This is a genomic window from Halobellus sp. EA9 (genome assembly GCF_051195055.1).
Classification (GTDB): Archaea; Halobacteriota; Halobacteria; order Halobacteriales; family Haloferacaceae; genus Haloquadratum; species Haloquadratum rubicundus.
The window spans coordinates 1-53,615 of the sequence record NZ_JBNTJW010000006.1; the positions used below are offsets into that span (position 1 = coordinate 1).

General features: G+C 66.1%; 61 protein-coding genes (1 of these 61 running past the window's edge). 41 read left to right on the forward strand and 20 right to left on the reverse strand.

All coding sequences use genetic code 11. From position 1 onward, the window contains the following. Positions 1-565 precede the first annotated feature (565 nt). The 4 genes from ACQUQ0_RS08775 to ACQUQ0_RS08790 all read left to right on the forward strand — a co-directional run bounded on the left by ACQUQ0_RS08775 (position 566) and on the right by ACQUQ0_RS08790 (position 2,114). Positions 566-859, forward strand: a complete 294-nt coding sequence (locus ACQUQ0_RS08775) for a DUF433 domain-containing protein (protein WP_435184609.1) — start codon at positions 566-568, stop codon at positions 857-859. A 1-nt stretch (position 860) separates the two neighbouring features. Then, positions 861-1,205, forward strand: coding sequence for a DUF5615 family PIN-like protein (locus ACQUQ0_RS08780; protein WP_435184611.1), 345 nt, complete (start codon positions 861-863; stop codon positions 1,203-1,205). A gap of 182 nt (positions 1,206-1,387) precedes the next feature. Further along, positions 1,388-1,633: a UPF0175 family protein gene (locus ACQUQ0_RS08785; RefSeq protein ID WP_435184613.1), complete on the forward strand. Its 246-nt coding sequence runs from the start codon at positions 1,388-1,390 to the stop codon at positions 1,631-1,633. After that, a complete protein-coding gene (locus ACQUQ0_RS08790; protein WP_435184615.1) occupies positions 1,623-2,114 on the forward strand; it encodes a DUF3368 domain-containing protein in 492 nt (163 codons plus the stop codon). Before ACQUQ0_RS08785 ends, ACQUQ0_RS08790 begins: the two co-directional genes overlap by 11 nt. A 189-nt stretch (positions 2,115-2,303) precedes the next feature. Here ACQUQ0_RS08790 and ACQUQ0_RS08795 read toward each other — a convergent pair whose 3' ends face one another. The 3 genes from ACQUQ0_RS08795 to ACQUQ0_RS08805 form a co-directional block, all read right to left on the reverse strand. Then, complete coding sequence (locus ACQUQ0_RS08795) at positions 2,304-2,645, reverse strand: DUF5615 family PIN-like protein (protein ID WP_435184617.1); 342 nt, start codon at positions 2,643-2,645, stop codon at positions 2,304-2,306. Beyond that, positions 2,645-2,926 carry a DUF433 domain-containing protein gene (locus ACQUQ0_RS08800; RefSeq protein ID WP_372390395.1) on the reverse strand — a complete coding sequence of 94 codons (282 nt, stop codon included), beginning with the start codon at positions 2,924-2,926 and terminating at the stop codon, positions 2,645-2,647. Before ACQUQ0_RS08800 ends, ACQUQ0_RS08795 begins: the two co-directional genes overlap by 1 nt. A gap of 162 nt (positions 2,927-3,088) precedes the next feature. Next, positions 3,089-4,312 carry a PAS domain S-box protein gene (locus ACQUQ0_RS08805; protein ID WP_435184619.1) on the reverse strand — a complete coding sequence of 408 codons (1,224 nt, stop codon included), beginning with the start codon at positions 4,310-4,312 and terminating at the stop codon, positions 3,089-3,091. A gap of 189 nt (positions 4,313-4,501) precedes the next feature. Here ACQUQ0_RS08805 and ACQUQ0_RS08810 point away from each other — a divergent pair, with 189 nt between their 5' ends. Both ACQUQ0_RS08810 and ACQUQ0_RS08815 read left to right on the forward strand, forming a co-directional pair. After that, a complete protein-coding gene (locus ACQUQ0_RS08810; RefSeq protein ID WP_435184620.1) occupies positions 4,502-5,437 on the forward strand; it encodes a 2-dehydropantoate 2-reductase in 936 nt (311 codons plus the stop codon). 309 nt (positions 5,438-5,746) lie between these two features. Further along, entirely contained in the window at positions 5,747-6,973 is a 1,227-nt protein-coding gene (locus ACQUQ0_RS08815; RefSeq protein WP_435184621.1) for a permease, read from the forward strand. 9 nt (positions 6,974-6,982) lie between these two features. On the opposite strand, the gene ACQUQ0_RS08820 is transcribed toward ACQUQ0_RS08815, so the two are convergent. From ACQUQ0_RS08820 to ACQUQ0_RS08830, 3 genes are all read right to left on the reverse strand, one after another. Further along, positions 6,983-7,729: an isopentenyl phosphate kinase gene (locus ACQUQ0_RS08820; protein ID WP_435184622.1), complete on the reverse strand. Its 747-nt coding sequence runs from the start codon at positions 7,727-7,729 to the stop codon at positions 6,983-6,985. Position 7,730: 1 nt separating this feature from the next. Beyond that, a complete protein-coding gene (mvk, locus tag ACQUQ0_RS08825) occupies positions 7,731-8,783 on the reverse strand; it encodes a mevalonate kinase (RefSeq protein WP_435184623.1) in 1,053 nt (350 codons plus the stop codon). Positions 8,784-8,855: 72 nt separating this feature from the next. Next, a complete protein-coding gene (locus tag ACQUQ0_RS08830) occupies positions 8,856-9,200 on the reverse strand; it encodes a hypothetical protein (RefSeq protein ID WP_435184624.1) in 345 nt (114 codons plus the stop codon). 135 nt (positions 9,201-9,335) lie between these two features. Here ACQUQ0_RS08830 and ACQUQ0_RS08835 point away from each other — a divergent pair, with 135 nt between their 5' ends. From ACQUQ0_RS08835 to ACQUQ0_RS08860, 6 genes are all read left to right on the forward strand, one after another. Next, positions 9,336-10,397, forward strand: coding sequence for a M20/M25/M40 family metallo-hydrolase (locus ACQUQ0_RS08835; protein ID WP_435184625.1), 1,062 nt, complete (start codon positions 9,336-9,338; stop codon positions 10,395-10,397). A gap of 123 nt (positions 10,398-10,520) precedes the next feature. Beyond that, positions 10,521-11,000 carry a 50S ribosomal protein L11 gene (locus tag ACQUQ0_RS08840; protein ID WP_435184626.1) on the forward strand — a complete coding sequence of 160 codons (480 nt, stop codon included), beginning with the start codon at positions 10,521-10,523 and terminating at the stop codon, positions 10,998-11,000. 308 nt (positions 11,001-11,308) lie between these two features. Continuing rightward, a complete protein-coding gene (locus tag ACQUQ0_RS08845) occupies positions 11,309-11,947 on the forward strand; it encodes a 50S ribosomal protein L1 (protein ID WP_435184627.1) in 639 nt (212 codons plus the stop codon). Beyond that, a complete protein-coding gene (locus ACQUQ0_RS08850; protein WP_435184628.1) occupies positions 11,944-12,987 on the forward strand; it encodes a 50S ribosomal protein L10 in 1,044 nt (347 codons plus the stop codon). The genes ACQUQ0_RS08845 and ACQUQ0_RS08850 overlap by 4 nt, the downstream gene beginning before the upstream one ends. Before the next feature lie 18 nt (positions 12,988-13,005). Continuing rightward, on the forward strand, positions 13,006-13,350 hold the full coding sequence (gene rpl12p, locus ACQUQ0_RS08855) for a 50S ribosomal protein P1 (RefSeq protein ID WP_372390417.1): 345 nt from the start codon (positions 13,006-13,008) through the stop codon (positions 13,348-13,350). A gap of 196 nt (positions 13,351-13,546) precedes the next feature. Next, entirely contained in the window at positions 13,547-14,326 is a 780-nt protein-coding gene (locus ACQUQ0_RS08860) for a hypothetical protein (protein ID WP_435184629.1), read from the forward strand. A gap of 22 nt (positions 14,327-14,348) precedes the next feature. On the opposite strand, the gene larC is transcribed toward ACQUQ0_RS08860, so the two are convergent. Beyond that, on the reverse strand, positions 14,349-15,650 hold the full coding sequence (larC, locus tag ACQUQ0_RS08865; protein ID WP_435184630.1) for a nickel pincer cofactor biosynthesis protein LarC: 1,302 nt from the start codon (positions 15,648-15,650) through the stop codon (positions 14,349-14,351). 204 nt (positions 15,651-15,854) lie between these two features. Here larC and ACQUQ0_RS08870 point away from each other — a divergent pair, with 204 nt between their 5' ends. Next, positions 15,855-18,080 (forward strand): CDC48 family AAA ATPase, encoded by a 2,226-nt coding sequence (locus ACQUQ0_RS08870; protein ID WP_372390423.1) that lies wholly within the window; start codon positions 15,855-15,857, stop codon positions 18,078-18,080. Positions 18,081-18,144: 64 nt separating this feature from the next. Here the strand turns inward: ACQUQ0_RS08870 and ACQUQ0_RS08875 are convergent, their stop codons facing one another. Continuing rightward, positions 18,145-18,588 (reverse strand): universal stress protein, encoded by a 444-nt coding sequence (locus ACQUQ0_RS08875; RefSeq protein ID WP_435184631.1) that lies wholly within the window; start codon positions 18,586-18,588, stop codon positions 18,145-18,147. A gap of 77 nt (positions 18,589-18,665) precedes the next feature. After that, a complete protein-coding gene (locus tag ACQUQ0_RS08880) occupies positions 18,666-20,564 on the reverse strand; it encodes an ATP-binding protein (RefSeq protein ID WP_435184632.1) in 1,899 nt (632 codons plus the stop codon). A gap of 122 nt (positions 20,565-20,686) precedes the next feature. On the opposite strand from ACQUQ0_RS08880, the gene ACQUQ0_RS08885 reads away from it, so the two are divergent. After that, a complete protein-coding gene (locus tag ACQUQ0_RS08885) occupies positions 20,687-21,034 on the forward strand; it encodes a DUF7113 family protein (RefSeq protein ID WP_435184633.1) in 348 nt (115 codons plus the stop codon). Between the two features lie 21 nt (positions 21,035-21,055). On the opposite strand, the gene ACQUQ0_RS08890 is transcribed toward ACQUQ0_RS08885, so the two are convergent. After that, positions 21,056-22,348 carry a DNA double-strand break repair nuclease NurA gene (locus ACQUQ0_RS08890; protein WP_435184634.1) on the reverse strand — a complete coding sequence of 431 codons (1,293 nt, stop codon included), beginning with the start codon at positions 22,346-22,348 and terminating at the stop codon, positions 21,056-21,058. 114 nt (positions 22,349-22,462) lie between these two features. On the opposite strand from ACQUQ0_RS08890, the gene ACQUQ0_RS08895 reads away from it, so the two are divergent. Next, positions 22,463-23,122 (forward strand): HAD family hydrolase, encoded by a 660-nt coding sequence (locus tag ACQUQ0_RS08895; protein ID WP_435184635.1) that lies wholly within the window; start codon positions 22,463-22,465, stop codon positions 23,120-23,122. A 15-nt stretch (positions 23,123-23,137) separates the two neighbouring features. On the opposite strand, the gene ACQUQ0_RS08900 is transcribed toward ACQUQ0_RS08895, so the two are convergent. From ACQUQ0_RS08900 to ACQUQ0_RS08925, 6 genes are all read right to left on the reverse strand, one after another. Then, positions 23,138-23,542: a hypothetical protein gene (locus ACQUQ0_RS08900; RefSeq protein WP_435184636.1), complete on the reverse strand. Its 405-nt coding sequence runs from the start codon at positions 23,540-23,542 to the stop codon at positions 23,138-23,140. A 65-nt stretch (positions 23,543-23,607) separates the two neighbouring features. Then, positions 23,608-24,054, reverse strand: a complete 447-nt coding sequence (locus ACQUQ0_RS08905; RefSeq protein WP_372390437.1) for a DUF2240 family protein — start codon at positions 24,052-24,054, stop codon at positions 23,608-23,610. 86 nt (positions 24,055-24,140) lie between these two features. Further along, complete coding sequence (locus tag ACQUQ0_RS08910; RefSeq protein WP_435184637.1) at positions 24,141-24,320, reverse strand: hypothetical protein; 180 nt, start codon at positions 24,318-24,320, stop codon at positions 24,141-24,143. A 114-nt stretch (positions 24,321-24,434) separates the two neighbouring features. Then, complete coding sequence (locus ACQUQ0_RS08915; RefSeq protein WP_435184638.1) at positions 24,435-24,629, reverse strand: hypothetical protein; 195 nt, start codon at positions 24,627-24,629, stop codon at positions 24,435-24,437. 25 nt (positions 24,630-24,654) lie between these two features. After that, positions 24,655-25,449 (reverse strand): acetyl-CoA synthetase, encoded by a 795-nt coding sequence (locus ACQUQ0_RS08920; RefSeq protein ID WP_435184639.1) that lies wholly within the window; start codon positions 25,447-25,449, stop codon positions 24,655-24,657. A 76-nt stretch (positions 25,450-25,525) separates the two neighbouring features. Then, entirely contained in the window at positions 25,526-25,843 is a 318-nt protein-coding gene (locus ACQUQ0_RS08925) for a cupin domain-containing protein (RefSeq protein WP_435184640.1), read from the reverse strand. Between the two features lie 98 nt (positions 25,844-25,941). Between ACQUQ0_RS08925 and ACQUQ0_RS08930 the strand changes: the two genes are divergently transcribed. Continuing rightward, the gene (locus tag ACQUQ0_RS08930) at positions 25,942-26,328 is read left to right on the forward strand and encodes a cupin domain-containing protein (RefSeq protein ID WP_435184641.1); all 387 of its coding nucleotides are present in this window, start codon (positions 25,942-25,944) and stop codon (positions 26,326-26,328) included. Between the two features lie 14 nt (positions 26,329-26,342). On the opposite strand, the gene ACQUQ0_RS08935 is transcribed toward ACQUQ0_RS08930, so the two are convergent. Both ACQUQ0_RS08935 and dnaJ read right to left on the reverse strand, forming a co-directional pair. After that, the gene (locus tag ACQUQ0_RS08935; protein WP_435184642.1) at positions 26,343-27,227 is read right to left on the reverse strand and encodes a PhzF family phenazine biosynthesis protein; all 885 of its coding nucleotides are present in this window, start codon (positions 27,225-27,227) and stop codon (positions 26,343-26,345) included. Between the two features lie 195 nt (positions 27,228-27,422). Next, entirely contained in the window at positions 27,423-28,595 is a 1,173-nt protein-coding gene (dnaJ, locus tag ACQUQ0_RS08940) for a molecular chaperone DnaJ (RefSeq protein WP_435184643.1), read from the reverse strand. Positions 28,596-28,702: 107 nt separating this feature from the next. Between dnaJ and ACQUQ0_RS08945 the strand changes: the two genes are divergently transcribed. The 4 genes from ACQUQ0_RS08945 to ACQUQ0_RS08960 all read left to right on the forward strand — a co-directional run bounded on the left by ACQUQ0_RS08945 (position 28,703) and on the right by ACQUQ0_RS08960 (position 31,503). Continuing rightward, complete coding sequence (locus tag ACQUQ0_RS08945; RefSeq protein ID WP_435184644.1) at positions 28,703-29,755, forward strand: zinc-binding dehydrogenase; 1,053 nt, start codon at positions 28,703-28,705, stop codon at positions 29,753-29,755. Beyond that, positions 29,745-30,056 (forward strand): hypothetical protein, encoded by a 312-nt coding sequence (locus ACQUQ0_RS08950; RefSeq protein WP_435184645.1) that lies wholly within the window; start codon positions 29,745-29,747, stop codon positions 30,054-30,056. Before ACQUQ0_RS08945 ends, ACQUQ0_RS08950 begins: the two co-directional genes overlap by 11 nt. 97 nt (positions 30,057-30,153) lie before the next feature. Next, the gene (locus ACQUQ0_RS08955; RefSeq protein WP_435184647.1) at positions 30,154-30,504 is read left to right on the forward strand and encodes a DUF5802 family protein; all 351 of its coding nucleotides are present in this window, start codon (positions 30,154-30,156) and stop codon (positions 30,502-30,504) included. A 63-nt stretch (positions 30,505-30,567) separates the two neighbouring features. Then, positions 30,568-31,503, forward strand: a complete 936-nt coding sequence (locus tag ACQUQ0_RS08960) for a Vms1/Ankzf1 family peptidyl-tRNA hydrolase (protein ID WP_435184648.1) — start codon at positions 30,568-30,570, stop codon at positions 31,501-31,503. A 199-nt stretch (positions 31,504-31,702) separates the two neighbouring features. Here the strand turns inward: ACQUQ0_RS08960 and ACQUQ0_RS08965 are convergent, their stop codons facing one another. Continuing rightward, complete coding sequence (locus ACQUQ0_RS08965; protein ID WP_435184650.1) at positions 31,703-33,325, reverse strand: transposase; 1,623 nt, start codon at positions 33,323-33,325, stop codon at positions 31,703-31,705. Positions 33,326-33,485: 160 nt separating this feature from the next. Between ACQUQ0_RS08965 and ACQUQ0_RS08970 the strand changes: the two genes are divergently transcribed. The 20 genes from ACQUQ0_RS08970 (at position 33,486) to ACQUQ0_RS09065 (ending at position 52,531) form a co-directional block, all read left to right on the forward strand. Next, positions 33,486-34,496 (forward strand): HEAT repeat domain-containing protein, encoded by a 1,011-nt coding sequence (locus ACQUQ0_RS08970; protein WP_435184651.1) that lies wholly within the window; start codon positions 33,486-33,488, stop codon positions 34,494-34,496. A 58-nt stretch (positions 34,497-34,554) separates the two neighbouring features. After that, the gene (locus ACQUQ0_RS08975; RefSeq protein ID WP_435184652.1) at positions 34,555-35,769 is read left to right on the forward strand and encodes an ABC transporter substrate-binding protein; all 1,215 of its coding nucleotides are present in this window, start codon (positions 34,555-34,557) and stop codon (positions 35,767-35,769) included. Further along, positions 35,756-36,163: a hypothetical protein gene (locus tag ACQUQ0_RS08980; protein WP_435184653.1), complete on the forward strand. Its 408-nt coding sequence runs from the start codon at positions 35,756-35,758 to the stop codon at positions 36,161-36,163. The genes ACQUQ0_RS08975 and ACQUQ0_RS08980 overlap by 14 nt, the downstream gene beginning before the upstream one ends. Further along, positions 36,164-37,279 carry a FecCD family ABC transporter permease gene (locus ACQUQ0_RS08985; RefSeq protein WP_435184654.1) on the forward strand — a complete coding sequence of 372 codons (1,116 nt, stop codon included), beginning with the start codon at positions 36,164-36,166 and terminating at the stop codon, positions 37,277-37,279. Further along, entirely contained in the window at positions 37,279-38,208 is a 930-nt protein-coding gene (locus ACQUQ0_RS08990; RefSeq protein WP_435184656.1) for an ABC transporter ATP-binding protein, read from the forward strand. The genes ACQUQ0_RS08985 and ACQUQ0_RS08990 overlap by 1 nt, the downstream gene beginning before the upstream one ends. After that, on the forward strand, positions 38,208-38,927 hold the full coding sequence (locus tag ACQUQ0_RS08995; RefSeq protein ID WP_435184657.1) for a DUF7260 family protein: 720 nt from the start codon (positions 38,208-38,210) through the stop codon (positions 38,925-38,927). The genes ACQUQ0_RS08990 and ACQUQ0_RS08995 overlap by 1 nt, the downstream gene beginning before the upstream one ends. 3 nt (positions 38,928-38,930) lie before the next feature. Then, complete coding sequence (locus ACQUQ0_RS09000; RefSeq protein WP_435184658.1) at positions 38,931-39,080, forward strand: hypothetical protein; 150 nt, start codon at positions 38,931-38,933, stop codon at positions 39,078-39,080. Then, positions 39,077-39,496, forward strand: coding sequence for a metal-dependent transcriptional regulator (locus ACQUQ0_RS09005; protein WP_435184659.1), 420 nt, complete (start codon positions 39,077-39,079; stop codon positions 39,494-39,496). Before ACQUQ0_RS09000 ends, ACQUQ0_RS09005 begins: the two co-directional genes overlap by 4 nt. Before the next feature lie 266 nt (positions 39,497-39,762). Further along, complete coding sequence (locus ACQUQ0_RS09010) at positions 39,763-40,089, forward strand: NifU family protein (protein WP_435184661.1); 327 nt, start codon at positions 39,763-39,765, stop codon at positions 40,087-40,089. Positions 40,090-40,554: 465 nt separating this feature from the next. Then, positions 40,555-40,959 carry an IS200/IS605-like element ISHmu6 family transposase gene (gene tnpA / locus ACQUQ0_RS09015; protein ID WP_435184663.1) on the forward strand — a complete coding sequence of 135 codons (405 nt, stop codon included), beginning with the start codon at positions 40,555-40,557 and terminating at the stop codon, positions 40,957-40,959. Between the two features lies 1 nt (position 40,960). Further along, positions 40,961-42,202: an RNA-guided endonuclease InsQ/TnpB family protein gene (locus ACQUQ0_RS09020; RefSeq protein ID WP_435184665.1), complete on the forward strand. Its 1,242-nt coding sequence runs from the start codon at positions 40,961-40,963 to the stop codon at positions 42,200-42,202. Positions 42,203-42,430: 228 nt separating this feature from the next. Further along, positions 42,431-43,594 (forward strand): ABC transporter substrate-binding protein, encoded by a 1,164-nt coding sequence (locus ACQUQ0_RS09025; protein WP_435184666.1) that lies wholly within the window; start codon positions 42,431-42,433, stop codon positions 43,592-43,594. Between the two features lie 108 nt (positions 43,595-43,702). After that, the gene (locus ACQUQ0_RS09030; RefSeq protein WP_435184667.1) at positions 43,703-44,431 is read left to right on the forward strand and encodes a hypothetical protein; all 729 of its coding nucleotides are present in this window, start codon (positions 43,703-43,705) and stop codon (positions 44,429-44,431) included. A 167-nt stretch (positions 44,432-44,598) separates the two neighbouring features. Beyond that, the gene (locus ACQUQ0_RS09035; RefSeq protein ID WP_435184669.1) at positions 44,599-46,002 is read left to right on the forward strand and encodes a hypothetical protein; all 1,404 of its coding nucleotides are present in this window, start codon (positions 44,599-44,601) and stop codon (positions 46,000-46,002) included. A gap of 72 nt (positions 46,003-46,074) precedes the next feature. Next, entirely contained in the window at positions 46,075-46,992 is a 918-nt protein-coding gene (locus ACQUQ0_RS09040; RefSeq protein WP_435184671.1) for a DUF7551 domain-containing protein, read from the forward strand. Between the two features lies 1 nt (position 46,993). After that, complete coding sequence (locus ACQUQ0_RS09045; RefSeq protein WP_435184672.1) at positions 46,994-47,785, forward strand: DUF7260 family protein; 792 nt, start codon at positions 46,994-46,996, stop codon at positions 47,783-47,785. Positions 47,786-48,371: 586 nt separating this feature from the next. After that, on the forward strand, positions 48,372-49,562 hold the full coding sequence (locus ACQUQ0_RS09050) for an SLC13 family permease (protein WP_435184673.1): 1,191 nt from the start codon (positions 48,372-48,374) through the stop codon (positions 49,560-49,562). Positions 49,563-49,777: 215 nt separating this feature from the next. Beyond that, on the forward strand, positions 49,778-50,821 hold the full coding sequence (locus ACQUQ0_RS09055) for a DUF1611 domain-containing protein (protein WP_435184674.1): 1,044 nt from the start codon (positions 49,778-49,780) through the stop codon (positions 50,819-50,821). Then, positions 50,818-51,870, forward strand: coding sequence for a dipeptide epimerase (locus ACQUQ0_RS09060; RefSeq protein WP_435184675.1), 1,053 nt, complete (start codon positions 50,818-50,820; stop codon positions 51,868-51,870). Before ACQUQ0_RS09055 ends, ACQUQ0_RS09060 begins: the two co-directional genes overlap by 4 nt. A gap of 211 nt (positions 51,871-52,081) precedes the next feature. Continuing rightward, positions 52,082-52,531 (forward strand): UPF0179 family protein, encoded by a 450-nt coding sequence (locus ACQUQ0_RS09065; RefSeq protein WP_435184676.1) that lies wholly within the window; start codon positions 52,082-52,084, stop codon positions 52,529-52,531. A gap of 70 nt (positions 52,532-52,601) precedes the next feature. On the opposite strand, the gene ACQUQ0_RS09070 is transcribed toward ACQUQ0_RS09065, so the two are convergent. Then, the gene (locus tag ACQUQ0_RS09070) at positions 52,602-53,420 is read right to left on the reverse strand and encodes a succinylglutamate desuccinylase/aspartoacylase domain-containing protein (RefSeq protein ID WP_372390470.1); all 819 of its coding nucleotides are present in this window, start codon (positions 53,418-53,420) and stop codon (positions 52,602-52,604) included. A gap of 61 nt (positions 53,421-53,481) precedes the next feature. Here ACQUQ0_RS09070 and ACQUQ0_RS09075 point away from each other — a divergent pair, with 61 nt between their 5' ends. Next, on the forward strand, positions 53,482-53,615 hold the start of the coding sequence (locus ACQUQ0_RS09075; protein WP_372390473.1) for a DUF309 domain-containing protein. 361 nt of this gene lie beyond the right edge of the window; the window shows 134 of its 495 coding nt (coding positions 1-134); the start codon lies at positions 53,482-53,484; its stop codon lies off the right edge, out of view.

Sequence of the window (53,615 nt, forward strand, 5' to 3'; positions counted from 1 at the left end):
AAACCCGGCGAAGAAGCACTCAAAATCATCCTCGAAACCGCTCTATGACTTCACCAACAATCGCTTACCCAACAGCGTTCCTTCAAATGGTTTTCAGCATCTACCGTCACAGATTCGGTGTGTTATGCAACCACAATAACATTTTCGATAATCTCTTAGTAAGTGGGGGCTTGTCTCATCTTCAAAGCCAATCATCGATATTTATAACCTTAGAATCATATTCTCCGTGTATCGGTAGTTATTCCCTGTTTATGGAGCCCTTATTGAAAATTTTACATTTACCGAGCCTACTAGTAGATTCTCGCCCGGTAGTGTTCCGGGCGTACATCGACCTTTTACGCTGCGCGCTGGCTCCGCCAGCGCTCGGTAAAAGCTCGACCAAAAGCTCTCCTCGCTCCCGTTGGTCGCTCGTCGGCCTCGCGCTCACGTCCGTTCGCGCGAGTGAACCGGCGACCTACCGGGCTCTCCGAGCCACTCGGTCGCCGGACGCTGGACTGTGAGACTTTCACCAAGCCTACTTCGTATTAGCAGTATGCTTTTGCGGGAGTAGCAGCAACGTGTAGGTATGTCCGAGGGTGAATCCCGGCGGATCGCACGCGAACTTCTGAGCGAGCCCCATATTCGCGGCCGCAGGATCAGCGTCCGCCAGGTGTACGCCCTCGTTGAGGAACGCGGTGAGGATCCTGAGGCCGTTGCCGATCGGTACGATCTCGACGTAGCTGACGTGTATCACGCGTTGGCGTACTATCACGATCACCCGCGAGAGATGCGTGACGTAGAAGAGGCGCGCGAAGACGCTATGGAAGACTTCCGCGAATCCATCGACCGACCCGAAGGCGCCGGTCCAGACGCCGCCTGAAATGAGCGAGTGGCGTTTTCTGCTTGACGAGAACATCGACCCAAAGACGGCCACGTATTTGGAGAAGGAAGAGATCTATGCGGAACACGTCCGCGATGCGCTCTGGCAGGGAGCCGACGATGAAGCAGATGTGCTACCGTACGCACGGGAACACGAACTGATGGTCGTGACGAGCGACGTGAAAGACTTCGGTGGAGTGCCGGCTGATCGTCACGCTGGCATTGTTCTCCTCTACGACGATACGATGCCGGCATTTCGGGTTGCGGCTGGTCTTATTACAATGACCGACGCATACCAGGATCGAGATTCGTTCGGCGGGCGCGAGGAACTCGATCCGTGGATTTGAACAGATACATTGATTTTACGCGTTCAAGCGCCTCAGACCGTCTGGTTCACTTCCACTGGGCCTACTAGTAGATCCTCGTCCGGTAGTGTTCCGGGCATACATTTCGACCGCTTCGAGCGCTTGCTTTGTCCGCGGGGAAGACCAGCCAAACACTCAAGAATCGCGTACACGCATCTCACAGTATGGCGACGATAGAGATAGATGACGACGTTTACGAGGCGTTACAGCTCCCGGAGGGGGAGCGCTCGCCCGCAATGAAGCGGGAGCTGGCGGTCTCGCTGTACGCCCGTGACGTTCTCTCCTTCGGGAAAGCCCGTGCCCTGGCGGAGATGTCGAAAGTGGAATTCCAGAAACTTCTCGGAGAGCGCGAGATTCCGCGCCACTACGGCGAACGAGAACTCGAAGAAGATCTCGATTATGCCGAATAGCGGAGTTGTCGTCTCGGACACTTCTCCACTCCTGAATCTCGCACTCATCGAACGGCTCAACCTTCTCCGAAACCAGTTCTCCGACGTCACCGTCCCACGCCGCGTCTGGGAGGAACTCACCGAAGGTGAGGAAGGTCTGGACGCGCTCCGGGAGTTACGAGATGATGATTTCTTGTCTATCGTCGAGGTGGAACGCTCGGACCTGTTCGTCGAGATCTTCCACGAACTCGACCGCGGCGAGACGGCGGCGATTTGCTACGCAGTCGAGCACGGGGCCGACCTCGTTTTGCTCGACGAACGGGACGGACGACGCGTCGCTCGAAGACACGACCTGGAGGTTACCGGCGTTATTGGTATTCTTCTTCGTGGAGCGAAAGTCGATGAAGTAGAGTTGGAGCAGGAACTCGATGCTCTCCGCGAAGCCGGATTCTGGATTTCCGACGACCTCTACGAACAGATTCTTTCCGAAGCCGATCAGTAGTCTTTCCGACGGCGAGACAGCCGCCACCACCCTATTTCACTTCCACCGAGCCTACTAGTAGATTCTCGTCCGGTAGTGTTTCGGGCGACATACCGACCTTTCGTACTGGGCGAGTCTGCGGCTCGCTCGGTGAAAACTCGATCAAAGACGCTCCTCGTTGGTCGCCGGGGGTCGAACGCTATAGCCCACCTACAGCCAGTTCCGGCTCACATATTCGAGTGTCACTTCGGATTGGTCGATGTACTCGGAGAGTTCGTGTACGATATCTCCTACCTCTCGGGCCGAAAGCGTCTGATCCGTCTGGAAGAGAACACCGGCGGTATCTTCGACAGTGATCTGAGTGAAGAAGTCGTCGTCCTGAGTGAGAACGAGACGGTCTGTCTCGCGTGCGTACGTAGCGATCGCTTCGTCATCAGCACCCGGGCCGAGTTCTGCGATATCCACGATCCGTTCAACGCTATGTCCGAGCTTCCGCAGGTAGTTGATCGTCGCCTGCTCGACGTTTTCGTCAGCGAGGATACGATACCCCATCAGTCACGAACGTCGTCTGGATCGGTCGCCAAGTGAGCGTGTGCTTCGATCGCGGATCGTCGCCGACGTTCGATCGTCCGCATCTCTTCGGGGTGGTCGTGGTAATAGGTGAGCGCCCGATAGACATCAGCCACGTCAAGATCGTGGCGATCGGCGACCGTGCGCGGATCGAGTCCCCGTTCCTCGATTTGCTCTTTGAGGAACCGAACCGTAATCCGTCGGCCCTCGAGATGCGGCTCGTCGTGGAGTTCCTGCACGATGCGTTTCGTCACTTGGCTCATACTGGGCGCTACGCCGCCATCACACTTGAACGTCTGGACCGGATCTCTTCCGGAGTCACTCTCACCGGTCCTACTGATAGCACCTCATCCGATAGAGGCCCCAGAGATACCGATTCCGTCACGGATTCAAACCGACCGCGGGCTCGGATTCGCTCACCGATACTACGCGCTCTGTAACTCTACTGTGACCCGCGTGCCGTCCCACTCGCTGGTCTCGACGTCGAGCCGTCCGCCGGAGCTCCGCACGATCCACTGGGTCAGCCACAGCCCGACGCCGGTGCTGTGAGTGAGGTCCGTCTCCGTCCCGTTCCGCAGGACCTCGCGTTCGTTCGTCGGCAGTCCGGGACCGTTGTCGGCGATGACCAGTCGGACGCCCGCAGAGGAGTCGTCGGGCTTTCGGGCTTCGATCCGCACCCGCGGGTCGTCGGCGTCGTTGTGTTCGACGGCGTTCTCCAGGAGATTATCGAGCCCGTACGGGAGGAGTTCGTGCGCGGCGACCGGAAGCGACTCGGGGACGTCGACGTCGACGCGGGCGTCGGGCCAGTCGCGCCGGAGCCGCGCGGCGTGCTCCCGCAGTTCGGGCCCGAGATCGAACGTCGCAAGGGCCGATTCGTCGGGCTCGCCGAGCCGCTCGATGTTCCGCGCCGCCTCGCTCAGATTGCTGATGTTCGCGACGCGCTCGTCGATGACCTCGAGGTGATCGGACTCGGGAATCTCCTCGGAGAGCAGATCGAGGTGGCCGCGGATGACGGTGACGTCGTGGCGGATGTTGTGCCGCAGCGCCCGGTTCAGCACCGTCAGGCGCTGCTCGCGCTGTTTCCGCTCGGTGATGTCGCTGATCACGAAGGTCGCGCCGGTGAACTGCTCCTCGTGGTTGTAGAGGGGCGCGCCCCACAGGCGGACGTCGAGGAGCGAGCCGTCCTTGTGACGGTGTCGAGTCTCGACGCCGGTCAGCCGCTCGCCGTCCTCCAGCTCCGAGACCGGCGGGATCGACTCCGACGGCTCGGCCACGACGCGGGCGTACGGCTTCGACAGCACCTCGCGCTCGCTCCAGCCGAACGTCCGCTCGGCGCCGTCGTTCCACAGCTGGATGCCGCCGTCTTCGTCCAGCACGACGATGGCCACGGGCGCGACGTCGACGACGGACACGAAGCGGTTGACGAGGTACTCCACGGTCGTGGTGAGCACCGCGGCGCCCTCCTGGGGCGTCAGGTGTTCCTGGAGGATCGTCACCAGGTCGGCGGCGAGTCGATCGACCAGTTCGTCGCGGTCCGACGGCGCGTGCGACTGGTACGTCTCGACGAGCAGCTGCTGGGCCTCGTGGTGCCCCTGCGACCCGAGGATTCTGAACAGGGACCCGACGAGCTGGTCCGCGTGGCGATCCATTTTAGGCCAGCCTAAATAGTGGGGCGTCAAAGCAGTTCCGGATCCCGTCCCCGAAATGATAACTGAATTTCGGGTGCGCGCGAGACGTCGCCGCGAATCGCGAGTCGCGGCGGTAATAATTAACCGAGGGCGAGCGGAAGACGGTGGTATGCCAGCGAGACAGTCGAACGCAGCCGAGTGGACGGAGCGATGAAGGTCGCGGTGTACGGGGCCGGCGGCGTCGGCGGCTACGTCGGCGGTCGCCTCGCGCAGGCCGGCGCCGAGGTCCACCTCATCGCGCGGGGCGCCCACCTCGATGCGCTCAGAGAAGCGGGACTCCGCGTCGAGAGCGTCGAGGGCGACTTCGCGGTCGACCTCCCGGCGACCGACGATCCCGCGGAGATCGGCCCGTGCGACTACGTGCTCTTCACGGTGAAGTCCTTCGACACCGAAGCCGCCGCCCGGAATCTGGCGCCGCTCGTGGGCGAGGACACCGCCGTCGTCTCGCTCCAGAACGGCGTCGAGAACGAATCGATACTCGCCGACGAGATTGGGGCCGAGCACGTGATGGGCGGCGTCGCGTACGTCTTCTCGACGATCGGCGAGCCGGGCGTGATCGAACACACGGGCGGTCCGACGAGCTTCACCGTTGGCGAACTGGACGGCTCGCGGACCGAGCGCGCCGAACGGCTGGCGGAGTGGTTCGAGCGCGCCGACGGAATGGACGTGGAACTCTCCGAATCGGTGCGGACCGAGATCTGGGAGAAGGCCGCGTTCATCTGCGCCCAGGCCGGGATGACCGCCGCCGTCCGCCTCCCGCTGGGCGAGGTCCGGCGCCACGAGGAGTCCTGGTCGATGTACCGTCGGCTCTTCGAGGAGGTCTGCGAAGTCGGCCGCGCGGCGGGGACGGACCTGACCGAAGAGACCGTCGAGGAGTGGATGGCGTTCGCCGAGGGGCTGGAGGGCGACGCCTACTCGTCGCTGCACTACGATCTGACCCACGGCAAACGGATGGAACTGGAGGGGCTCCACGGCGCGATCATCCGGCGGGCGCGCGAGCACGACATCGCCGTCCCGATGAACGAGGCCGTCTACGCGATCCTCACGCCGTGGGCCGCGCGGAACGCACAGAGCGACGAAGACTGAGAGGCGTCTTTATCCGCGATTGGCTTTCGATTCGCTCGGTCTGCTCGGGAGATACTTTGGAATCCAACACGAATGCCCCGAGGACACGGCGCGTCGGTCGCGTTCTCGGAACTGCGTCGACGAGGTGGGTGCGGACCGGCGTCTCGTACTAACTCCGGCGTTTCTCTCGTTCGTCACTTCGGATTCTGAATTTTCGTCCGCCGATCGATTCGGAATATGAGTCGCAATCGCATTGGGACGGGAACGTGTAGGCTAGACCGACACGATGAGACTGAAACGGTCCGAACCGTCCGTCGGAGGTGAACCGCATTGGTAGTTGAGACAGCCGTCGAGGGGCTCCGGCTCGCGGGCGAGATGGCCTGGGAGACGTGGTGGGCGCTCGTCCTGGGGTTCACCATCGCCGGCGCGGTCGAGACGTTCGTCAGCGAAGAGCGGATGTCGGCGGTGCTCGGCGGCGACGGCTGGCGCGAACTCGGCCTCGGCACGGTCTTCGGGGCGGCCTCGTCGTCGTGTTCGTTCGGCGCGGTCGCGACGACGAAGTCGCTGTTCAAGAAGGGCGCGTCGCCGGTCGCCAGCCTCGCGGCCTTCCAGTTCGCCTCCACCAATCTCGTGATCGAACTCGGGCTCGTGATGTGGATCCTGCTCGGCTGGCAGTTCGTCCTCGCGGACTACGCCGCCGGCCTCCTCCTCATCGGCCTGCTCGCGGTGGCGTTCAAGTACGCCGTCCCCGAGTCGTGGTTCGCGGCCGCGCGCGGGCACCTCCAGTCGACCGAGGGCGTCCGCGACCCCTCCTGCGGGATGGAGGTCGATCCGACGAGCGACGACGTCCCGAGCGTCGAGACCGACGGCGGCACGGAGTACTTCTGCTCGGAATCCTGCAAGGAGGCGTACCTCGAATCCGAGCGGCAGCGGGACGCGACCTGGCGCGACAGACTCCTCACCGGAGACGGCTGGCGGCTCGCCTCGAAGAACGCGCTGGGCGAGTGGGAGATGCTGTGGACCGACATCGTCGCGGGCTTCCTGATCGCCGGGCTCATCGGCGCGTTCGTGCCCCGGGCGTGGTGGACGACGCTGTTCAGCGTCGGCGCCGAGGGGACGTTCGCGTGGGTGCTCGCGAGCGCGGTCATCGGCGTCGCCATCGGCGTCGTGACGTTCGTCTGCTCTGTCGGGAACGTCCCCTTCGCGGTGATCCTCTGGAACAACGGCATCGCCTTCGGCGGCGTGATGTCGTTCATCTTCGCGGACCTGATCGTGCCGACGATCGACGACGCCTACCGGCGCTACTACGGCCTCCGGCTGGCGGCGGTCCTCTTCGTCAGCATCTTCGTCGCCGCCGTGATCGCCGGCGTCGCCATCCACTACCTCTGGAGCGGCATCGGGCTGGTCCCGCCGCAGGGGCAGGCCGGCGGGACCGCGCCGTCCGGATACACCACGTACCTCAACGCCGCGTTCACCGTCGTCTTCCTGGCGCAGGTCTACGTGGGCTACTGGCAGACCGGAAGCGACGCCGAGAGCGAGGGCGCCCACGCGGGCTGATCGGACCGCTCACGCCGCGTCGCCGTCGACGACCGTCCCTGCCGACTCGCCAGCCAGAAAGGCCGCGAGGTCGTCCGGCCCGAAGATGTGGGCCGGCGAGTCCAGTTCCAAGAGCGCCCGCACCTTCTCAGCCATCCCGCCGGTCACGTCAGTCGCGTCCGAGGCGCCGAGGACGTCCTCGACCTCGGCGAACGACGAGATGCGCGGGATCACCGCGCCGGCGTCGTCGTAGACCCCCGGTACGGTCGAGCAGAGCCCGACGCGGTCGGCGTCGAGCCCGCGGGCGAGCCGCGTCACGACCTCGTCGCCGCTGATGACCGTCGCGCCCGCGCCCGCCTGCGCGACGACGTCGCCGTGGAGGACGGGAACGAAGCCCTCTCTCAGGAGCGTCGCCGTCGAGCCGAGCGGCATCGACAGCGCAGAATCGGCGTCGCGAGCGGCGAGAGAGAGCGGGTGGACCGGGAGCGCCGGGACGCCGGCGTCGTGGAGCCTCACGACGATCTCGTCGTTCAGCCGGCGCATCGAGTCGTGGATCGCCCAGACCTCGCCGGCGTCGTGGCTCCCCGACGAGGGGGTGACGCCGTGTTTGTCCGCGTGGTGGTGGCCGAAGCTCCCGGCGCCGTGAACCAAGGCGAGCCGGTCGAGGTCGGCGTCGGCGACCGCCGCGACCGCCGCGTCCAGGGCGTCGTCGTCGACGGTCTCGGGAGTCTCCTTGTCGGTGACGACGCTGCCGCCGAGCTTGAGGACGATCGTCATCTCAAGCATCCCCGCGGTCTGCGGCCGCGGTGCCGTCACCGGCCGACTCGACGCGGACGCCCTCCCGATCGAGTTCGGCGCGGAAGGCGTCGCGGCACTCGGCGGTGTACCGAAGCGCGGTCCGGGTCTCGGGCGTCTCGTCGAGCGCGACGATGCAGCCGCCGCCGCCGGCGCCGGTCAGTTTCGCGCCGTGGGCGCCGGCCTCGCGGGCGGCCCAGACCATATTGTCGAGCGTGCGCGAGGAGACGCCCAGGGCCTCCAGGAGGCCGTGGTCGAAGTCCATCAGCCGGCCGAGTTCCGCCAGGAGGTCGGCGGTCGGCTCCGAGTCGGGGTCGGCGTCGTAGAGGCGTTCTTCGCCCGCGCGGACGATGTCACCGATGCTCTCGACGGTGTCGGCGGCGAAGCCGTACTCCGCGCGGAGGTCGCGGACGCCCGCGACGAGCTCGCCCGTGTCGCCCGCGCCGCCGTCGAAGCCGACGACGAAGGGGAGGTTCGGCGTCTCGATGCAGCGGCAGTCGTCGCCCTCGACCCTGACGGCGCCGCCCATCGCCGAGCAGAAGGTGTCCGCGCGGGAGGCCTGCCCGTCCTGGACGTCGTACTCGGCGCGGTAGGCGCGGTCGGCGATCTCTTCCTTGCTCAGTTCGACGCCCAGCTCTCGGGTCGCGGCGTCGATGCCGGCCACGACGACCGCGGCCGACGAGCCCAGCCCCGCGCCGAGCGGGATCTCGCTCTCGACGGTGATGTCGAACCCCGCGTCGGGGGCGTCGGCCGCGTCGCGGGCCTGTTCGACCGCGGCGTCGATGTAGCCCATCGCGGCGTCGACGAGCCCCTCGGGGACGTCGACGTCCGGCCGCTCGGCGGTGTCGCCGGCGTACTCGACGGTGAAGCCGTCGAGGCTCAGGTCGCGGGCCTGGACTCTGATGTGGTCGTCCGAGCGGGCGTCGACGGTGACCGTGGCCCGGCGCTCGATGGCGCAGGGGACCGCCGGCTCGCCGTAGACGACCGCGTGTTCCCCGAAGAGGTACACCTTCCCGGGGGCGCTCGAAACGGTCATACGGGAGCAATACGAGGGGCACCGCTTAAGCCATCCGACCGCCAGCGAGGGGGTGCGCCCGTCCGGCCCGCCTCACGCAGCGCCGTCCGCGTCGTTCGCGTCGTTCGCGTCGGCCCCGCTCCCGGTAGTGAAGTCGGTGAGTTTGGTGCGTTCGCCGTCTCCGCGAGAGCGGGCCGCGAGGCGTTCGATGACGAGCGCGACGAGGGCGATGAACACGACGAGCAGGACGCGCTTCGAGACGCAGCCGCCGCGCCCCGGCCCCGAATCGTCGCTCTCGTCGTCGCTTCCGTCGCCCCCGGACGACGAGCCGAAGAGCCCGCCGATCGCGGGCGCGGTATTCGTCGCCTCGGCGTTCGCGGAGAAAGTGAGGCCGTCGTGCAGGTGGATCTCGAAGAGGGTGAATGACGTGTCGCTCATCTCTCCTCTCGGTACGCCGACAGGAGGAATAACCGTTGTGGAGCCCGGGCCGCGGGCCGAGTGACGGGGCGGCTTCGACCCGACCAAAGGGCCGGTATCCCGTAGTTTCAGGTGAACGGGGTGCGGAGCGGAGGTATGGACGAGGACAGACGCGGGTTCCTTACGGATCTCCTGACCACGGCCAGCCCCTCGGGGTTCGAATCGGCTGGCCAGCGAGTGTGGCTCGACTACGTGCGGTCGTTCGCCGACGACGTCTGGACCGACGACTACGGCAACGCGGTCGCGGTCCACGAGGGCGGCGCGGACGCCTCGATCGCCTTCACCGGACACGCCGACGAGATCGGCTACATCGTCCGGAACATCACCGACGACGGCTTCCTCCGGATCGGCTCGATCGGCGGCGCCGACCGCACGGTCTCGCAGGGCCAGCACGTCACCGTCCACGGCGACGAGCCGGTGCCGGGCGTGATCGGCCAGACCGCGATCCACCTCCGGGACCGCGAGGACGAGTCCTACGAGGACATCGCAGAGCAGTTCGTCGACGTCGGCGCCGACGACGACGAGGAAGCCCGCGAGTTCGTCGAGATCGGCGACCCCGTCACGGTCGAGACGCGCGTCCGTGACCTCCACGGCACCAAAGTCGCCGCCCGCGGGATGGACAACCGCGTCGGGACCTGGTCCGCGGCGGAGGGGCTCCGCGCGGCGGTCGAACGCGACGTCGACGCGACGGTCTACGCCGTCAGCACCGTCCAGGAGGAGGTCGGCGTCCAAGGCGCGAAGATGGTCGGCTTCGGGCTGGATCCGGACGCCGCGATCGCGGTCGACGTGACCCACGCGACGGACAACCCCGACATCCCCGGCAAGCGCACCGGCCCCGTCGAACTCGGCGCCGGCCCCGTCGTCTCCCGCGGGAGCGCGAACCACCCCTCGATCGTCGATCTCGCACGCGAGGTCGCCGGAGACGCCGACGTCGACGTCCAACTGCAGGCGACGGGCACGCGGACCGGCACCGACGCCGACGCGTTCTACACCTCGCGGAGCGGCATTCCCGCGCTGAACCTCGGGATTCCGAACCGCTACATGCACACGCCGGTCGAGGTCATCGACACCGACGACCTCGACGCCGCCGCGGAGTTGTTGGGCGCGGTCGCCGAGCGGGCGGCCGACGCCGCCCCGCTCGGCGTCGACCTGTCGTGATCAGGCGGCCGATCGGGGCGAACGCGGCGGGGGCCGACCCGCGCTCGATCCCCGTGCCGAACCCTGACACGGCCGTTCGGCCGAAAGAAAACCGTTAAAAGTCGGCGTAGGGTGTTGTGAGATATGGCTGGAACCATCGAAGTACTCGTTCCCGGCGGGGAGGCCAACCCCGGCCCGCCGCTCGGTCCGGAACTCGGCCCCACCCCCGTGAACGTCCAGGACGTCGTCCAGCAGATCAACGACGAGACGGCGGCGTTCGACGGGATGGAAGTCCCCGTCACCGTCGAGTACGAGGACGACGGCTCCTTTATGATCTCGGTCGGCGTCCCGCCGACGGCCGAACTCGTCAAGGACGAGGCCGGCTTCGAGACGGGCTCGGGCGAGCCCCAGGAGAACTTCGTCGCCGACCTGGACGTCGAGCAAGTGAAGAAGATCGCAGAGCAGAAGTCCTCGGACCTGCTCTCCTATGACTCGTTCAACGCCGCGAAGGAGGTCGTCGGGACCTGCACCTCGCTGGGCGTGACGATCGAGGGCAACGATCCGCGCGAGTTCAAACAGCGGATGGAAGACGGCGAGTACGACGACGTCTTCGTCGACGAGTAATCCGTCCAGACGCGCAGTCGACAGCGGGCCGCGACCGCGACCGGCCGCCCTTCTCTCTGCGAGTTTCGTCCGACCCTCCACCACTGGGTCCGTCAGCCGCGTCCGAGCGGCCGCACAGCGGCGCGTCCGCGCGGTTCGGTCCGTGCAGACGATTCCCACAGATCGGGCGTTTCGAGCCCGAAATCCGGCGGTACGGGGCCTCCGCTTCGACGGACTTAAGTCCGCCATCCTCCTTCGCTCCGACGAGGCAGGCAGACGCCTGTTTCACTGACCCGTAGGAGCAATCCTGCGTACTACGGAGGTGAATAATGGCAGATACGATAGTTGACGCAGTCTCTCGCGCACTCGACGAGGCCCCCCCGCGGAACTTCCGTGAGACGGTGGACCTCGCCGTGAATCTGCGCGACCTCGACCTAAACGACCCGTCGAAACGTGTCGACGAGTCTGTCGTTCTCCCGTCCGGGACCGGACAGGAGACGCAGATCGTCGTCTTCGCGAGCGGTGAGACCGCGCTCCGAGCCGAGGACGTCGCCGACCAGGTACTGGACGGCGACGACCTCGAAGACCTCGGAGACGACACCGACGCGGCAAAAGACCTCGCGGACGAGACCGACTTCTTCGTGGCAGAAGCCGATATGATGCAGGACATCGGCCGCTACCTCGGGACGGTCCTCGGTCCGCGCGGGAAGATGCCGACGCCGCTCCAGCCGGACGACGACGTCGTCGAGACGGTGAATCGGATGAAGAACACGGTGCAACTCCGCTCCCGCGACCGCCGGACGTTCCACACCCGCGTGGGTGCCGAAGACATGGACGCCGACGATATCGCGGACAACATCGACGTCATCGTCCGTCGACTCGAAGCGAGCCTGGAGAAGGGCCCGCTCAACATCGACTCGATGTACGTGAAGACGACGATGGGCCCGTCCGTGGAGGTGCCCGCATGAGCGGCAGTGCCTCCGCGCGGCGCACCGAGACGATCCCCGAGTGGAAGAAAGAGGAGGTCGCCGAACTGGTCGACTTCCTGGAGAGCTACCAGTCGGTGGGCGTCGTCGACGTCGCCGGCATCCCGAGCCGGCAACTCCAGAGCATGCGCCGTGAACTCCACGGCAGCGCGGAACTGCGGATGAGCCGCAACACGCTCACCGTCCGCGCGCTGGAGGAGGTCGACGACGGCCTCGAAGACCTGACCGAGTACGTCTCGGGCCAGGTCGCCCTCGTCGGCACCAACGACAACCCCTTCGGGCTCTACAAGCAGCTCGAGGCCTCGAAGACCCCCGCGCCGATCAGCGCGGGCGAGGTCGCCCCCAACGACATCGTCATCCCCGAGGGTGACACGGGCGTCGACCCCGGTCCGTTCGTGGGCGAACTCCAGCAGGTCGGCGCCGCCGCCCGGATCCAGGACGGCTCGATCCAGGTCACCGAGGACTCGAAGGTGCTCGAAGCCGGCGAGGAGGTCTCCGAGGACCTCGAAGGCGTCCTCTCCGAGCTCGGCATCGAACCCAAGGAAGTCGGGCTCGACCTCCGCGGCGTCTTCTCCGAGGGCGTCCTGTTCGAGCCGGACGAGCTCGCCATCGACGTCGACGAGTACCGCGCGGACATCGAGTCCGCCGCCGCGGCCGCTCGGAACCTCGCGGTCAACGCGGAGTACCCGACGGCGCAGTCCACCCCGACCCTCCTGGCCAAGGCGGCCGGCGAGGCGAAGGCGCTCGGGCTGTTCGCCGCCATCGAGGACCCCGACGTGCTGCCTGATCTCGTCGCGAAAGCCGACGCGCAGGTCCGCACGCTCGCGGCCCAGATCGACGACGACGAGGCGCTCCCGGAGGAACTCCGGGGGGTCGAGGCGCCCGAACCGGCCGCCGACGAGTCGGCCGAGACGGGCGACGAGGAAGCAGAATCGGCAGACGAAGAAGACGAAGACGAAGACACTGACGCCGACGACGATGACGACGACGGTGCCGAAGGACTCGGCGCGATGTTCGGATAACACACGAGGTACACAACAATGGAATACGTTTACGCTGCGCTCATCCTGAACGAATCGGGCGAAGAGATCAACGAAGACAACGTCACCGCGGTCCTGGAGGCCGCCGGCGTCGACGTCGAGGAATCCCGCGTCAAGGCGCTCGTCGCCGCGCTGGAGGACGTCGACATCGAGGAGGCCGTCGAGACGGCCGCCGCCGCGCCCGCGCCCGCCTCGGGCGGCGCCGCCGGCGGTGCCGACGAGGCCGACGCCGACGAGGACGAGGGCGACGCCGACGAGGCCGAAGAGGAGGCCGACGAAGGCGACGCCGACGAGGAAGAGGACGAAGAGGCCAGCGGCGAGGGCCTCGGCAACCTCTTCGGCTGAAGCCGACGGACGCCGACCGTCCGATCCGGACGTCGCGCCGACTCGTCTCCCGAACCGATTTCTTTCAACGCCACCCGGCGAGCCGCGCGTCCGCGACCCGTGCGCGCTCGCGAGCCGCGTCGTGGTCGGGGCGCGCACCGCCCGCGGAACAGCCCCGAGCCGACAGTATATATACGATCACGCCGAAAAGCCGGGAGTGATCGTCGTCGCGACCGACGACTTCGAGCTGTACCACGACGTCGTCAACGAACTCCGGGACCGGGGCGTGACCTTCACCACCCAGGAGCCGGGCGAAGGGCTCCCCGACCGCACGCGGGTCGTGATCCGCGCGCCCGAGGACCGCGTGGAGACGCCCGCGGACGTCGAGACCGTGGTCGCGGATGGAGACGACGCGCGCCGGGCGGTCGAAGAGGCGGTCTCGATCCTCCGGGGCGGCGGCGGACGCACGGTCGTCGGCGTCGACCCGGGGACGCGCCCCGGCATCGCCGTGCTCAAAGGCGACGCCGTCGTCGCGGCGTTCCAGGTGCCGCTGGCGGACGCGGTCGAGACCGTCAGGCGGGAGGTCGAAGAAGAGCCCGACCCGGTGGTCCGGATCGGCGACGGCGCGCGGCTCCAGGGCTCGCAGTTGGTCAACGACCTCGACGACGTCGCCGTCGAGTTGGTCGACGAGACGGGGACGACGCCCTACCTCGGGACCGGCGCGCGGGGGATGGGCGACGTCCTCGCGGCGGTCAACATCGCGCGGCTCCCCGGCGAGGAGGTGAGCAGCCGCGAGATCGAGCCGACCGCGGGGGAACTCCAGCGGATCAAGAACCGCTCGCGGGAGGCGTCGGCCGACGGCCGGACGATCGACGAGGGGCTCGCCCGCCGGGTCGCGGCCGGCGAACTCACCGTCAGGGAGGCGCTGGAGGCCCACCGCGAGCGGGGCGACGAAGCGGACGAAGGCAACGGGGACGGGGACGGGGACGGGCAGTAAGCCGCGGAAGCGACGAGCGGGACTACTCGCCACGCACCGCCGCTTCGGCGCGACGCATCACCTCGCGGACCGGGAGCCCGGTCGCCGTGGCGACCGAAAGCGCGTCGTCGTACTCCGCGCTGTAATCGTACGGGTCGCCGTCGGCGTCGGACGCGATCTTCACGGCGACCTCGTGGGTGTCGCCGTCGACGTCGATTTCGGCGGTCTCGAAGTCGCGACCGGCGACCCAGCGGTGGCCGGCGCCGTGCTCCCGAACCCCGAGGGTCCCCGTCTCGACCGCGAGCCGGTGGGCGACGCGCTCTGCGTCCTCGGGTCGAACGATGACCTTCACCAGGTGGCCGGGGCGGGACTTCTTCATCGTCGTCGGGAGGATCGTCACGTCGCGAGCGCCGGCGGCTTTGAGCGTCTCCTGGAGCCCGCCCAGCAGTTCCGGCGAGGCGTCGTCGAGGTTCGTCTCCAGGACGGTGATCTCGTCGCGGTCGAGCCGGCGGCCGCCGTCGCCGACGAGCGCGCGGAGGACGTTCGGTCGCTCGGGGAAGTCGTAGCCGCCCGCGCCGTAGCCCGACGCGTCGACGTCGAGGGTCGGGAGCGCGTCGACGCCCTCCGCGACGTGCGCGAGGATCGCCGCCCCCGTGGGGGTGAGGAGTTCGGCGTCGACCGGGCCGCCGCGGAGCGACCACGACGCGTCGGCGGCGATCTCGACGACGGCGGGGGCGGGGATCGGGTACTCCCCGTGTGCCATCTCCTGGGAGCCGTCGCCGGTCGAGAGCGGCGTCGTGACCACGCGCTCGACGTCGAGGTCGTCGAGGAGGAGCGCGACGCCGACGACGTCGGCGATGGCGTCGTCGGCGCCGACCTCGTGGAAGTGGGTGTCGTCGAGGTCGGTGTCGTGGACGGCCGCCTCGGCCTCGCCGAGGAGTCGGAAGATCGCCTTGGCGTCGGCCTCGACCGCCTCCGAGAGGCCCATCGACTCGACGATCTCGATCACCTCAGGATAGGTGCGGTGTGGGCCGTGACCCTCCGCGGGCGTTCCAGTAGCGGCGTCGTGGTCGTGGCCGTCGTGGTCGTGGGTGTGGTGACCGTGGTCGTGGTCACCGTGTCCGCCGTGAGCCTGCCCGCGAGTCCGCTGTCGGTCATCGGCGAACACCACGCGGACCCGCGTCGCGGCGATGCCGTTCTTGTCGACGGTCCCGACGTCGTACCGGAGATCCAGGGCGTCTTCGACCGGCGCGAGCGCGTCGGGGTCGGCGCCGGCGTCGAGGAGGGCCGCGAGCAGCATATCGCCGCTGGCGCCCATCCGACCGTCGAAAGCGAGCGTGCGCATACCGACAAATCGCGGCGGGACGGCAAAGGTCCAGCGAGACGGGCGCGGGCCGCGCCTCTGCCGCGGTCGGTAAGGATTTGTATCCCCGAGGACAAGGATGCTACAGAGTGTCACACCGGGGCGGGACCGCCCCGCAAGCGGACGCAGGGAAGAATTTAACTCCGGTCGTGACCGACTGGCGGGACGTATCCCCGCGACCCAATCATGAACGAAGTTCAACTCGAAGTGGCGAAGGCGTACCCGAACGACTCGGGGCGCGGTATCGCCCGTCTGGACCCGGACACGTTGCTGCATCTGAAGCTCTCGCCGGGAGATATCATCGAAATCGAGGGTGCCGAGACGACGGCGGCGAAGGTGTGGCGCGCGGACCGGCAGGACTGGAACACCGACACGGTCCGCATCGACGGATTCACGCGGCAGAACGCCGACGTCAGCATCGGCGAGCGGGTGACGATCCGGAAGGCCGAAGAGACCAAAGCCGAGAAGCTCGTGCTCGCGCCGCCCGAGGAGGCGAGCGTCCAGTTCGGCTCCGACGCGGCCGGGATGGTCAAGCGCCAGATCCTCAAGCGGCCGGTCGTCGAGCGCGACATCGTGCCCGTGATGTCCTCGACGAACCATCCATTTATGCGCTCGCCCGGCCAGGCGATCCCGCTCATCGCCGTCGAGACCGAGCCCGACGGCGTCTGTCTGGTGACAGAAGACACCGAGGTCGAACTCCGCGAGGAGCCCATCTCGGGCTTCGAGAAGACCGGCGGCGGGATCACCTACGAGGACATCGGCGGCCTCCAGAGCGAGATCCAGCGCGTGCGGGAGATGGTCGAACTGCCGATGAAGCACCCGCAGATCTTCAAGAAGCTCGGCATCGAGCCGCCGCAGGGCGTGCTGCTGCACGGCCCGCCGGGGACGGGCAAGACTCTCTTGGCGAAGGCCGTCGCCAACGAGACCTCCGCGAGCTTCTTCTCGATCGCGGGCCCCGAGATCATCTCGAAGTACTACGGCGAGTCCGAACAGCAGTTGCGCGAGATCTTCGAGGACGCGACCGAGGAGTCGCCCTCTATCATCTTCATCGACGAGCTCGACTCGATCGCGCCAAAGCGCGAGGACGTCACCGGCGAGGTCGAGCGCCGCGTCGTCGCCCAGCTGCTGACGATGATGGACGGCCTCGAAACGCGGGGCCAGGTCATCGTCATCGCGGCGACGAACCGCGTCGACAGCGTCGACCCCGCGCTCCGTCGCCCCGGCCGCTTCGACCGCGAGATCGAGATCGGCGTGCCGGACGAGACCGGACGGAAGGAGATCCTCCAGATCCACACCCGCGGGATGCCGCTGTCTGACGACGTCTCCCTCGACCACCTCGCGGACGAGACCCACGGCTTCGTCGGCGCCGACATCGAGTCGCTGACGAAGGAGGCCGCGATGAAGGCCCTCCGCAGATACCTCCCCGAGATCGACCTCGACGAGGAGGACATCCCGCCGAGCCTCATCGACCGGATGATCGTCAAACGGGAGGACTTCCAGGGCGCTCTCGCGGACGTGGAGCCGTCGGCGATGCGGGAGGTGCTCGTCGAACTGCCGAAGGTGTCCTGGGACGACGTCGGCGGGCTCGAAGACCCCAAGCAGACGGTGAAAGAGAGCGTCGAGTGGCCCCTCACCTCCGAGGACAGATTCGAGCGGATGGGGATCGACCCGCCGAAGGGCGTGCTGCTGTACGGGCCGCCGGGGACGGGCAAGACCCTGATCGCGAAGGCCGTCGCCAACGAGACGAACGCGAACTTCATCTCGGTCAGGGGCCCGCAGCTCCTCTCGAAGTGGGTCGGCGAGTCCGAAAAGGCCATCCGGCAAACGTTCCGGAAGGCCCGCCAGGTCAGCCCGACGATCATCTTCTTCGACGAGCTCGACAGCCTCGCGCCCAGCCGCGGCGGCGACACCGGCAACAACGTCTCCGAGCGGGTCGTCAATCAGCTCCTGACCGAGCTCGACGGCCTAGAGGAGAACGGCAACGTGATGGTCATCGGCGCGACCAACCGCCCGGACATGATCGACCCGGCGCTGATCCGGTCGGGGCGGTTCGACCGCCTCGTGCTGATCGGCCAGCCCGACGAGGAGGGCCGCGAGCAGATCCTCAAGATCCACACCCGCGACTCGCCGCTCGCGCCCGACGTGAGCCTGCGCGAGATCGCCGAGATCACCGACGGCTACGTCGGCTCCGACCTGGAGACGATCGGCCGCGAGGCCGCCATCGAGGCGCTCAGGGAGGACGGCGACGCCGAGGAGATCGAGATGCGGCACTTCCGCAAGGCGATGGAGTCCGTCCGGCCGACGATCACCGACGACCTGATGGAGTACTACGAGGAGATGCAAGAGCAGTTCAAGGGCGGCAGCAGCGAGCGGCTCGGCGAGCGGCGCGACGGCCGCATCGGCTTCCAGTGAGGCCGAGACCGTAGCGGTGCAGGGCGGCCGGGTCGCGGGATCCTCGTTTCTCGTTTCTCGTTTCCTATCTGACGATCGTCACGGGCACGGGCGACCGCCGCGCGACGTGTTCGGCGACGCTGCCGAGCAGGAGCCGGGAGACGCCGCGCCGGCCGTGACTGCCGACGGCGACGTGGTCTGCGTCCCGGTCGCGGGCCTGTTCGACGATCGTCGCCGCCGGGCGCCCGACCTCGGTGACGGTCTCGACGGCGACGGCGGCGCCGTCGGACTCGCGCTCGCTAGCCAACAGATCCCGTCCCTCCGCGAGGATCTCCTCGGCGTCGGCCTTCGCCTCCTGATACCAGTCCTCCGAGCCGGTCGGCAGGACGCCGGCGCGGTAGCCCGCCTGTACGGGGTCGATCACGTGGAGGAGCGTCACGCGGGCGTCCGGCCACTCGTCGGCGACGAACCGGACGGTATGGAGCGCCTGGGGGGAGCCGTCGAGCGGGACGAGTACGTGCCTCGGCATACGCCCGCCTACACCGTCGACGTATAAAAAACAGCAACCGAGCGTACCGCGACCGGGGCCCGGAGCCGTCGGGCGACTCAGTCGCCGTGGCGCGTGAGACAGACCGGCAGCCCCTTCAGTTCGACCGGCTCGGAGTTGTCCGGCGAGTAGACGACCGCCTGGCCCTTCTCCATATACGGCACCTTGTCCTCCAGGGCGGGCGGGATGTTCACGCTCTTTATCGCGTCCTCGTCGCCGAGGTTGAGGACGAGCCGGGTGTTGATCTGCTTGAACACCGACTCGGCGACGTCCTGGGGGTCCTGGGTGACGAGGAAGAGCCCGAGGCGCTCCTTGCGGCCCTGCTTCGCGGCCTCGGTGAACTTCGAGATGACCTTCCGCGCCTGGACCGTGTCGGCGTCGGCCAGGAAGTTGTGGGCCTCGTCCATCCCCAGGAGGAGCGGCGTCTCCTTGATCCGCGTCGAGTCGGGCGCGTTCGAGAGCTTGTCGTCGATGAGCATACTCGACACCGCGAGCACGAACAGCTCCTTCGCGCGGCTGGTCGAGAGGTGGTAGGTCGGGATCACCGTCAGCCCGCCGGGGCGGACGAGCTGGTGGTCCAGCTCCGTGATCGGCCGCGCGGACTGGTCGAAGACGTCGTTCGGCACGCCGTGGACCCGGCGCTTGACCGCGTCGAACGTCGACTCGTGGACGCGCCCCGACTCGTCGAGCTGCTCTTTGAGCGCGGGGTCGTCGAGGAACGTCTTGAACTCCGCGTAGGTCCCGCCGTCGCCGTACTCACCGAAGAAGCGCGACAGCAGCTGACGGAGCGCGGCGTACTGATTCTCGTTCAAACTGCTGCCGGCGACGAGCCAGGGCCGGTCGCGCGCCATCGAAAAGGGGATCGTGAACTCCAGCTGCTCGGCGCGGTGGTTGTCGCCGCCGTAGGGCACGCCGTCTTCCTTCGGCACCAGCGCGACCGTGTCGTCGTGGCCGCCGTGGACGATCCCCTCGCGCTCGTAGCGCCGTTTCGTCTCCGCGTCCATCACGGGGTTGTCGTCGTGCATCTGGGCGTACTCGTCCTGCGGGTCGAACTGTACGACCGCGAGGCGGGCCGAGCGGCCGTCGTCCATCTCGTAGGTCCGCTCCTCGTCGAGGAGCTGCCGGAGGACGTTCTTCGTCGCGTGGGTCTTGCCCGACCCGGTGCCGCCCGCGACGAGGGTGTGCCGGAAGACGAGCGGGTCGCCGTCGCCGTAATCGTCGTGGAGCCGATAGTCGATCGTCGGCGGCTCGGCCGCGGTCCGGACCTTCTCGCCGCCGACAGAGAGGTGCCCGAGGAAGATGCCCGCCGAGGGGATCTTCAGGCCGGTCTTGATCTGGTCGGGATCGGTGGCCTCGGTGACGACGGCGCCGGGCTTGGGCACGCGGTCGACCATCCGGCGCTTCAGCGTCCGCTCGTCGCCTCCCCCGTCCTCGAAGAGGACCGCCAGCGGATCGAGCGACGCGACGAACTTGTAGTCGCGTTCCTCAAACCAGTCGCGGCGCATCGCGCGCCGGGCGTGGATCTCGGTGGCGTCGTCGGTCTGGAACTCCTGGGCGTACTCCAGGGCGGTGATCTTCGCGAACAGCAGCTCGTCGTCCGGGTAGGGGACGAGCAGGTACTTCCCGAGCCGGACGGCGTCGCGGTTGTCGGTGGTGACGTACGCGCGCAGGGAGGTCTCGTCGCCGTCCTCGGCGACCCGGAGGCCCTGAGAGACCGAGATCGCGCCGAGCCCGCGGTCGCGACCCGCCGGCGACGCGTCGTACGACTCGAAGGCGACCTCCTCGGGCGAGTCGTCGTCGCGTGGAGCCCCTCCGTCGCCGGCCTCGACTCGATCGCCGCCGGCGGCCGCGTCGCTCCCGCGGTTCGCCTCGTCGTCGCGGCTCGGTTCGCCGCCGGTGTCACCCTCGTCGTCGGTCGGTCGGTCGTCCGCGCCAGGCTCGAAGTCCCCGAGATCCATCTCGTCTTCTCCCTGCGTCGGCAGCGACTAATAATGACTGCTCTCCGGGCCGCCAGCGACCGGACGCGCGCGGCGAGTCGCCACGCCGGGCCGCTTTTGCCCGCCGGGGCCCTACCCGAGGTATGCTTCTCGTGCGCGGCCACGGCGGCGGGACGACCCTCACGGGGACGATCTTCGAGCGCGGCGAGCGCGCGCCCTCCTACAAGGGCGCGCCCGACGAGGACGCCCCCTACGTCTGGGTCTGCGACGCCTTCTACGAGGTCGAAAGCGGCGGCTCCGAGACGGTGATCGACGGGGAGACGAAACACGTCGCCTTCGAGTCGCCGATGCCGCGCGGCTTCGAGACCCGCGAGCGCGCGCTCGATGCGGCCAAGGAACACGTCCGGACCCAGTTCGCCCGCGTGGGCGTCCCCGAGGCCGAGGTCGACGTCGAGGTCCTGAAAGAAGAGCCGGGCGCCGAACACTCCTGATCTCCCGACCCGCTCGCGCGATCACTCGAAGTCCCCCCACCGCAGTTCGTCGTACCGCTTGACCTCGTCGCTGTCGAGCGCGTCCTCGAACTTCCGCCGGAGCGACGACTTCTCGCCGGCGCCGATCCGCGCGAGCTCGTCCGCCTTCGCGACCGCCTCGGGCGGCCCCCGCCGGGCCGCGACCTCGCCGACGAACTGCCGGGTCAGCGCCTCCCTGACCTCCGGGTCGCTCGCGAACGCGCGCGGCGTCTCGACGCGGTAGAGCACGTCGGTCTGCGGCTCGTAGATCGCGAAGAAGCACGTCTCGTACAGCTCGGGATCGAGCCGCCGCTCGACCCCGTAGGCGTCGCCGTCGGCCGCGACCGCGGCGTCGACGCCGCCCCGGGAGACGAACCAGTTCGTGAACGTCACCTCGTCGGTGCGGCGGCCCTCGCGACCGTGATTGGCAGCGTCCGCGGGGCCCGACGCGTCCGGCGCCTCCCGCCGGCGCTCCAACAGCCGGGTGAAGAACGCGGCGTCGTCGGTCCACGGGATGTCGATCCCGTCGTCGCGGTCGCGGAGCGTGCCGACGATCCGCTTCGAGGCGGGGTTCTTCACGAAGCCGCAGAGCGGCACCTCGCGCTCGACGAACGACTCCACGAGCCGGACGTAGTTCTCGACGACCGAGCGGGGCTTGAGCTCCTCGGCGAGCTCGCGGAGTTCGGCGTCGCGGTCGCGCCAGTTCAGCAGTTCGACCGGATACAGCGGGCCGTCGAGGATCAGCAGATCCGAGACCGACTCGGCGTGTTCGAGCGCGTGGGCGCTCTCGGCGAGGTAGAGCGCGAGCGCGTGGACGATGCCCTCGGCGTAGCGGTTCACGCGCGGGACATTCATCACGCGCCACCGGCAGTAGCCCTCGTCGAGCTTCCGCCAGGGCTCATCAAGCGGCACGGTCCCGTCGTTGACGTGCGTCGCGGCCACGATGCTCCGGTGGCGGTGGAGGTCCAGGTCCGAGGGGACGGCCGCCATCGCCGCCTGGGCGACGTCGACGACCAGGCCGTTCTTGAACGTCGTGGGGTTGATCGTCCCGGAGTCGAGCCCGTGGGTCGTCTCGAACGGCGCGGGCGCGAGCGCGGCGTCCTCGGCGTCGGCCGCGCGGAGGCGTCGCTCGTCGACCGGCTCGATCACGACGCGCCCGTCGGGGCCGTACAGCGGGTCCAGGAACTCCGACCAGATCCGCGCCGCGACGTCGACGTGGTCCGAGTCGTCCACCTGGCGCGCGAGGTAGGCGGCGAGGTCCGCGATGCTGTCGACGTGGACGGGATCGAGCGTCACGTCTCACCACTGGACGCGCGGCGAGAAAAAGCCCGCGTCGTCGGCGCGTAGCGACCCGAGCGCGGCGGGTCCCGAGTGGGAACAGTCATACGTCGCGACGACGTACGCCCGCCCGTGACAGTCACCGCGGTCGGGTTCGACCTCGACGAGACGCTCGCGGTCCCCACCCGGGACCGCGCGACGATCCTCGGGGACGCCGCCGAGACGGCCGACGCGCCGCCGCTCTCCCGCGAGGCCTACTTAGAAGCGCACCGCCGGAACCTCACCCGCGAGACACGCACGCCCATCTTCGCCGATCTGCTCGCCGACCACGACACCGACGTCGACCCCGAGCGCGTCGCGACGGCGTACCGCGAAGAGATCGCCGACGCGCTCGTCCCCGTCCCGGAGATCGAACCGTTCCTGACGCGGCTCCGATCGGAGTACCGCGTCGGCCTGCTCACGAACGGCCCCCGACTCGCCCAGCGCGACAAGCTGGCGACGCTCGGGTGGAACGATATGTTCGATACCGCGCTCGTCACCGGCGAACTCGACGCCGGCAAGCCCGATCCGGCCGCCTTCGAGGCGCTGCTCGACGCGCTCGGGACCGATCCCGGAGAGACCGCCTACGTCGGCGACGACGTCGACGCCGATATCGCCGGTGCCGCCGAGGCCGGCCTCGTGCCGATCCAGGTCCTCTACGAGGGCGGCCCCGAGCCCTCGCCGCGCGCCGCGGTCCACCTCCCGCGCGAGGACCTGGTGACGCGGCTTCCCGAGGTCCTCGACGGCCTCTGAGTTCGCCCTTCTGCGCTACTCGTCGCTCGCGCGCGCTTCCGTCATCTCCGAGACGACGGCCCGCCACACCGGGAGCGTCCGCTTCACTTGTGCGCCGTCCTCGACGAAGACGAGCGTCTTCGGCGGGCGGACGGCCTTCGGGCGCACGCGGAGCCCCGCCTCGTCCGCGGCGTCTGCGGCGGCCTCGACCGCGCGCGCGAACTCGATGCGGACCCGATCCGGTTGGACGAACACCGACGCGACGCGGTCGCCGTCGCCGCGAGCGGGCTCGATCGCGTAGGCGAACGCTCCGTCCGGAGTCGGCTCCACGTCGGGGTCGGCGTCGGTGACCGCGAGCGCGTCGAAGTCGTCGTGGCCCGTCACCTCGCTCGCGAGGAACTGCGCGATGCGGCGCCCGTCGGTCAGTCGGTCCTCGACCATAGGTGGCCTTGCCCGCGGGGCGAAAAGAGGGCTCCGTTCGCCGTCGCGGCCACACAGCGTTGTTGTCACTCCCGGAGTTCGTCGCGCGCCGCCCGCGCCGCGTCGCCGACGTCGACGCCGCGGCGGCGGGCGTATAGCGCCGCGGCCGCCTCGACGGCGATGCCGAGCCGCCGCTGGGTCTCGTTGATTGCGGCGACCGCCTCCTGTTTGTCGTGGCCGTCGGCGACGAGCGCATCGAGGATCCGCTCGAAGGTCGACTGCTCGCGGAGGATCGACTCGTCGGGCTCGAACTCCTCGGGTACCGAGACCGACGCGGGATCGAACTGCGCGACCACGTCGCCGTCCTCGCGGGCGAGCAGGCCGCGGCCCGCGCCGACGTCGATGAGTCGCTTCGCCTGGTCGGGCGAGAACCAACTCCGGTCGAGCGCGAGCGCGACGACGAACTCGCCCTCCCCGAGCCGCGTCGTCCCCTGCTGCTTGAACGGGACCGCGACGGCGACTTCGAGGCTCATACGCGCACGAGGAACGCCCGGAACAAGAGTCTCCGGATTCGGTCCGAATGTCGGATCGGCTCGGCGGAATCGACCCCGGCGGCCGATCAGAACTGGCCGACCGTGCCGACGAGCAACATCGCCGCCGCGACGACCGACGCGACGCTGCTGGCGACCGCGAGCGGGACCGCCGACGCGAGGCCGACCGCGCCGCCGCAGACCAGACTCAGTCCCATTCCACCCAACACGTAGTCGTACTGCGTCGGCGCTCCCCGTGGCGCGTCCATTGGTAATTACATCTAATTAGAACGCGTGGTAAATATCTTGTGACAATTACCGCGAGTGAACCGGGCGCCGACGGCGGTTCCCGAGGGCGAGTAGCGCGATGGTCGCGGCGGCCGCTACGATCCGCCCGATCGGCCCCGCGTGAGCGCCCACAGCACGAGGAGGACGCCTTCGATCCGCGCGGCGGTGTAAATCCACGAGCGCAGTTCGCCGTCGTCGTCGGTCGCAAGCGCCATCCAGAAGTCGACCACCCGACGCGGGGCGAGCAGTTCTGCGAGTCCGAACGCGAGCGCGGTCACTCTGAGGAACATAGCTACGTGTTGGACGTCCGAGGAGTTAAGCCCGGTCGTGGTTCCCGTTCGACGAGGAGGCGAGGTGCTCGCGGAGCTCTCCGGTCGTCACCGCGCTCGCGTCCGCGTCCGCGGAGTCGTCTCCCTCCCCGGGAAGGACGACGGTCGCGCCCGCGAGGATCGGGGCCACGAGCCCCGAGGCGACGACGAGCGGGTCCGCGAACGGGCCGTCGACGACGACGTCGGTGCCGGGACGGAGGTCGGCCTCGGCGACGACGGTCTCGGCCGCCGCGAGCAGGTCCCGATGCGAGTACGTCCGCCCGTCGGCGACGAGCACGGGGTCGCTCGAGTCGACGCTCGCGGGGTGGACCGCGGGGTTCTCGCTCCAGACCTCCGACTCCCAGTGGGTCGTCGCGGGCGCATCGGGCGGGCCGCCGTGGACGGCGAGGCGATGGCCCGGCGGGAGGTCGAAGTCGGCCTCGCGGTCGACCGGCGCGAGGACGGCCCGCGGCGGATCGCCGGTCCCGTCGGTCGCGTCCGCAAAGCGGGTCACGGCGCCCAACTGCGCCGCCCCGTAGAACGCGAGCACGGGCTCCGGGAGGGCGTCGGGAACGACGAGGACCTCGTCGTCCGCGCGGACCCCCAGGTAGCGGAGGACGTTGCCGGACTTGTACGAGGTGGTGACGAAATCGCGGTAGCTGTACGTCCGTCCGGGGCCCTCGGCGCGGAGCGCGGTCCCCGAGGTCCGCCGGTCGCGGGCGACCAGGTCGCCGATCGTCGCCGGGTCCGAGGGCGGCGCCGGGAAGTCGTCGGTCCCGTTCCCGTCCGGATGGGCGGTCATACCGGATGGTCGGCGCGGCGACGCAAAAACGCCGTCGCCTGTCGCGGCCCCGGGCCGTCCACGAGCGCCTACGGGCTCAGGGCGCGCCCGCGACGACGAGGGTGCTGTCCTCGTCGGCCGTCAGCGTCCGGACCGCCTCGGGCGCGACGCGGACGGCGTCGCCCGGGTCCAGATCGACCGCGTCGCCGTCGACCTCCAGGCTCGCGGCGCCGTCGACCAGGTAGTACACCTCCTCGTGACCGCGGTCCTCGTGGTCGTGCTCCATTCCCTCCCAGCCGGCGTCGACCTCGACGACGGTGAAACCGAGGTTCTCGCAGTCCAGTTCCTCCCGGAGGAAGAACATCCCGGGGGCCTTCTCGTCGCCGTCGGTGTAGTGGGATTTCGTGTGCGACATCGCCCGTGACTACGGTCGAGCGGCACCTGAAAGTGGGGGTCCCGGCGAGCGGTCGGCGCGTACCCAGATATTTGGTGCCGAGCGGTCTGGGAGCCACTATGAGCGAGGGCTTCAGCGCCGTCGATCCCGAGGGCGTTCCGAAAGAGCAGTTCGACACCTGCGAGACGTCGGTCCGGAAGCTCACAGAGCGACTCGGCGCCACGGAGCTCCGGCTGAATCAGGTGATCGTAGAGCCCGGAGAGGTGACCACGCCGCACACCCACGAGGGCCAAGAGGAGGTGTTCGTCGCGATGACCGACGGGCAGGTCGGTATCGAGGGCGAGGTTCACGACGTCGCCGAAGGGGAGGTCGTGCGCGTCCACCCCGACACGGCCCGGAATCTACTGAACCACACCGACGAGACGCACGTCTGGCTGGCGTTCGGCGCGCCGCCGGTCGGCTCGGTCGAGGACTTCGGCTCGTACGTCGTCGAGGACGGCGACTGAGCCCCGCAGGTCAGTCACCCCTCCGGGGCCAGATCGCCGCGCGCGACCGGGACCACCGCGCCGCCCTCCTCGATCTGAATCCGGTCGGCCGTCGCGCGGGCCTGCAAGTGCAGCATCGAGGGTCGGCCCATCTCGTAGCCCTGCTCGACGCGGACGTCGATCTCGTCGGTGCCGAGCACCCCGTGTCGGACCAGGTAGGCCGCGAGACACCCGTTCGAAGAGCCGGTCGCGGGATCCTCGGGCACCCCGTAGAACGGCGCGAACACCCGGACCGCGAGGTCGCTGTCGTCGTCGCGGGGGTCCCGACAGAACGCCAGGACGTTCTTGGCGTCGCGGTCGCCGGTCACGGCGTCGTAGGCGTCGCGGTCGACGTCGATGTCTGTCAGCGCCGCCCGCGATTCCAGCGGCACGACGATCGTCGGCAGGCCCGTCGAGACGACCTGCACCGGCCAGTCGGTGTCGAGATCCGCGAGGTCCAAGGAGAGCACGTCCGCCAGAGTTTCGTGAGACAGTTCGGCGCCGAACTCCGGCGGCCACTGGGACATCCACAGCGTCTCGCGCCCGTCGCGCTCGCGGACCTCGACGGGAATTTCGCCGACGTCGAGATCCAGCGTCACGGAGTCGGGTCGCCCCGCGGCGATCTGTTCGCGGACGACGTGGGCCGTCCCGAGCGTGGGGTGGCCGGCGAAGGGGAGCTCCGCCTCGGGCATGAAGATCCTGACCCGCCAGGCGCCGTCGGACCGCTCGCCGACGAACGTCGTCTCCGAGAAGCCGATCTCCGCCGCGAACGCCTGCATCTCCGCGTCGGTGAGCGAGCCCGCGTCTTCGACGACCGCCAATTGGTTTCCAGCGTACCGTTCCCGCGCGAACACGTCGACGAGGTGGAGGGCGTTGCGCATAGGCGTCGGATGCGGTACCGGTCGATAAATCGTTTGTCCCGGGAGCGATCGCGGTCCGTTGCGGCGGTGCGGAAAGCCGTCCCTGTCGCACCGCGAGACTCGCGTCGCGAGTCTCGCGGCTTTTTTCCTCCAGGTTTTTTGACCGGGGTTGAGCGCCGCCTGCGGCGGCGCGAGGCCCCGGTCAAAAAAGGTGGATTAGAAAGAGTTCTTGATCTTCTCGAAGAAGCCCTCGCTCACGTCGATGTCCTCGCCGCCGGCCTCGGCGAACGCCTCGAGGGCCTCCTTCTGCTCCTGATTGAGGTCCTCGGGCGTGACGACCTGGACCTGGACGTAGAGGTCGCCGTGGCCGCGGCCGCGGAGGTGGGGCATCCCCTCGCCGCGCACGCGGAACTCCTCGCCGCTCTGGGTGCCGGCGGGGATCTCCAGTTCGGCGGCGCCGTCGACGGTCGGGACCTCGACGGTGGCGCCGAAGACCGCCTTCGGGAAGGAGATGGGAAGGCGGTGATAGAGATCGTCCCCGTCGCGCTCGAAGGTGTCGTGGTCCCGGACCGAGACGTCGATCAGGAGGTCGCCGTTGGGGCCGCCGTTCTCGCCGGGCGCGCCCTCGCCCTCCATCCGGAGCGTCTGGCCGTCGCGGATACCCGGCGGGATGTCGACCGACAGCGTCGCCTCCTCGCGGGTGATGCCGTCGCCGCCGCAGGCCGAACAGGTCTCGCTGTAGCTCTCGCCCGAGCCGTCACACCGCGGGCACGTCTGGGTCTGCTGGACGCGACCGAGCGGGGTGTCGCGGACGGTGGTGGTCTGGCCGCGGCCGTTGCACTCCGGACAGGTGTTGACGTCGGCGTCCGCGGGGTGCCCGCGGCCGTTGCACTCCGAACAGCGCTCGGGGCGGGTGACGGTGAACTGCTTTTCGACGCCCTCGTAGACCTCTTCGAGGTCGAGGGCGACCTGCGTGCGGAGGTTCTGGCCCTGTCGCGGACGGTTGCCGCGCTGGCCGCCGCCCTGCCCGCCGCCGAAGAACTGATTGAAGATGTCCTCGAAGGGGCTGCCCTGTCCGCCGCCGCCCATTCCCCCGAATGGATTGCCGCGGCCCTGCCCACCGCCGCGGCCGCCGGCGCCGCCCTCGAAGCCGCCGCGCTTTTCGGCCTGCTCGAAGCGCTCGTGGCCGAGCTGGTCGTACATCCGGCGCTTCTCGTCGTCGGTGAGGACCTCCTTGGCCTTCTTGATCTTCTTGAACTTCTCCTCGGCGTCGGGGTCGTCGGAGACGTCCGGGTGATACTCCGCGGCCTTCTTGCGGTAGGCCTGCTTGATCTCGTCCTCGGACGCGTCCCTGGAGACGCCGAGCAAGTCGTAGAAGTCCTCGCTCATTCGTTGTCGCAGTCGTTGTCGGTTGAGGTACTTCAACGGAACGGGTTTCGGAACCTCGGTCAGGCCCCTCGGGAACCACTTTTGTATGCGCCGGGCGAGGGGTCGATATGAAGGCCGTCACCATCACCGAACACGGCGACCGCGACGTCATCGAGTACGCCGAAGTGCCCGACCCCGAGGTCGGACGCGACGACGTCCTGGTGGACGTGAAGGCCGCCGCGCTGAATCACCTCGACGTCTGGACCCGGAAGGGGCTGGGCTTCGATCTGGAGTTCCCTCACATCCCCGGCAGCGATATGGCCGGCGTCGTCGAGGCGGTCGGAGAGGACGTGACGCGCTTCGAGCCCGGCGACCGCGTCGCGCTCACCGCGGGCGTCACGGGCGGCGACGGCCCGACGGCCGGCTCGATCGCCTCACGACGCGACGACCCGACGCTCGCGCCGGACTCCAGCATCATCGGCGAGCACTCTCCCGGCGTCCACGCCGAGTACGCGGCCGTCCCCGCGGCGAACCTGCTTCCCGTCCCCGAGGGCGTCGCCTGGGAGGTCGCGGGATCGGCCTCGCTCGTCTTCGGGACCGCCTGGCGAATGCTGATCCACCGCGCCGAGGTGCGGGCGGGCGAGCACGTCCTCGTCCACGGCGCCTCCGGCGGCGTCGGCCACGCCGCCGTCCAGATCGCCGCCCACGCCGGCTGTGAGGTGTACGCGACCGCCTCCTCCGAGGAGAAACTGGCGTACGCCGCCGAGTGCGGCGCGGACCATCTGATCGATTACGAGGCGACGGACTTCGCCGAGGAAGTCCACGAGATCACGGGGGGCCGCGGCGTCGACGTCGTCGTCGACCACGTCGGCGAAGCCACCTACGAGGGCTCGCTGCAGAGCCTCCGCAAGGGCGGCCGGTTCGTCACCTGCGGGGCGACCACGGGGCCGGATCCGGACGCGGCGCTGAACCGGATCTTCTGGAATCAGTTGGAGGTCATCGGATCGACGATGGCGACGCCCGAGCAGGTCGAGGAGGTGCTCGGCCTCGTCTGGGACGGCACGTTCGAGCCGCGGATCCGCGCGACGCTGCCGATGAGCGAGTCCGCGCGGGCGCACGAGCTGATCGAGAACCGTGAGGGCTTTGGCAAGGTGGTCGTAATCCCGGACAGTGAGCTCTGACGACGAGGGATACGTCCATCACCCGGGAGCCGTCGACGGCGACAGCGACGCGCCGGGCGGGGAGGCGGCCGCGGACAGCGCCGAGAAGGACGACTTCGGCACCCGCGGCTGGGCGCTCGTCGCGACTCTCGTCGTCTGTCTGCTCGTCGTGCCCGGGATCATCTACGTCCGGCCGGGCGTCCTCTCGGCGATCGGCGTCCCGTACATCGCCTCGCTGCTCGTCCTCCCGCTGCTCCCGGCGGCCGCCCTAGGGCTGGTTGCCGTCTGGGCGATGACCGCCGGCGGCGACGGCGAGCGATAGCCCGCGAGATCGCCGGACGGTCCGCGCTGTTTGCGCTTCGATTTGTAGGTTTGCGAAAAGACTTATCACCCAGTATGCGTGACAACATCTCGCACAGATGTTCGGATCGTTCTCCACGAGCTACTACCTCGGACGGCTGTACGTCGAGCCGTCCGACAGGGACGTGCCCGCGATCCAGCGGGCGGACCACGAAGCGATGAACGAGCGTCTCTACGGCGGCCACGGCCTGTTCCGCGTCGACGCGCCGCTCGTGATGAAGCTCGATACGGGACACATCCCCGTCCTCGGCGACGAGGACGTCCCCTCCGGGACGCTCGCCGTCCCCGAATCGGTCACCGACGAGAACCTCCCGGCCGAGCGCGACGTGTTGCTCGCGAAGGGCGAGCGCGCCGCCGAACTGCTCAAGTACTCCGGCTATCAGTTCGGCGACGACGCGGCGGTGGCTTGAGGCGCGTCGGATCGAACGCGACGCGTCCGACAGTATAAGTAGCCCGCGGCCGCGCCTCGGAGTATGCTCGACGAGTTGCTCGGCAGGGCGGAGCTCAAAGCCCGGATCGAGGAACTGGAGGAGGAAAAGCGCCATCTCGAACGCCGCGCCGAGGCCGAAGAGGAGCGCCGCTCGGAGGCGGTCCGCAAGCGCCAGGAGGCCGAGACCGAGATCAACCGCCTCGAAGACCGGATCGAGGGCCTCGAAGAGCGCGTCGAACGGCTCTCCGGCGAGGACTCGGACGTGTCGTTCCGCGGGACCGCGGACCTCCGGGGCGCGCGACGGGACGAGATCCTCTCGCGGCTGGACTCGTTCGCGACCGACGCCGAGGGCGCGCTCACGGCGATGGTCCGCGAGTCGGTCCCCGACCCCGTTTCGGAGGCGCTCGGCGAGCGCGCGGCGCTCGTCCGCCGAGCCACGCCCTGTCTGGTCTGCGTAGACGACGCGGGCCTCGTCGCCGCCGCGCTCGATCCGCCGACGGCGCCCGCGGCCTTCGCCGAGTGGGGCGAGGGGTTCCGCCTCGACCGCGCGTGGTTCGTCCCGGAGAATCCGGTGTGGGTCGCGCTCGTCCGCTCGGACCTGTTCGCGCTCGGCGCCTACGACGGCGCGGACGTCACCCTCGTCGACGACGTCGAGTCCGACGTGATGGGGACGCACTCGAAGGGCGGCTTCTCGCAGGCGCGGTTCGAGCGGCGCCGCGACCAGCAGGTCGACGACCACCTCGACCGGGCCCGCGAGGTGCTCGAAGCGCATCTCGGCGGCGCGGACGGGGCGGCGGAGGACGCGAGCGCGCTGCCGTCCGCGGACGCCGACGTGGTCGTCCTCGGCGAGGAGACCGTCCTCGGTCGGTTCACCGACCTCGCGGACCGGACCGCCGCCGTCGACGCGACGGGCGAGCCGGGACCGGCGCTCGGAGACGCAGTCCGGGAGTTCTGGACGACGCGGCTGTGGCTCCTCTGATACTGGCGGTTCACAGTTTCGGAGGATAGGCCAGTTTTGGACTGAGTCACCGTCGATTCGTTTTCCATTCATCAATAGAGCACCCATCTTGAATTGTCCTGGTCCAATCTGCCAATAAAGCGTCCAAAATTTGCTGGATTCTGGAGTCGCTGAACAGCGTTACCACTCTCAGGTGGCAAACCCGTAGGGGAGCGACCGGTCAGTCGGGTGGGATCAGCGCCGAAACGACAATCTCGACGCATTCGCCCGCGGTCAACACGGGCGCATAGTCCATCTCGTCATCAACGCCCGCCTTCAGCAGGAAATCCGTGAACCGCCAGATGTTGTAGAGCAAGACCGCGAACACGAAGTAGAACAACCGCACGCGGTAGTCTTTCGAGGAGGTCTTTGCGAGGAAATCGTTCTTGATGGACTTGTACTCGTTTTCGATCTGCCATCGGCGACTGTACCGCCGACAGAACGGCTCCGCCTCATCGGGCCCGACTCTGAGATTCGTCGCAAACACAGCAGTTCCATCGCCTTTCGTCGACGGGACGTACAGAAACTGCATCGAGTGTTCTCCCGACTCAATATGTACAGAGGCCGATTCGACGGCCACGTCTTCCCCATCACTCTCCATCGTCTCAATCACCTCCTTCTCCGTACTGGTGATTCGCTTCGGGATGAGGTAGTTCACACCGAGATTGGACAACGTCTGAAAGACACGCATCGAGTCGAACTCGCGGTCGCAGAGCACTGTCTCGATTGGAACTAGCTGTTTCGCTCGCCGAACCAATCGACGGACGACGCGGTGGATCTGATTGGGCAGGTTGTCGTCCCAGGCTGAACTCTCTCGAACTGGTTCGATCGCCAGGACGAGCGGGATGTTCTCACCCACTACCGACAACGTCGCGAATTTGAATGCTCGCTCCTCGTCGCCTTGCATCTCACTGACTATAGGCATTCCTTCGACGTCGCCGTAGTAGGGGACAGTCGTGATGTCGATCGCTGCTGTCACTGGACGTCTAAACGATGCTTCATCAGCGATGGCAGACAGCAAGCGGTCGCTGGCGTGGTCGAACCCCTCAACGAGTTCCGTGGGATCAAACTGCTTGACCGCCCGCAGGTGCGTGTCGCCATGCGGCCTGCACTCTCGGCCACGGCGGTATTGGAAGCGAGCGGCTCCTTGCGCAGTCCCACAACCAACCATCCCTATGAACGTCTGTAACTCGAAGAACCGAGTATCTTCGTAGGAGGCGTTCTGCGCTCGCCCGGAGTCGAACCCATCGAACCCGTGGTCTCGTGCAAGGCGTGTCGTCCGGCGAATCTGCTCGTCCGAGAACTCAGTACTCGTAGACTCGTCCTGCTCATCATCTTCAGCTGACTCCGGCTTCGAGTCTGTGACCTCCTCTTTGGGGCGTACAGCGGGGACAGTAGGACCGTAGTCGTGGAGTTCCTTGACGACAAAGTGGGCGGCGACGGTCACGTACTCGTGAACGCCATCATCGAAGCGATTTCGCCAAGTCCGCGAAAGCACTGATTTGTCGGGGACATGATCCAGTCCGAACGGCTCGGCGAGTTCCTGATACGTTTCGAGAGTCCGGTAACTGTCACCCGTGATTTCCCGATAGATGAAACGCCGGAGCATCCCTTGGAACGAATCTGGTGCTGGGTGCCAGTCCGGATAGCCGTCATCGAGATGCTCGATATAGATGGTGACCTCGCTCACAGCCGCCCGGAGACACACTCCATCTTGTAGTGCTTCCCTGAGTTCGATTCCTGTCTTGTAGGCGTGAGTCATCCGGGAGGCGCGATCCGAAAGCGGGTCCAGCGTCTCCGACATCGATTCGCGTTTGTGTCGGCGTGATAGAAGTAGCCGCGATCCTGTCTATACCAATAATCCTCCCTCGATAGGAGGCTCCTAAGGGCTTTGCAGGCCAGCGCAGAACCATCGGATTGAAGCGACTGGTCGTGAAAGCCAGGTCACATACCCAACCAAGTCGATGAGTGAACCGGATCAGTCGCCAACGCCCGACCGCCTGGCTGCCCTTTTCGAGGAGGGAAACCACCAGGAAGCTGTAGCGTGTCTCGACCGGCTCGGTGCGGCTGATGCTGAGACTCGCAAGCGTTCACTGCGAGCCGTTCGTGGTATAGCTGAAGAGCCACCACACTCTTTCGACGGCCTCGCTGGGCCGCTTTCGACGTTTCTGACTGACGAAGACCGCGCGATCAGATTAACGACCGCGAAGCTGTTCGTCACGCTCGCGCAGTCCGAACCGGCAGCCGTCCTGCCAGCCATCGAGGCCCTCGCCGATCGGCTGGCCGACGACGAGGAGTTCTACTACGTCCGGGCGCGAAGTGCGGAAGCACTCGGCTACGTCGCGGTCGACTCGCCCGAGGAAGTCACTGATCCGGAGACGCTGGCCGACCTTCGCATCGGCTTGGAGTTCGACGAACCCGAAGTCAAGGAGAAACTCGCGAAGGCGTTGGCCCACGTCGCACTCGGCGACCCGCGTCGGCTTCGTCATCAGGTCAACTCGTTGGCCGAGCACCTCGACGACGAGAACGAACTCGTCCGATACCACCTCTGTACGGCACTGGTAGTCGTCGGGTGTGAGTATCCAGACAAACTGGCCGAGGCGGCGGAACCGCTCCAGGAGCGACTCGGTGACGAGAACCCGTACGTGCAGGGGCGGGCGGCCGAAGCGCTCGGACTACTTGCCACGTCCGAGACTGGCGCTGGGTCAGAGTTCGACCCCGATGATGTTGCGGGCACGCACGAGGACCCGCCGACCTTCCTGACCGACCGACTGGCGTTCTGCCGACGGCAGGTAGCCAGCGACCAGTCCGCGGACGCTCCCGAGAGGGTCGGCACAATCGAATCGATTCGAGACGGGACGGACGCCGTTGTCGAGGAGATGACTGCTCCTGACGGCGATGCGTGTCCGCACTGTGGGCTCGACCTACCTGAAAATGGGCCGCCGATGTGTCCGCGCTGCGGTGCGCCTCGCTGATATTTTGGCCTGCCTAAAATTCGGAACGTTTTTCGGTATTTAGGCTATCCTAAATCGTATGGCAGACGATTCCAGCGATCACGGGACACCAACGCGGCGTGACTATATGAAGTACGGCGGCGCGGTCGTTGGCGGTAGCCTCTTGGCAGGCTGTACCGGCGGGAGCGGAGATAGCAGTCCCGAAGGCGAGACATCGACAGACGAAACAGCGGAGTCATCCGGGGACCAGTCATATTCGGTCACAATCGAGCCGACCGGACGAGTAGAATTCGACGAGGTACCTGAAACCTGGGCGAGCTTGGACGCTGCCGAAGCGGACATGGCATACGCACTCGGACAGGGTGACGGACTCGTCGCATACGGTGAACCCAAAAAGCTCGCAGGATTTACACGTTGGATGGACCAACTTCCGGACGTGACGTTCGATCCGACGGACGCAATCCGACTTAAAGTGGGTGGCACCGTCGACCCGGAACTGTTCTACGAAGCGGATGCGGATGTCCATCTCATCGATCCAAACACACTGCGAATCGGCGACGGAGCACGCTGGAGTAATGAAGAGATCGGTGAAGTGTCGGATCGAGTTGGCCCGTTTATTGGGCACTTTAACCGGACACCACGTCCCGAAGAGTATCCCGAGTATCCGATGTATTCGCTGTATGAACAGTTCGAAAAGTACGCCCAGGTGTATCAACAACAGGAACGATTCGAGGCGTTCGAAACGGTTCATGACGAACTCCTCTCCGAGATCCGACCGGAACTTCCGCCCGAGAGCGAGCGCCCAACTGTTGGAATGTTTACTGGTGGTTTCAAGCCGGATGAAGGTCGGTTCGATGTACGGGATTTTATTCGGGGTGGAACTGAAGGGAAGCAATACCGTGACCTCGGCGCAATAAACGCGTTTGAGGACGCACTTGAGGGACGATCATATAAAGCGACTATCGACTACGAACTCCTGTTGGAAGTTGATCCGGATGTCATTCTCATCCAGTGGGGTGCGGAACACCCGAGGGAGCGATACGAGAACCGTTTTTTCGAACCGCTCAGAAAAAACGAGTTTGGCGCACAGCTCACTGCAGTACAAAACGGCCGGCTGTATATGGGTGCTGACCCGGCACAGGGGCCGATTTTCAACCTGTTTAATACCGAAATGCTTGCCAAGCAGCTCTATCCCGAGCAGTTCGGAGAGTGGAAAGGACTTGGGGAGCATACCGACGCAGAACGACTGTTCGACCGCCAGCGGGTTGCAGACATCATCAATGGGAACCTCTGAAACCACCGAGTACGATATCGTCGTCATCGGCGGCGGCCACGGGGCTCGCGTCGGCCTCGATGTCGTCACCGACTACCGCCGGGTCGAAGAGGGACTGTGGGAGGCCGCCGCCGACCACACCAACTGGGTGGTCCAGCAGGGTCGCTACGCCGGTGACGACTGGCTCGAACGCAGCGCCGAGTACACCATCGAGTCCGCTTCCGACGGCCTAGACGACGAGTTTGTCCAGCGCAAATCCCACGAGCTCGCTAAGGAGCAACAGGGCTGGCAGGTCGACGAGGCGGAAGTCGAACACCGTACTGAGCGTGCCCATCGACGGCTACTCGACCACGTCGACGACGACCTGATCCGAGAGCACGCAGCCGATCTCGACGTTCCGGAGGTGCCCGGATAGATGGCGACCGAAACCGCCTCAGAAACCGATGTGACCAGCTGGCGCGAGCAGTGGTTCGGCTGGTTCGACGGCTCGCTGTTCACGCTCATCGTCGGCAGCCTCGCCGTCATCGTCGGCAGTGGCCTCGTGCAGGTGAGCTTCGGCGCGTTCTCGATGAGTATCGTCGAGGCGTGGCAGGCCGTCTTCAACCCAAACGTTATTTTCAACGCCCAGGCGTGGGAAGCGTTCCTACTGGGCGCGGAGGTCCCGGAGATGAACAAGCGCAGTCTCATCGTCTGGAACATCCGGCTGCCACGCGTGTTCGTCGGGGCGCTGGTCGGGATGAACCTCGCCGTCTCGGGGGCGATATTCCAGTCGGTCACCCGGAACGAACTCGCCAGCCCGTTCATCCTCGGCGTCTCCTCCGGGGCAGGATTAATGATCCTGCTGACGCTGGTCGTCTTCTCGGGGCTGGCGGCGTTCCTGCCGCTGATCGCCTCCGTCGGCGGTGCTGTTGCGTTCCTGATCGTCTACGCCATCGCCTGGAAGAACGGCACCTCGCCCGTCCGACTCGTGCTCGCGGGCGCCATCGTCGGCACCGTCTTCGGAAGCGTCCAGACGGGGCTGTTCTTCTTCGCCGACGACATCGGTGTCGTCCAGTCCGCCATCGCCTGGACCACCGGCTCGCTGACGGGCACCGACTGGGAGCAGGTACGGATGGCGCTGCCGTGGACGGCCGTTGCGATGCTGCTCGCACTAATCAGTTCCCGCCAGCTGAACGTCCTCCTGCTCGGAGAACAGACCGCGAGTTCACTGGGGATGAGCGTTGAGAAAGTTCGCTTCGCGCTCTCCGGAGTCGCGGTGCTGGCGGCGTCTGCGAGCATCGCGGTGGCGGGGATCGTTGGCTTTGTCGGTCTCATCGTCCCGCACATAGTCCGCAACATCGTCGGCAGCGATTACAAGAAACTCGTCATCGGCTGTGTGTTCGCCGGCCCGGCACTGATGGTCGCCGCCGACGTGGGAGCGAGACTCGCGCTCAATCCCGTCCAGATCCCCGTCGGCATCGTCACGGGGCTGATCGGCGGCCCATACTTCCTCTACTTGATGCGCAAGCAGGACGAGATGGGTGAAATCTGATGTCACACGACCAAACCACGGATCCACGGACGAACGGGAGCAGCTCAGCGAGCACAACCGACGAGCAGTCCGGAAGCGAAACCGGTGGAAGTCTCGACGGTGAGGGGCTCGTTCTCTCGTATCCGAGTAGCGACGGTCCGATCATCGACGGCGAGTCTTTCACGGCCAAACAAGGAGCCGTGACGGCGCTGATCGGCCCGAACGGCTCCGGCAAGAGCACGCTCCTGAAGGGACTCTCCGACCAGCTCGCCCCCGATGCTGGCTCCGTGCTCGTCGACGGCCGAGCGATCGAGACGTTCGACAAGAAAGAGCTCGCTCGGACGATGGGGCTGCTCTCACAGGAGAGCACCTCGCCCAACAGCATCACCGTCGAGGACCTCGTCTACCACGGCCGCTACCCCCATCGCGGGTTCTTCGAGAGCGTCACCGACGAAGACGAGCAGGCCGTCGAGCGTGCCATGGAGCTGGCCGGCTGTGAGCATCTGCGCGACCGCGAAGTGGGCAGTCTCAGCGGCGGGCAGAAACAGCTCGCGTGGATCGCGATGGTGCTTGCCCAGGACACCGACGTGCTCCTGCTCGACGAGCCGACGACGTTCCTCGATCTGCACCACCAACTCGAGGTGATGGAGATCGTCGAAACCCTCCGCACGGAGAGCGACATCACCGTGGTCGTCGTCCTCCACGACATCCAGCAGGCGGCGCGACTCGCCGACGAGATGGTCGCGCTCAAAGACGGCGCGATTCAAGCGCGTGGCACGCCCGAAGAGGTCGTCACCGAAGAGCTGCTCGCGGAAGTGTTCGAGATCGACGCCGAGATTGATCTCACGCCGCATGGCCCACGAATCGAGCCGCTCAGAGCGCGCCACGACGACGAGGAACGCGAACGGCCGGCCAAGCCTGTCGCCCAGGCCGACGGCGGGGAGGACTGATGGCCGCCAGCGGCGAGTTCGGAACCGAACTGGACGCCTACCGCGAGCAGGTCGAGCGTCCCCTGTGGCGACTCTTCGGCGCCTATACACCCGACCACGCGCTGTGGCTCACGATTGGTCTGGTCACGAGCGTGCTCGCGTACGGAACGGTACATCGTGACGCCCATCGTGCTCGGGACGACCATCGACGCGGTGTTCACCCAGGAGAGCGCGTACGCGCTGCCAATCGTCCCCGACGCGTGGTCGCCGTAGCACTGGCGCCGACGACAGAGGCGTCGTTCACTCCAGAACTCAAACAAATGGTCCTCGCCGAAGCGCAATCCCGACGGGCGGAAGCGACCGCGTTACAGAACGCACTGGAACGCGAGGAAACCCACCTCGGCGAAGCGAGCGACGCGGTCCATGACATCATCGCGTGGATCGTCAACGCGAACGAGACGCCGCTAACCGACCTCGGCTTCGACGCGTTGCAACAGCGCCACGAGACGTTGGTCAGCCATCGCGCCTCCTGTGAAGATGTGGCCCGCGACCGCCAGGAATTTCTCAAAGAGGCGACAAACAACGGTGTCGACGCTGGCGTCCGCCATCGAAGTCTCATCCCGTACCAATATCAGGATTTTCCGGTCGACCATCCGGTGCTCGCAACGGTCGCGACGCTCGATGAAACGTGTGAAGAATGCCAACGAACCGTGCGAGACCACTTGGGCCGGAGGGCATGACCGATGGGTGAGGGACCTCGTCGACAGCGTGCAAAGGCGTGGGTGTACGCTGCACTGTTCGGCCCCGATGACTGTTCTGATGCCGACACCGAAGTGATCGACGAGGAGGTACCCAACAGCACTCTCACGCGAGACCAGTCCGAGGAACGATGAGCAAAGCTGCACAGTATCTACTGTCCGTGTACATCCTCGGTCATCAGGACGACCCACCGATCCGGACGAATGCGGTGGCAGAGACGCTGGACCGCTCGCCGGCGACCGTCACTGAAACGTTCCAGCGACTCGAGGAGGATGGGCTCGTTGAGTACGAGGCATACAAAGGAGTGACGCTAACAGACGCAGGGCGCGAGCGTGCTGAAGAACTGCACGAAACCTACGTGACCATCTCGTGGTTCTTCCGGAGCCTCTTGGAGTTGGACGACTACGAGAGCGAGGCGATGGAACTGGCCGGACTCGTGAGTCCGACCGTTGCCAAGCGCCTCGCGGACACATTACCCACTGAGACGGACGCCTCATCACATTCCGGGGGCGAAAACTCGTCGACGACGACCGATACCGAGACTTCCTGACCGCAGCCAACATCGATGGACGATGCGTCCCGACCCCGAGATCGGTCAGTACAATCGAGCGGTAGCGGACGTCGTACGGTAGTGAGACCAAAATGTGTGAACAGCAGCGGCCCAGCCCACTTTTAGGCGGTGCGAAAAATTGCTAGATTCCATAAATGACGTGCCGCTTATTTTGATATTCGGACTTTAGAATCTCTGTGGCCGGTATTTTTAGGCCCACCTAATACAAAAGTTTTATGACACTATGGTTCCAACGTGAGAGTGTTATGAGCGCAGAAGGACTCGAACGACAGACGCGAAGTTACCTGAGCAACGAAGTTCCCCAGATTCAACAACACGGCGGCAACTTCGAAATCCGCGACGTCGACGAGGAAGCAGGGACGGCGACCGTTGTGATCGGTGGCGCCTGTTCGGGATGTGGTATCGCTCCGATGACGATGAAGGCCATCGAACGCCGACTCCCCGAGAGCGTCGAGGGTCTCGAAGATGTCGAGGTCGTCCGGTCAGGCGGCCCGCGTGCTGCGGTAATGCCCTCAAAGACCGACGAGATGGACGAGATGGACGAATACGAGGATTACAGCCCACCGTTCTAGACGACTGAATTGGGCGACTCAACCTTTTGAGTAATTGTGCCCTGTTATGCGTCTATAGCTAATACTCTCGGTAATACCGTTCAGATGTATTTATCGGCTGAATACGGCCTATTCGGACCCGCTATGGTAGGAAATTCTTGTTTTAAAGAAACTCGTATTGCTTGATCTTGGGAGAGCAAGAGCGTCAGCTACGTATTCTTCCGATCTAACACTACTAGGCATAATTTGATCGAGAATATTACTATTGGGCTTATCTAAAGACGTGTGATGCACTCTCTATCTACTATTCTATTCGACGGACTTTAGCTGAATTGAGGCGCTAAGCCCCCTTCCTCAGCGAGCGCCGACCGAACGGGAGGGGATACAGCGCCGCACAGTTCTCATTCACGATTCGGTGGCAGGCCCACAGGCCCACCCAATCACAACGTTTGTTGCAGTAGGGTAGCATAGTATTGACCGAACCCAATGGAGTACGACCTCGACTCGGGAGCGCACTCGACGTTTTCCCTGCACTACCACCTGATACTCACCACGAAGTATCGGCGCGGAGTGCTAACCGAGGAGCGAACCCAATTCATTCACGAGGTCATCAGCGGGTTCACGGACAACTACGGTGTCGAACTGACGAACCTCGACGGCGAGGATGACCACGTACACATCCTCTTCCGAGCGAAACCAACCACAGACCTCGTGAAGTTCATCAACACGGCCAAGGGCGCGACCGCCCGCCGTATCCGCAACGAGTACGCGGACGAACTCAAGACCGAACTGTGGGGCGACTCGTTCTGGAACGATTCATACTGCCTCATCTCGACGGGGCAGGTGTCGCTGGATGTGCTGAAACAGTACGTAGAGGACCAACGCGAGTAGAATGTACTACGCCTACAACTACCGTCTCAAGCCGTCCGACGCCCACCGTGAGGAGTTGGACCGCCACCGAGACATTTGTAGGCAACTCTACAACCACACGCTCTACCGCCTCAACGAGTACCAAGACGAACACGGCGAACTGCCGTCTATGACCACCCTGCGGTCGGAACTCCCCGACCTCAAGGAGTGGTGGGACGACCTCTCCGACGTGTACTCGAAGGTTCTCCAAACCGTCGTAGAACGGCTGTTCAACAACCTCAAAGGCCTCTCCAAACTCAAGGAGAACGGCTACGGCGTCGGTCAACTCAAATGGAAGCCGCCTCGGGAGTTCCGCAGTTTCACGTACAGTCAGTCTGGCTTCAAGCTCGACAGGAAGGGCGGTCAGACTGTGCTGTCCCTCTCGAAACTCGGAGACATACCGATTCGGCTTCACCGCGCCATCCCCGACGACGCGACACTCAAACAGGTCACGGTCAAGAAGGGACCGACGGGCGAGTGGTTCGCCACCTTCGGCGTCCAAATGGACCGCGAACCACCCGACCCGCCTGAGAACCCCGAGACGTGTGTCGGTATCGACGTTGGGATTCTCACGTACGCCCACGACACCGACGGCGCGGCGGTCGGGTCGCTTGACCTTTCAGACGATTGCGACCGCTTGGAGCGCGAGCAACGGAAGCTCTCGCGCAAACAGCACGGGTCGAACAACTACGAGAAGCAACGGCGTCGAGTCGCGGAGTGTCACGCCGACCTCCGACGGAAGCGCCGCGACTTCTTGCACAAGCTCTCGGCGTACTACGCCCAGGAATACGACCTCGTAGCGGTCGAAGACCTGAACGTGAAGGGGATGACAGAAAGTCCGTCGAACAGCCGCAATACTGCGTCTGCCGCTTGGCGAACGTTCCTCTCGTTGCTCGAATACAAGTGCGAGCGTGAAGGAACGCACTTCGTCGCGGTCAACCCGAGAGGGACGACCAAGGAGTGCGCGTCGTGCGGCGTTTCGACAGAGAAGCCGTTGTGGGTCCGTGAACACTCCTGTCCCGCCTGCGGGTTTGAGGCGGACAGGGACGCGAACGCGGCGTGGAACATCCTTTCGCGCGGTCTACAAGATGTAGGAGTGGGACACTCCGAATCAACGCCCGTGGAGACTGCGTTCCCTGTGGACACCTCCGTGTCTGCAAAGCGCGTCGTGGAAGCAGGAAGCCCTACCCTCAAGGAGCGAACGGCGTCAGCCGTGAGCGAGTAGGGTAGGGTAGTTCACAGTAAAAACAACCCCACAGGGGACAGTTCTATGACACGCTCCGCCCTCTGTAAACTACCTCATTCTACTCCCTCGGCGCTACGCACCTCGGTCCCTGAGGCCGGGACCTCTATGTTGAATCACGCTGAAATATACTGTCGTCCCACGTTCCTCGTGATTTTGGCTAGCCTAAACTTCGAAACGTTTAACGTTGATTAGGCTGGCCTAAAAAGTATGGACCGCCGACGATTCATCGCAACAAGCGGGGCAGCACTCGGAACGATCCTTGCTGGCTGTTCGGGTCAGGCTGACAGCGGGGAGACGTCTACCTCTACGCCAACGTCGACTTCAACGACGACGGAGTCTACATCCACGACGACTGAAGCCGCACAATCGTATTCTGTGATGATGGAGCCCGTCGGGACAGTCGAGTTCGACGCAGTCCCGAAAACGGTGGCGATGTATTTCCCCGGGTACGCAGATATGTCGGTTGCGCTTGGGCACGCTGACGCCGTCGCATCCGTCGGCCTTCCGTCGCGATATCACACCGACTACTACGATCAATTAGAGGGCGTCTCTATTGACAAGAGCAGTCTTACAACGCTGTACGATGGTGGGGTTGGCAAAGAGACATTCTACAGCATTGGTGCGGATCTCCATTTAATCGACCCGAACTGGCTGCTGAACAATTTCAAGGGCTGGGAACAGAAGGATATCGACGAACTCGTCGAGAATCAGGCCCCATTCCTCGGGAACGTTATCTTCCGTCGGACGGACAAGTGGCACGACTATCGGTACTACACGATGTACGAGGCGTTCGAAAAAGTCGCCCAGGTGTTCCAAGAGCAGGACCGATACCAGCAGTTCGCGTCGTTCCACGACGACTTCATCGCTGGTATCCAGGCCCGCCTTCCGGGACTTGACCAGCGACCGAACGCTGCGCTACTCTGGCAGGGCAAAGACAAGCCAGAGTCGTTCTATCCCTATCGACTCTCGGGGAAGGGGACGAACAAGAAGCAGTTCCATGATCTAGGCATCACTGACGCCTTCGCAGAGACGGGTCTCGAGGGGCTGTCGACGAGCGAACGTGGTACGATCGACTACGAGACGCTTCTCGAGGTCGACCCGGATTCCATCCTCCTGCGTGGTCACGAAACCAAGACCGCACAGGAGTTCCAGAACACCGTCGTTGCGTACATGAAAAACCACGAGGTAGCGAGCCAACTCACAGCCGTCAAGAAAGATCAGGTCTTCCGTGGTGGCCCCATCTATGAGGGCCCCATCCAGAACCTGTTCCTGACTGAACGGTTCGCCAAAGCGTACTATCCGGAGACCTTCACCGAAACGGAACTCTTCGCGAGAGCCGACGTGGCCGCAATCGTCCGCGGAGACGTATAGGCCACTTACGCTACGGATTGGAATCAATCGTCAGAGATGTGGGCGGGTTCCGTTGGATGGAGCCTTTTGGACTCTGTCACTGTTGAAACCACTAATCGAGACCATTGGATGACTGACTCGAATTATGACGAGAGACGATCGCTTCGCAGTGAACTGGAGCAGGCACTCGAAGAAGCTGATACCGGCGCACTCAGAATAACCCTCGCCCGTCTCCCAGAGGTCGCCCCCACCACACGCAAGCAGTGCCTGCAGTCGCTGAAAACCGTCGCCGAGGACGCTCCCGACACACTCGCGGCCGTGATCTCGATTGCGGCGACGAAGAACGCGGTCGGCTATCTGGCGGACGTCGACCGCGTCGGCATCATCGACCGCAGGAAGACGTTCGTCGACACCGACAACCGCGGGCGCACCGGCGTCGACGGCCTGTACGCCGCGGGATGGATGACGGCCGAGACGGTCCACCAGGCGATTGTGAGTGCGGGTCACGGAGCGCACGCGGCGATATCGTCCCGAATGAGCGATATCGCCGCCCGCTACTGGCCCGCCGTTGCAGACCACTACGTCGATTGGGTCGTGCACGTAGGGCGGTACGCCGGAGATGAGGAGTGGGCCGACCACACCCGCGAATGGTTCGAAGAGGAGATCCTCGTGGACGGGGTCGAGACCACTCTCGCAGAGTCGGCGCTTGAGCATCTACGAACCGAATTCATAGACCGACAGATCGACGCCGACGAGTGGCAGCGTCGCGACCGCGAGGGGCAGCTGGCGCTGCTCGAACAGATGGATGACGATCTCGTCAACGAGTACGCAGCTAGCCTCCAGCACACCGATACGTGAACTCATACATCGTCTCACGGGGCCGCTGAATCCGAAATCCGTCACGAAGGACCGGATACCTCCTGGACAAACAGACTGTGACACACTGACGCGCTGGGCGGCTCGACACGCATCCGCCTCAGAAAACGCACCGACACTCTTTTGATGTTTTAGGCCAACCTAAAAATATGCCACGAAGGCGAACGATCGTCCGCGCGGCAGGGTGTCTCGCCGGAACCGCACTGTTCGGTATTGGTGCGGCAGCCAGCACACAACGCGATAACACCGAGGCAGTCGACGCGACAACCGCGATCGCACAACTCGAGGCGATCTCCCCCGCCGTCGAGTACGTCCGGAACGTCGAAGAGGTCAGAGGCCACTTGGCTTCGTCGGCGAACTTACTCGAACAGGGCCGACGGAAGGACGCCGCCCTTCACGCGGGCCATCCGTCAGATTACTTCGGTGCGATCCTGCCGCCGGTCCGTGACACGGATCCCGAGTTGGCCACGCAGCTCCGCGCAGTGCTCAAAACGCCGGCCAATCGCGTCCAGTCGATGGCGGCGAGTGCCTACCGCCAGTACCTCAACGAGGAGGTTTTGCCGATGCTCAGCCGGGCGGTCGAAACGGTCGTCGCGAGCGACCTCCGGGGGTCGACCTCGTTCAGCGTCCGGGTGATGAACGCGCTTGCAGGGCGGATCGCCGACGAGTACAGCGCCGCCGTGCCGTCCGCCGGCACGATCGACCTCGTCGGCGAGTACTGGGACGGGCGTGGATTCCTCGTCCGGATCGAAGACCGGTACGCGCAAGCGGAGTCCGCACTTGACGGTGCCGGGAGCGAGGCGCTGTCCCGACTCCGAACCGAAATGGAGGACGTCGTTGCGGCCGAGGACGTGCGCGGGACGACGCTTCGGTTCCGGATGGAGACGGCGGCGGCCGCGGACCTCCCGAGTGCCGCCGTCGACGGGCGAGACGGCGCGCTCGCGTACGCCAGGAGCGTCGAAGAGATCAGAGGACACCTCCACTCGTCGGTCGCGTTGGCGGGATTCGGTGACGAGGACGCCACCCTGCACGCCGGTCACGCGCCGGATTACGTCATGAGCGTCCTCCCGCCGGTCCAGGCCTCGAACCCCGACCTCGCGAGCCGACTGTTCGAGCAGCTGCTCGCGGCCGACGAACGCGTCGCGTCGCTGAGCGCAAGCGAGTACGAGCAGTTCGTCACGGGCGACGTGTTCCCGCTGCTGGAGCAGGCAGTGTCAGTCGCTGTCCCCGACGAGTACACCGGGAGTACCTCGTTCGACGCAGCAGTCTTCCTCGCGCTCGCCGACCGGGTGGCCGACGAGTACGACGCCGCCGTCACGGACGAGGAAGTGATCGAACTGTACGGCGAGTACTGGGACGCCCGCGGGTTCCTCAAGCGCATGGAGGAGCGATTCGCCGGCTTCGAGTCCGCCCTCGACAGCGAGACCCGCTCGGAAGTCAGCGAGGAACTCGAGGTCCTCCGTCGCGAACTCGAAACCGCGCGGCCGCCGAGCGACGTCGCCGGGTCCGTCGAGGCCCTGCACCGCATGCTCGACGAGGCTGCTGAATCGTAGTCGTCACATCGTCCCGCCGCCTCGAATAGGCTGCCACGCGCGTGGCTCACTTCGAAACGCAACGCACCGATTATGGTCGGCCCGACGCTCATCGACATCAGGGAACACATCGAAGCCCTCGCGACCGAGGACGGGCAGTACTACCTCCGTTGTGGCCGCACGGGCGACCGGCCGATCCCAGCGGCCGGCAACCGGTTCCCGGACCGGGCGACTGCGCGGGCCGCCGCTCGCGCCACCGAGCAATACCGCTCGGCGCTCCGGCGTTACGATCCGCAGGTTCCCTACTACGATCTAATCGTCTGTGAGGAACCACCGCGAGACACGGCAGCGACGCAGGCACGGGAATCGGAGACAGACAGCCCACAAAACAGTCTCACCGAGCCCGTCCTCACCGACAGCGCGACGCCCGAGCGGCGTGACCTCGTCGAGTTCTGTCACCGCGTCGCCGGGGCGGTCTTCGAGACGCTCTCTGAGTCGGGATACGACGGCGTCGAAAGCGCCGTCATGGACGCGTACTTCGAGCACGCCGAGGCCGTCGGTGACCCCGACGAACTCTGTCTGTGTCTCCTCGAGAGTATGGCCAGCGAGCTCTACGAGCGCCTGGCTCCTGCTGACCAGGCCGACCTCCTCGCCGATGCCGCAGCGCGACTCGAAACGCCCACCGACGACACCAATCCCCTCGACGCGACGCTTGATGCGCTCGAACAACGGGGGATCATCGAAAGCTACACGCGCTCACCATACTCCGTCGACCTCGATGGCGGTGCTGGAGCCGTCGTCGTACGGATCTCCGGCTACGCACTCTCGGCAGAAAACGACCGACTCCCTGTGCTGCCGGTGACCCTCGAACTCTGCCGCCATCACGCGGAACATCGCCCACGATCCATCCAGGTGACCGCCGTGGATAGTGGCTGGCAACTCACGTGCGTTCTCGCGGACATAGGCGATCAGAACGGCCTCGTGAGTGCGCCGATCGACGGGGAGGTGTAAAATGGTTGTCGACACCTACGTCGAACAGGCACAACGCCGCGCTCGATCCGAGCAGGAGACCGTCGCCGAGATGCGGGACGCCTACGAGACATTCATCCGTCGGGTACAGAAACAACAGCCAGAGCAGACGCCGGCGTCGATGGCTGGCCTCACAACAGCCGGGGGAGTCACCCACCTCTCCGTGGACGCGTCCAGTGCCGATAGCTGTCGAACGATCCGGACAGCGTTCGCTGAGACGATTCGCCCACACAGCGTTGCCGATGTCGACGAACCCGAATCCGTGCTGGAAACGATTCGCGAGGAGTTCACAGATGCGATCGCCGTGGCACTCGCGCCGACGACGGAGGCCTCGTTCAGCCCAGAACTCAAACAGCTGGTGCTTGCTGAAGCGCAATCTCGACAGGCGGAGGCGACAGCGCTACAGAAAGCGCTCGAACGCGAGGAAGCGCACCTCGGCGAGGCGGATGCGGCGGTCGACGACATCGTCGCCTGGATCGTCGACGCGAACGAGAGGCCGTTGACCGACCTCGGCTTCGATGCGCTACAACAGCGCCACAAAACGCTTACCGATCATCGCGACCGCTGTGAGGAGGTGGTTCGCGACCGGCAAGAATTCCTCCAGAAGACGACGAACAACGGTGTCGACGCCGGCGTCCGCCATCGAAGCCTCATGCCGTACCTCTATCAGGATTTCCCGGTCGATCATCCGATCCTGGCGACGGTGGCGACGCTCAATGAAACGTGTCAGAAGTGCCAACGAACCGTGCGAGACCATCTGGTCCGGAGGGCGTGACCGATGGGTGACGGGCCTCGTCGACGGCGAGCAAAGGCGTGGGCGTGGGTGTATCTCGCGCTTTTCGGTGGCGGTGACGACGCAACGGACACTGAGACGGCGTCGATTGACCAAACTGAAGAATCACCAGAAGAGACCTGGGACGGACCCGAGGCGAGATGAGCGGAGGCAATCACTACCTGCTGGCAGTGTACATCGCATCACGACGTGGTGGGGTGCCACTCTGGTCCGGAGCTGTCGCTGATCGACTCGACTGATCCCCGCCGTCAGCGACGGAGATGTTCCAGCGACTCAACAACGAAGAGTCACTGATATTCGGCCGTACGCAGGGGCAAGGCTCACGAACGCGGGGTGCGAGCGGGCGACAGACTGCCAGGTGTCGTAGATGCGTCGATCGTACTTGTTCTTGGAGTGTGCTCGAACTGGAGACACACGAGTCGGAGGCGATGGAACTGGCTGGGGTGATCGATCCGAGCGTGACTGACCGACTCGTACAGCTGCTATCAGCCGAGGACTCCAGCTGTGGATCGTGAATCCAGATCGAAATCTGGTGGGTTCACAAGGGGACTGGACGGAGTATCACTGAATGGTTTCGGAGACGCTAGTAACTGGCTTGGTCGGCCTCACGTTCGGCCTACTCTTTTTCCGCCAGATTCGCGTGTATCCGCTCACCCGTGCCGTCACGGCGGCGACCGGGGCGGTCGTCGTCGTCGCGCTCGGGGCCATCTCACCCGAACGGGCGCTCGCGGGCATCGATACCGAGACGATCCTGCTCCTGTTCGGGATGCTCGCACACGTCGAAGCGCTCTCTCGAAGCGGCTTCTACCCGTGGGCGGCGACGCTCCTCGTGCGGCGAACTGGGACCGTCCGGCGACTCGTCATCGGCACGCTCTGGGTCGCCGCCGGACTCAGCGCGCTCGCACTCAACGACGCTGTCGTCCTGTTGATGACGCCCGTGTTGATCCAGGCGGTCGAGGAGACTGACACGACGCCGACCGGACCACTGATTGCGGTTATTCTCGGGGCGAACATCGGGAGCCTCGCGACACCGCTCGGCAATCCCCAGAACGCGTACATTCTGAGTCAGAGCGGGCTCTCGACCGTCGCGTTCGTGGCGACGCTGGCTCCCGTCGCGTTCCTCTCATTGCTCGTTACGAGTGTTCTCTTGGCCGTCAGATACGACGGAACAGCCGTTCGATCAACGGTGTCGCTGCCCGATCTCGATAGACAGTGGGCGCTCTCCAGCAGTGGATTTCTCCTCGCGACCTTCGTACTGTTGGCAGTGTTCCCAGCGACCAATGCGGGCATCGTTGCGGCTTCGATGGGCGTGCTCCATCTTGCGTGGCTACAGCTGTTCCGAAAAGTGCCGGGAAATGCGATCCTCTCGGAGATGGACTGGGGAATCCTCGTCCTCTTTGTGGGCCTATTCGTTCTCGTCGGGAGTCTCGAAGGGACCGCGCTGGTTGATCGTCTCCGGACGGTCGAGGATGGAATCGGGTTCGCTGCCGTGATCTTTCTGCTCTCGAACGTCGTGAGCAACGTCCCGGCGGTTGTGCTGCTGTCGACGACGGTCACCGACCCGCAGTCATGGTACGTGCTGGCCGCGGTGAGCACGCTCGCTGGGAACGCCACGCCCGTGGCGAGCGCTGCGACGCTGATCGTTCTGGATCAAGCGAGTCGCCGCGGGATCGACATCTCGGTCGTTCAACTCGTTCGAGTTGGGTTCCCAATTGCAGTGGTGACGACCGCTGTTGCAACGGGACTACTTATGCTCTGAGCGGGCCGGAGGGGTTGAACGGAAATGAAGTGTTTGGAGACAGCTCTTCGCCAGTCCGAACTACGGCGTAGTTTCAGTCTTTATTCATTATACCGAGGAACGAGTAGAAGGCACGCATCAAATCCATCCTCCGAGGTTGTGGGCGGTTGTAGCTGCGGTCGACGCCCGACGCGCGGACCACGACCGTTAAATCAGCCCTCGGCCTGTTCTCGACTATGACAGGAAACGCCGACGGCGCCGAGCGGGTGGTCGTCCTCGCCCACGAGAAGTTCCCCGAGCGCGCGAAGACGGCCACGGGCGTCCTGAAGTACGCCGACTACGACGTGGTCGCCGTCCTCGACCGCGACCGCGCCGGGACGACGGCGGCGGACCACCGCGCGGACCTGCCCGAGGTCCCGATCGTCGAGTCGATGACCGACGCGCCCGACGCCGACACGCTGCTCGTCGGCATCGCGCCGATCGGCGGCGGCTTCGACGACTCCTGGCGCCCGGACGTCCGCACGGCGATCGAGCGGGGCTGCGACGTCGTCGCCGGCCTCCACTACTTCCTCGCCGACGACGCGGAGTTCGCGGCGCTGGCCGACGAACACGGCGTCGACCTCCGCGACGTCCGGAAGCCGCCCGAGGACCTGACGGTCGCCTCCGGGAAGAGCGCCGACGTCGACGCCGAGGTCGTCCTGACGGTCGGCACCGACTGCTCGGTCGGGAAGATGACGGTCGCGCTCGAACTGATGGAGGCCGCCCGCGAGCGCGGCGTCGACGCCGGCTTCATCCCGACCGGGCAGACGGGAATTATGATCGCGGGCTGGGGGAACCCGATCGACCGCGTGATCTCTGACTTCACCGCGGGCGCCGTCGAGGAGATGCTCCTCGAAGTCGGCGACGACTACGACGTCCTCTTCGTCGAGGGGCAGGGCAGCATCGTCCACCCGGCGTACTCGGCGGTCACCTGCGGCATCCTCCACGGCGCGATGCCCGACTCGATGGTGCTCTGTCACGCCGCGGGCCGGGAGGCGATCCACGGCTACGAGGACTTCGCGCTCCCGCCGATTGGGGAGTACGTCGACCTCTACGAGGGGCTCGCCGCCCCGGTCCACGAGGGCGACGTCGTCGCGGGCGCGCTGAACACCTCGGGGGTCGACGGCGACGAGGCGGCCCGCGCCGCGGTCGACGACTTCGCCGACGAACTGGGCGCGCCCGCGACCGATCCCGTCCGCTTCGACGCGGACGCGGTGCTGGACGCCATCCTCGACGAATGACGACGCTCACGACCGAGTTCGAGCGGCTCTCGCTCCCGCTCGCCGACGCCTTCACGATCTCGCGCGGCACGCAGACCGACGCCGAGAACGTCGTCGTGCGGATCCGCGACGGGGAGGGACACGAGGGCATCGGCGCGGCCGCGCCCTCGGAGCACTACGGCGAGACGCCGGCGACGGTCGAGGCGGTCCTGCCAGACCTCCTCGACGTCGTCGAGGACGTGGGCGATCCGCACGCAATCGAGCGGATCGAACGCGAGCGGCGGGCCGTCGTCGCCGGCAACCCCGCCGCGCACGCCGCGGTCGATATCGCGCTCCACGACCTCGCCGCCAAGCGCCTCGGTGTGCCGCTGTACCGCCAGTGGGGGCTCGACCCCGAGCGGACGCCGAAGACGTCGTTCACGATCGGCCTCGACTCGACAGAGCGGATGCGCGAGAAGACGCGCGCGGCCGTCGAAGAAGGCTACGACGTCCTGAAAGTGAAGCTCGGGACCGACAGAGACCGGGAAATCGTCGCCGCCGTCCGGGAGGAGGCGCCCGAGGCGCGCATCCGAGTCGACGCCAACGAGGCCTGGACGCCGCGGGAGGCGGTGCGGACGATCGAAGACCTGGAACCCCACTGCGTCGAATTCGTCGAACAGCCCGTATCCGCGGACGACCCCGCGGGCCTGCGGTTCGTCTACGATCGCTCGCCGCTGCCGATCGCCGTCGACGAGTCCTGCGTGCGGCTCCCGGACGTCCCCGCGGTCGCCGACCGCACCGACATCGTGAACCTCAAACTGATGAAGTGCGGCAGCCTCGCGGAGGCCCGCCGGATGGTCGACGCCGCGCGGGCGCACGGACTGGAAGTGATGCTCGGCTGTATGATCGAGACGAACGCGGCCATCGCCGCGGCCTGCAACCTCGCGCCGCTCGTCGACTACGCCGACCTCGATGGCGCGCTCCTGCTCGCGGACGACGAATACGCGGGCGTGCCGACCGAGGGGAGCGAGATCCGGCTGGGCGCCCTCGACGACCGCGGGCTCGCGGGGACGGGCGCGCGACCGCAGTAGGGGGCGGTCGGCGCCGCGTAGGTTCTTATACTGATTCGAAGCCAGGAGGCGTGTGTACTGACACACGTCCCGCGTCGGGCCGCGGTCGCTCGGCACGTCGGCGCGGGGGAGTTCGGAACGGAGTGCCGGCTGTTCGCCACAGCGCAGCAGGTGCGCGAGCGCGGACGCACACGCTTAACCGCGCGCGCCGAGTAGTCACGGCCAGATCCAGATGTCCCAGGTCACGCTCATCGGCGATCGCCTCGCGTCTCCGGGGACGGAGTTCGTCTACGAGGGCGAGTCGGCGGCCTGCGAGGGCTGTCCGTACCGGAAGCAGTGTCTCAACCTCACCGAGGGCGTCCGCTACGAGGTGACGGACGTACGAGAGAGCGGGCAGCTACTGGACTGTGCGGTCCACGACACCGGCGTCCGCGCCGTCGAGGTCGAGCCCGCCTCGATCACCGCCAACGTGGCCTCGAAGGGCGCCTACGCCGGCAGCAAGGTGTCCCTACCCGGTCCCTGTCCGCACACCGAGTGTCCGAGCCACGAGTACTGCGTTCCGGAGGGCGCAGACTTCGAGTCGGAGTACCGGATCGACGAGGTGCGCGGCGAGCCGCCACACGAGTTCTGCTACCTGGACCGCGACCTAGAGCTCGTCGAACTGGCGCCGCCGGAGTCGTAGTCGCGGCTACGACGCTACGACGCTACGACGTCTCGAACGGCCCGATGCCTACGCGAGGAACGGCCCGAGACTACGCGAGCGTCCCGATCCGGTCGGCCGCGTAGCCGAAGACGTCCTCGTAGCCGTGGGCCGAGAGCAACACGGGATAGAACTCGTTTTCGGCATTGTACGCCTCGCCGTCCGCCGCGGCGACGGGATCGCCGGGCGCGACGCGCTGGAAGTTGTCGACGAAGACGCGGTAGTCCTCGGCGGGGTCCTTCGGGATCTGATCGAGGAGTCGGAAGACCGTGACCTCGGTCTCGTCGCGGCGGTGCAGCGACAGCGGCGGCTCGACGTCGCCCTCGATCGGCGCCGGGAGGACGCCCGTCGCAGCAAGGAACGCGCGGACGATCCAGTAGGCGTTCGTCGCGGCCTCGTCGCTCCGCTGGAGACCGCACTCGACTTCGATAGTGTGGGCGTGGTCGATGAGCCGTCCGACCGCGAACTGGCCCGTCTCGACGACGTACTCCATCGGGAGGTGCGGGCAGATCGCGCGCGTGACGGCGTCGATCCCGTCGACGAGCGCGAAGGGCTCGGCGTAGGACTGGGTCGAGTGCAGCGAGAGCACGGTCTTGCCGCGGAGCTCGCGGACCAGGTCGTGTGCCAGTCGCCCCTCGTGCGTGTCGGCGTTGGGGTCGCCGGGGAACGCGCGGTTGAGGTCCTCGTCGAGGTAGCGGACGCCGGCGTCGAGCGCCTCCTCGTTGGCGACGACGAGTTTGACCGGCCGCTCGACGTCGGGGTCGTCGGCGAGGAACCGCTCGATCGCGCGCGGGCCGCAGGGCTCGTCCCCGTGGACCGCGCCAACGACGGCGACCTCGGGCGTCCCCTCCCCGAGTTCGTATATTCGCATTCACGTGTCCGGAGGCGACGGAGAGTCAAATCTCTTTGTTTGTGGAGCGCAAAGCGGGACCGTGAGCGACCACACCCGCGACGACGCCGTCGGCCCGCCGACCTACGGTGCGCCCACCGGCTGGGACCCCGAGCGGATCGAATCGAACGGGTGGGAACACGGGACCCTCCGCCGGGCGACCGTCCACGGCGTCCG

Coding starts and splice junctions, on each gene's coding strand:
- ACQUQ0_RS08775 (WP_435184609.1), top strand. CDS start 566: ATGTCCGAGGGTGAATCCCGGCGGATCGCACGCGAACTTCTGAGCGAG.
- ACQUQ0_RS08780 (WP_435184611.1), top strand. CDS start 861: ATGAGCGAGTGGCGTTTTCTGCTTGACGAGAACATCGACCCAAAGACG.
- ACQUQ0_RS08785 (WP_435184613.1), top strand. CDS start 1,388: ATGGCGACGATAGAGATAGATGACGACGTTTACGAGGCGTTACAGCTC.
- ACQUQ0_RS08790 (WP_435184615.1), top strand. CDS start 1,623: ATGCCGAATAGCGGAGTTGTCGTCTCGGACACTTCTCCACTCCTGAAT.
- ACQUQ0_RS08795 (WP_435184617.1), bottom strand. CDS start 2,645: ATGGGGTATCGTATCCTCGCTGACGAAAACGTCGAGCAGGCGACGATC.
- ACQUQ0_RS08800 (WP_372390395.1), bottom strand. CDS start 2,926: ATGAGCCAAGTGACGAAACGCATCGTGCAGGAACTCCACGACGAGCCG.
- ACQUQ0_RS08805 (WP_435184619.1), bottom strand. CDS start 4,312: ATGGATCGCCACGCGGACCAGCTCGTCGGGTCCCTGTTCAGAATCCTC.
- ACQUQ0_RS08810 (WP_435184620.1), top strand. CDS start 4,502: ATGAAGGTCGCGGTGTACGGGGCCGGCGGCGTCGGCGGCTACGTCGGC.
- ACQUQ0_RS08820 (WP_435184622.1), bottom strand. CDS start 7,729: ATGACGATCGTCCTCAAGCTCGGCGGCAGCGTCGTCACCGACAAGGAG.
- mvk (WP_435184623.1), bottom strand. CDS start 8,783: ATGACCGTTTCGAGCGCCCCCGGGAAGGTGTACCTCTTCGGGGAACAC.
- ACQUQ0_RS08830 (WP_435184624.1), bottom strand. CDS start 9,200: ATGAGCGACACGTCATTCACCCTCTTCGAGATCCACCTGCACGACGGC.
- ACQUQ0_RS08835 (WP_435184625.1), top strand. CDS start 9,336: ATGGACGAGGACAGACGCGGGTTCCTTACGGATCTCCTGACCACGGCC.
- ACQUQ0_RS08840 (WP_435184626.1), top strand. CDS start 10,521: ATGGCTGGAACCATCGAAGTACTCGTTCCCGGCGGGGAGGCCAACCCC.
- ACQUQ0_RS08845 (WP_435184627.1), top strand. CDS start 11,309: ATGGCAGATACGATAGTTGACGCAGTCTCTCGCGCACTCGACGAGGCC.
- ACQUQ0_RS08850 (WP_435184628.1), top strand. CDS start 11,944: ATGAGCGGCAGTGCCTCCGCGCGGCGCACCGAGACGATCCCCGAGTGG.
- rpl12p (WP_372390417.1), top strand. CDS start 13,006: ATGGAATACGTTTACGCTGCGCTCATCCTGAACGAATCGGGCGAAGAG.
- larC (WP_435184630.1), bottom strand. CDS start 15,650: ATGCGCACGCTCGCTTTCGACGGTCGGATGGGCGCCAGCGGCGATATG.
- ACQUQ0_RS08870 (WP_372390423.1), top strand. CDS start 15,855: ATGAACGAAGTTCAACTCGAAGTGGCGAAGGCGTACCCGAACGACTCG.
- ACQUQ0_RS08875 (WP_435184631.1), bottom strand. CDS start 18,588: ATGCCGAGGCACGTACTCGTCCCGCTCGACGGCTCCCCCCAGGCGCTC.
- ACQUQ0_RS08880 (WP_435184632.1), bottom strand. CDS start 20,564: ATGGATCTCGGGGACTTCGAGCCTGGCGCGGACGACCGACCGACCGAC.
- ACQUQ0_RS08885 (WP_435184633.1), top strand. CDS start 20,687: ATGCTTCTCGTGCGCGGCCACGGCGGCGGGACGACCCTCACGGGGACG.
- ACQUQ0_RS08900 (WP_435184636.1), bottom strand. CDS start 23,542: ATGGTCGAGGACCGACTGACCGACGGGCGCCGCATCGCGCAGTTCCTC.
- ACQUQ0_RS08905 (WP_372390437.1), bottom strand. CDS start 24,054: ATGAGCCTCGAAGTCGCCGTCGCGGTCCCGTTCAAGCAGCAGGGGACG.
- ACQUQ0_RS08910 (WP_435184637.1), bottom strand. CDS start 24,320: ATGGACGCGCCACGGGGAGCGCCGACGCAGTACGACTACGTGTTGGGT.
- ACQUQ0_RS08915 (WP_435184638.1), bottom strand. CDS start 24,629: ATGTTCCTCAGAGTGACCGCGCTCGCGTTCGGACTCGCAGAACTGCTC.
- ACQUQ0_RS08920 (WP_435184639.1), bottom strand. CDS start 25,449: ATGACCGCCCATCCGGACGGGAACGGGACCGACGACTTCCCGGCGCCG.
- ACQUQ0_RS08925 (WP_435184640.1), bottom strand. CDS start 25,843: ATGTCGCACACGAAATCCCACTACACCGACGGCGACGAGAAGGCCCCC.
- ACQUQ0_RS08930 (WP_435184641.1), top strand. CDS start 25,942: ATGAGCGAGGGCTTCAGCGCCGTCGATCCCGAGGGCGTTCCGAAAGAG.
- ACQUQ0_RS08935 (WP_435184642.1), bottom strand. CDS start 27,227: ATGCGCAACGCCCTCCACCTCGTCGACGTGTTCGCGCGGGAACGGTAC.
- dnaJ (WP_435184643.1), bottom strand. CDS start 28,595: ATGAGCGAGGACTTCTACGACTTGCTCGGCGTCTCCAGGGACGCGTCC.
- ACQUQ0_RS08945 (WP_435184644.1), top strand. CDS start 28,703: ATGAAGGCCGTCACCATCACCGAACACGGCGACCGCGACGTCATCGAG.
- ACQUQ0_RS08955 (WP_435184647.1), top strand. CDS start 30,154: ATGTTCGGATCGTTCTCCACGAGCTACTACCTCGGACGGCTGTACGTC.
- ACQUQ0_RS08960 (WP_435184648.1), top strand. CDS start 30,568: ATGCTCGACGAGTTGCTCGGCAGGGCGGAGCTCAAAGCCCGGATCGAG.
- ACQUQ0_RS08965 (WP_435184650.1), bottom strand. CDS start 33,325: ATGTCGGAGACGCTGGACCCGCTTTCGGATCGCGCCTCCCGGATGACT.
- ACQUQ0_RS08970 (WP_435184651.1), top strand. CDS start 33,486: ATGAGTGAACCGGATCAGTCGCCAACGCCCGACCGCCTGGCTGCCCTT.
- ACQUQ0_RS08975 (WP_435184652.1), top strand. CDS start 34,555: ATGGCAGACGATTCCAGCGATCACGGGACACCAACGCGGCGTGACTAT.
- ACQUQ0_RS08980 (WP_435184653.1), top strand. CDS start 35,756: ATGGGAACCTCTGAAACCACCGAGTACGATATCGTCGTCATCGGCGGC.
- ACQUQ0_RS08985 (WP_435184654.1), top strand. CDS start 36,164: ATGGCGACCGAAACCGCCTCAGAAACCGATGTGACCAGCTGGCGCGAG.
- ACQUQ0_RS08990 (WP_435184656.1), top strand. CDS start 37,279: ATGTCACACGACCAAACCACGGATCCACGGACGAACGGGAGCAGCTCA.
- ACQUQ0_RS08995 (WP_435184657.1), top strand. CDS start 38,208: ATGGCCGCCAGCGGCGAGTTCGGAACCGAACTGGACGCCTACCGCGAG.
- ACQUQ0_RS09000 (WP_435184658.1), top strand. CDS start 38,931: ATGGGTGAGGGACCTCGTCGACAGCGTGCAAAGGCGTGGGTGTACGCT.
- ACQUQ0_RS09005 (WP_435184659.1), top strand. CDS start 39,077: ATGAGCAAAGCTGCACAGTATCTACTGTCCGTGTACATCCTCGGTCAT.
- ACQUQ0_RS09010 (WP_435184661.1), top strand. CDS start 39,763: ATGAGCGCAGAAGGACTCGAACGACAGACGCGAAGTTACCTGAGCAAC.
- tnpA (WP_435184663.1), top strand. CDS start 40,555: ATGGAGTACGACCTCGACTCGGGAGCGCACTCGACGTTTTCCCTGCAC.
- ACQUQ0_RS09020 (WP_435184665.1), top strand. CDS start 40,961: ATGTACTACGCCTACAACTACCGTCTCAAGCCGTCCGACGCCCACCGT.
- ACQUQ0_RS09025 (WP_435184666.1), top strand. CDS start 42,431: ATGGACCGCCGACGATTCATCGCAACAAGCGGGGCAGCACTCGGAACG.
- ACQUQ0_RS09030 (WP_435184667.1), top strand. CDS start 43,703: ATGACTGACTCGAATTATGACGAGAGACGATCGCTTCGCAGTGAACTG.
- ACQUQ0_RS09035 (WP_435184669.1), top strand. CDS start 44,599: ATGCCACGAAGGCGAACGATCGTCCGCGCGGCAGGGTGTCTCGCCGGA.
- ACQUQ0_RS09040 (WP_435184671.1), top strand. CDS start 46,075: ATGGTCGGCCCGACGCTCATCGACATCAGGGAACACATCGAAGCCCTC.
- ACQUQ0_RS09045 (WP_435184672.1), top strand. CDS start 46,994: ATGGTTGTCGACACCTACGTCGAACAGGCACAACGCCGCGCTCGATCC.
- ACQUQ0_RS09050 (WP_435184673.1), top strand. CDS start 48,372: ATGGTTTCGGAGACGCTAGTAACTGGCTTGGTCGGCCTCACGTTCGGC.
- ACQUQ0_RS09055 (WP_435184674.1), top strand. CDS start 49,778: ATGACAGGAAACGCCGACGGCGCCGAGCGGGTGGTCGTCCTCGCCCAC.
- ACQUQ0_RS09060 (WP_435184675.1), top strand. CDS start 50,818: ATGACGACGCTCACGACCGAGTTCGAGCGGCTCTCGCTCCCGCTCGCC.
- ACQUQ0_RS09065 (WP_435184676.1), top strand. CDS start 52,082: ATGTCCCAGGTCACGCTCATCGGCGATCGCCTCGCGTCTCCGGGGACG.
- ACQUQ0_RS09070 (WP_372390470.1), bottom strand. CDS start 53,420: ATGCGAATATACGAACTCGGGGAGGGGACGCCCGAGGTCGCCGTCGTT.